The sequence below is a fragment of the Flavobacterium fragile genome, from assembly GCF_023634865.1.
Lineage (GTDB): Bacteria > Bacteroidota > Bacteroidia > Flavobacteriales > Flavobacteriaceae > Flavobacterium > Flavobacterium fragile.
Genome location: NZ_JAMLJN010000011.1, coordinates 1 through 57671 on the forward strand (window position 1 = coordinate 1; position 57671 = coordinate 57671).

The 57671-nt window shown below is 33.3% G+C and carries 55 protein-coding genes, 1 tRNA gene and 1 riboswitch (1 of these 57 running past the window's edge); of the genes, 25 read left to right on the forward strand and 31 right to left on the reverse strand.

Annotated elements, in window-relative coordinates:
* Positions 1 to 330 precede the first annotated feature (330 nt).
* Positions 331 to 1563, reverse strand: a complete 1233-nt coding sequence (locus tag NAT47_RS11295; RefSeq protein ID WP_250582969.1) for an ABC transporter permease — start codon at positions 1561 to 1563, stop codon at positions 331 to 333.
* A gap of 7 nt (positions 1564 to 1570) precedes the next feature.
* On the opposite strand from NAT47_RS11295, the gene NAT47_RS11300 reads away from it, so the two are divergent.
* A complete protein-coding gene (locus tag NAT47_RS11300) occupies positions 1571 to 2854 on the forward strand; it encodes an exo-beta-N-acetylmuramidase NamZ family protein (protein WP_250582828.1) in 1284 nt (427 codons plus the stop codon).
* A gap of 137 nt (positions 2855 to 2991) precedes the next feature.
* On the opposite strand, the gene NAT47_RS11305 is transcribed toward NAT47_RS11300, so the two are convergent.
* A complete protein-coding gene (locus NAT47_RS11305) occupies positions 2992 to 3489 on the reverse strand; it encodes a YkgJ family cysteine cluster protein (RefSeq protein ID WP_250582830.1) in 498 nt (165 codons plus the stop codon).
* An 80-nt stretch (positions 3490 to 3569) separates the two neighbouring features.
* On the opposite strand from NAT47_RS11305, the gene NAT47_RS11310 reads away from it, so the two are divergent.
* Positions 3570 to 4277, forward strand: coding sequence for a class I SAM-dependent methyltransferase (locus tag NAT47_RS11310; RefSeq protein WP_250582832.1), 708 nt, complete (start codon positions 3570 to 3572; stop codon positions 4275 to 4277).
* A gap of 99 nt (positions 4278 to 4376) precedes the next feature.
* On the opposite strand, the gene NAT47_RS11315 is transcribed toward NAT47_RS11310, so the two are convergent.
* From NAT47_RS11315 to NAT47_RS11345, 7 genes are all read right to left on the reverse strand, one after another.
* Positions 4377 to 5009, reverse strand: a complete 633-nt coding sequence (locus NAT47_RS11315; RefSeq protein ID WP_250582834.1) for a 7-carboxy-7-deazaguanine synthase QueE — start codon at positions 5007 to 5009, stop codon at positions 4377 to 4379.
* Between the two features lie 132 nt (positions 5010 to 5141).
* Positions 5142 to 6812: a tetratricopeptide repeat protein gene (locus NAT47_RS11320; protein ID WP_250582836.1), complete on the reverse strand. Its 1671-nt coding sequence runs from the start codon at positions 6810 to 6812 to the stop codon at positions 5142 to 5144.
* A 19-nt stretch (positions 6813 to 6831) separates the two neighbouring features.
* The gene (locus NAT47_RS11325; RefSeq protein WP_250582838.1) at positions 6832 to 7749 is read right to left on the reverse strand and encodes a PstS family phosphate ABC transporter substrate-binding protein; all 918 of its coding nucleotides are present in this window, start codon (positions 7747 to 7749) and stop codon (positions 6832 to 6834) included.
* A gap of 246 nt (positions 7750 to 7995) precedes the next feature.
* Positions 7996 to 8817 carry an energy transducer TonB gene (locus NAT47_RS11330; protein ID WP_250582840.1) on the reverse strand — a complete coding sequence of 274 codons (822 nt, stop codon included), beginning with the start codon at positions 8815 to 8817 and terminating at the stop codon, positions 7996 to 7998.
* A 34-nt stretch (positions 8818 to 8851) separates the two neighbouring features.
* Positions 8852 to 9409, reverse strand: coding sequence for an ExbD/TolR family protein (locus NAT47_RS11335; RefSeq protein ID WP_250582842.1), 558 nt, complete (start codon positions 9407 to 9409; stop codon positions 8852 to 8854).
* A 17-nt stretch (positions 9410 to 9426) separates the two neighbouring features.
* The gene (locus NAT47_RS11340) at positions 9427 to 10041 is read right to left on the reverse strand and encodes an ExbD/TolR family protein (protein WP_250582844.1); all 615 of its coding nucleotides are present in this window, start codon (positions 10039 to 10041) and stop codon (positions 9427 to 9429) included.
* A gap of 79 nt (positions 10042 to 10120) precedes the next feature.
* On the reverse strand, positions 10121 to 10954 hold the full coding sequence (locus tag NAT47_RS11345; RefSeq protein WP_250582846.1) for a MotA/TolQ/ExbB proton channel family protein: 834 nt from the start codon (positions 10952 to 10954) through the stop codon (positions 10121 to 10123).
* A 361-nt stretch (positions 10955 to 11315) separates the two neighbouring features.
* Here NAT47_RS11345 and NAT47_RS11350 point away from each other — a divergent pair, with 361 nt between their 5' ends.
* Complete coding sequence (locus NAT47_RS11350) at positions 11316 to 11684, forward strand: DMT family protein (protein WP_250582848.1); 369 nt, start codon at positions 11316 to 11318, stop codon at positions 11682 to 11684.
* 4 nt (positions 11685 to 11688) lie between these two features.
* Positions 11689 to 12051, forward strand: a complete 363-nt coding sequence (locus NAT47_RS11355; RefSeq protein ID WP_250582850.1) for a cupin domain-containing protein — start codon at positions 11689 to 11691, stop codon at positions 12049 to 12051.
* A gap of 25 nt (positions 12052 to 12076) precedes the next feature.
* On the opposite strand, the gene NAT47_RS11360 is transcribed toward NAT47_RS11355, so the two are convergent.
* Positions 12077 to 13417: an FAD-dependent oxidoreductase gene (locus tag NAT47_RS11360; RefSeq protein WP_250582852.1), complete on the reverse strand. Its 1341-nt coding sequence runs from the start codon at positions 13415 to 13417 to the stop codon at positions 12077 to 12079.
* 148 nt (positions 13418 to 13565) lie between these two features.
* Here NAT47_RS11360 and NAT47_RS11365 point away from each other — a divergent pair, with 148 nt between their 5' ends.
* From NAT47_RS11365 to NAT47_RS11380, 4 genes are all read left to right on the forward strand, one after another.
* Complete coding sequence (locus tag NAT47_RS11365) at positions 13566 to 14201, forward strand: flavin reductase family protein (protein WP_250582854.1); 636 nt, start codon at positions 13566 to 13568, stop codon at positions 14199 to 14201.
* Positions 14201 to 14338, forward strand: coding sequence for a DUF2256 domain-containing protein (locus NAT47_RS11370; protein WP_250582856.1), 138 nt, complete (start codon positions 14201 to 14203; stop codon positions 14336 to 14338). The genes NAT47_RS11365 and NAT47_RS11370 overlap by 1 nt, the downstream gene beginning before the upstream one ends.
* 219 nt (positions 14339 to 14557) lie before the next feature.
* Positions 14558 to 15850 carry a DASH family cryptochrome gene (locus tag NAT47_RS11375; RefSeq protein ID WP_250582858.1) on the forward strand — a complete coding sequence of 431 codons (1293 nt, stop codon included), beginning with the start codon at positions 14558 to 14560 and terminating at the stop codon, positions 15848 to 15850.
* Complete coding sequence (locus NAT47_RS11380) at positions 15851 to 17383, forward strand: cryptochrome/photolyase family protein (RefSeq protein ID WP_250582860.1); 1533 nt, start codon at positions 15851 to 15853, stop codon at positions 17381 to 17383.
* Here NAT47_RS11380 and NAT47_RS11385 read toward each other — a convergent pair.
* The 5 genes from NAT47_RS11385 to queA all read right to left on the reverse strand — a co-directional run bounded on the left by NAT47_RS11385 (position 17378) and on the right by queA (position 22259).
* The gene (locus tag NAT47_RS11385; RefSeq protein WP_250582862.1) at positions 17378 to 17779 is read right to left on the reverse strand and encodes a hypothetical protein; all 402 of its coding nucleotides are present in this window, start codon (positions 17777 to 17779) and stop codon (positions 17378 to 17380) included. The two genes, NAT47_RS11380 and NAT47_RS11385, sit on opposite strands and share 6 nt — an antisense overlap.
* Positions 17780 to 18100: 321 nt before the next feature.
* Entirely contained in the window at positions 18101 to 19177 is a 1077-nt protein-coding gene (locus tag NAT47_RS11390) for an agmatinase family protein (RefSeq protein ID WP_250582864.1), read from the reverse strand.
* Between the two features lie 67 nt (positions 19178 to 19244).
* Positions 19245 to 19775, reverse strand: coding sequence for a toxin-antitoxin system YwqK family antitoxin (locus tag NAT47_RS11395; protein WP_250582866.1), 531 nt, complete (start codon positions 19773 to 19775; stop codon positions 19245 to 19247).
* A 22-nt stretch (positions 19776 to 19797) separates the two neighbouring features.
* A complete protein-coding gene (gene kynU, locus NAT47_RS11400) occupies positions 19798 to 21078 on the reverse strand; it encodes a kynureninase (protein ID WP_250582867.1) in 1281 nt (426 codons plus the stop codon).
* Between the two features lie 131 nt (positions 21079 to 21209).
* Positions 21210 to 22259 (reverse strand): tRNA preQ1(34) S-adenosylmethionine ribosyltransferase-isomerase QueA, encoded by a 1050-nt coding sequence (queA, locus tag NAT47_RS11405; RefSeq protein ID WP_250582869.1) that lies wholly within the window; start codon positions 22257 to 22259, stop codon positions 21210 to 21212.
* Between the two features lie 150 nt (positions 22260 to 22409).
* On the opposite strand from queA, the gene NAT47_RS11410 reads away from it, so the two are divergent.
* A tRNA-Pro gene (locus tag NAT47_RS11410) sits at positions 22410 to 22483 on the forward strand.
* 7 nt (positions 22484 to 22490) lie between these two features.
* Here NAT47_RS11410 and aroA read toward each other — a convergent pair.
* The 6 genes from aroA to NAT47_RS11440 all read right to left on the reverse strand — a co-directional run bounded on the left by aroA (position 22491) and on the right by NAT47_RS11440 (position 27383).
* Positions 22491 to 23744 (reverse strand): 3-phosphoshikimate 1-carboxyvinyltransferase, encoded by a 1254-nt coding sequence (aroA, locus tag NAT47_RS11415; protein ID WP_250582871.1) that lies wholly within the window; start codon positions 23742 to 23744, stop codon positions 22491 to 22493.
* Entirely contained in the window at positions 23744 to 24070 is a 327-nt protein-coding gene (locus NAT47_RS11420; protein ID WP_250582873.1) for a DMT family transporter, read from the reverse strand. Before NAT47_RS11420 ends, aroA begins: the two co-directional genes overlap by 1 nt.
* Positions 24071 to 24153: 83 nt before the next feature.
* The gene (locus tag NAT47_RS11425; protein WP_073582268.1) at positions 24154 to 24480 is read right to left on the reverse strand and encodes a nucleotide pyrophosphohydrolase; all 327 of its coding nucleotides are present in this window, start codon (positions 24478 to 24480) and stop codon (positions 24154 to 24156) included.
* Between the two features lie 193 nt (positions 24481 to 24673).
* The gene (gene dtd, locus NAT47_RS11430) at positions 24674 to 25126 is read right to left on the reverse strand and encodes a D-aminoacyl-tRNA deacylase (protein WP_250582875.1); all 453 of its coding nucleotides are present in this window, start codon (positions 25124 to 25126) and stop codon (positions 24674 to 24676) included.
* Between the two features lie 109 nt (positions 25127 to 25235).
* Positions 25236 to 26213: a ribosome small subunit-dependent GTPase A gene (gene rsgA / locus NAT47_RS11435; RefSeq protein WP_250582877.1), complete on the reverse strand. Its 978-nt coding sequence runs from the start codon at positions 26211 to 26213 to the stop codon at positions 25236 to 25238.
* An 87-nt stretch (positions 26214 to 26300) separates the two neighbouring features.
* Positions 26301 to 27383 (reverse strand): bifunctional 3-deoxy-7-phosphoheptulonate synthase/chorismate mutase type II, encoded by a 1083-nt coding sequence (locus tag NAT47_RS11440; RefSeq protein WP_250582879.1) that lies wholly within the window; start codon positions 27381 to 27383, stop codon positions 26301 to 26303.
* A gap of 170 nt (positions 27384 to 27553) precedes the next feature.
* On the opposite strand from NAT47_RS11440, the gene gldA reads away from it, so the two are divergent.
* On the forward strand, positions 27554 to 28456 hold the full coding sequence (gene gldA / locus NAT47_RS11445; protein ID WP_250582881.1) for a gliding motility-associated ABC transporter ATP-binding subunit GldA: 903 nt from the start codon (positions 27554 to 27556) through the stop codon (positions 28454 to 28456).
* Here gldA and metF read toward each other — a convergent pair whose 3' ends face one another.
* The 3 genes from metF to NAT47_RS11460 form a co-directional block, all read right to left on the reverse strand.
* Positions 28457 to 29413 (reverse strand): methylenetetrahydrofolate reductase [NAD(P)H], encoded by a 957-nt coding sequence (gene metF, locus NAT47_RS11450; protein WP_250582883.1) that lies wholly within the window; start codon positions 29411 to 29413, stop codon positions 28457 to 28459. It lies immediately after the preceding gene.
* A 75-nt stretch (positions 29414 to 29488) separates the two neighbouring features.
* Complete coding sequence (metH, locus tag NAT47_RS11455) at positions 29489 to 32161, reverse strand: methionine synthase (RefSeq protein ID WP_250582885.1); 2673 nt, start codon at positions 32159 to 32161, stop codon at positions 29489 to 29491.
* A 160-nt stretch (positions 32162 to 32321) separates the two neighbouring features.
* Positions 32322 to 33323, reverse strand: a complete 1002-nt coding sequence (locus NAT47_RS11460) for a homocysteine S-methyltransferase family protein (RefSeq protein WP_250582887.1) — start codon at positions 33321 to 33323, stop codon at positions 32322 to 32324.
* A 94-nt stretch (positions 33324 to 33417) separates the two neighbouring features.
* Positions 33418 to 33523: riboswitch (SAM riboswitch) on the reverse strand.
* Positions 33524 to 33873: 350 nt separating this feature from the next.
* On the opposite strand from NAT47_RS11460, the gene metK reads away from it, so the two are divergent.
* On the forward strand, positions 33874 to 35124 hold the full coding sequence (gene metK, locus NAT47_RS11465; protein ID WP_250582889.1) for a methionine adenosyltransferase: 1251 nt from the start codon (positions 33874 to 33876) through the stop codon (positions 35122 to 35124).
* 51 nt (positions 35125 to 35175) lie between these two features.
* Here metK and NAT47_RS11470 read toward each other — a convergent pair whose 3' ends face one another.
* Complete coding sequence (locus NAT47_RS11470) at positions 35176 to 37920, reverse strand: carboxypeptidase-like regulatory domain-containing protein (RefSeq protein WP_250582891.1); 2745 nt, start codon at positions 37918 to 37920, stop codon at positions 35176 to 35178.
* A 14-nt stretch (positions 37921 to 37934) separates the two neighbouring features.
* A complete protein-coding gene (locus NAT47_RS11475; protein ID WP_250582893.1) occupies positions 37935 to 38843 on the reverse strand; it encodes a GLPGLI family protein in 909 nt (302 codons plus the stop codon).
* A gap of 122 nt (positions 38844 to 38965) precedes the next feature.
* On the opposite strand from NAT47_RS11475, the gene NAT47_RS11480 reads away from it, so the two are divergent.
* On the forward strand, positions 38966 to 39763 hold the full coding sequence (locus tag NAT47_RS11480; RefSeq protein ID WP_250582895.1) for a hypothetical protein: 798 nt from the start codon (positions 38966 to 38968) through the stop codon (positions 39761 to 39763).
* The gene (locus tag NAT47_RS11485; protein WP_231835999.1) at positions 39763 to 40377 is read left to right on the forward strand and encodes a deoxynucleoside kinase; all 615 of its coding nucleotides are present in this window, start codon (positions 39763 to 39765) and stop codon (positions 40375 to 40377) included. The genes NAT47_RS11480 and NAT47_RS11485 overlap by 1 nt, the downstream gene beginning before the upstream one ends.
* Before the next feature lie 46 nt (positions 40378 to 40423).
* On the opposite strand, the gene NAT47_RS11490 is transcribed toward NAT47_RS11485, so the two are convergent.
* The 4 genes from NAT47_RS11490 to NAT47_RS11505 form a co-directional block, all read right to left on the reverse strand.
* Positions 40424 to 43003 carry a sodium-translocating pyrophosphatase gene (locus NAT47_RS11490; RefSeq protein ID WP_250582897.1) on the reverse strand — a complete coding sequence of 860 codons (2580 nt, stop codon included), beginning with the start codon at positions 43001 to 43003 and terminating at the stop codon, positions 40424 to 40426.
* A 114-nt stretch (positions 43004 to 43117) separates the two neighbouring features.
* The gene (locus NAT47_RS11495; RefSeq protein ID WP_250582899.1) at positions 43118 to 43648 is read right to left on the reverse strand and encodes an inorganic diphosphatase; all 531 of its coding nucleotides are present in this window, start codon (positions 43646 to 43648) and stop codon (positions 43118 to 43120) included.
* A gap of 165 nt (positions 43649 to 43813) precedes the next feature.
* Positions 43814 to 46297, reverse strand: coding sequence for a DUF5686 and carboxypeptidase-like regulatory domain-containing protein (locus NAT47_RS11500; RefSeq protein ID WP_250582901.1), 2484 nt, complete (start codon positions 46295 to 46297; stop codon positions 43814 to 43816).
* Positions 46298 to 46356: 59 nt separating this feature from the next.
* Positions 46357 to 47334, reverse strand: coding sequence for a pyruvate dehydrogenase complex E1 component subunit beta (locus NAT47_RS11505; protein WP_250582903.1), 978 nt, complete (start codon positions 47332 to 47334; stop codon positions 46357 to 46359).
* A gap of 272 nt (positions 47335 to 47606) precedes the next feature.
* Here NAT47_RS11505 and NAT47_RS11510 point away from each other — a divergent pair, with 272 nt between their 5' ends.
* The 11 genes from NAT47_RS11510 to porT all read left to right on the forward strand — a co-directional run bounded on the left by NAT47_RS11510 (position 47607) and on the right by porT (position 55904).
* Positions 47607 to 48353 carry an electron transfer flavoprotein subunit beta/FixA family protein gene (locus NAT47_RS11510; RefSeq protein WP_250582905.1) on the forward strand — a complete coding sequence of 249 codons (747 nt, stop codon included), beginning with the start codon at positions 47607 to 47609 and terminating at the stop codon, positions 48351 to 48353.
* Between the two features lie 25 nt (positions 48354 to 48378).
* On the forward strand, positions 48379 to 49347 hold the full coding sequence (locus NAT47_RS11515) for an electron transfer flavoprotein subunit alpha/FixB family protein (RefSeq protein ID WP_250582907.1): 969 nt from the start codon (positions 48379 to 48381) through the stop codon (positions 49345 to 49347).
* Positions 49348 to 49526: 179 nt separating this feature from the next.
* The gene (locus NAT47_RS11520; protein ID WP_250582909.1) at positions 49527 to 50147 is read left to right on the forward strand and encodes a bifunctional nuclease family protein; all 621 of its coding nucleotides are present in this window, start codon (positions 49527 to 49529) and stop codon (positions 50145 to 50147) included.
* Between the two features lie 18 nt (positions 50148 to 50165).
* A complete protein-coding gene (locus NAT47_RS11525; RefSeq protein ID WP_250582911.1) occupies positions 50166 to 51425 on the forward strand; it encodes a nucleoside permease in 1260 nt (419 codons plus the stop codon).
* A gap of 72 nt (positions 51426 to 51497) precedes the next feature.
* Positions 51498 to 51857 carry a four helix bundle protein gene (locus tag NAT47_RS11530; RefSeq protein WP_250582913.1) on the forward strand — a complete coding sequence of 120 codons (360 nt, stop codon included), beginning with the start codon at positions 51498 to 51500 and terminating at the stop codon, positions 51855 to 51857.
* Between the two features lie 38 nt (positions 51858 to 51895).
* Positions 51896 to 52720: a thymidylate synthase gene (locus tag NAT47_RS11535; protein ID WP_194094285.1), complete on the forward strand. Its 825-nt coding sequence runs from the start codon at positions 51896 to 51898 to the stop codon at positions 52718 to 52720.
* 134 nt (positions 52721 to 52854) lie between these two features.
* On the forward strand, positions 52855 to 53028 hold the full coding sequence (locus NAT47_RS11540; RefSeq protein WP_250582915.1) for a hypothetical protein: 174 nt from the start codon (positions 52855 to 52857) through the stop codon (positions 53026 to 53028).
* 8 nt (positions 53029 to 53036) lie between these two features.
* Complete coding sequence (locus NAT47_RS11545) at positions 53037 to 53561, forward strand: hypothetical protein (protein ID WP_250582917.1); 525 nt, start codon at positions 53037 to 53039, stop codon at positions 53559 to 53561.
* A gap of 237 nt (positions 53562 to 53798) precedes the next feature.
* A complete protein-coding gene (locus NAT47_RS11550) occupies positions 53799 to 54284 on the forward strand; it encodes a dihydrofolate reductase (protein WP_250582919.1) in 486 nt (161 codons plus the stop codon).
* Positions 54285 to 54478: 194 nt separating this feature from the next.
* The gene (gene ubiE, locus NAT47_RS11555) at positions 54479 to 55210 is read left to right on the forward strand and encodes a bifunctional demethylmenaquinone methyltransferase/2-methoxy-6-polyprenyl-1,4-benzoquinol methylase UbiE (protein WP_250582921.1); all 732 of its coding nucleotides are present in this window, start codon (positions 54479 to 54481) and stop codon (positions 55208 to 55210) included.
* 1 nt (position 55211) lies between these two features.
* Positions 55212 to 55904: a type IX secretion/gliding motility protein PorT/SprT gene (gene porT / locus NAT47_RS11560; protein WP_250582923.1), complete on the forward strand. Its 693-nt coding sequence runs from the start codon at positions 55212 to 55214 to the stop codon at positions 55902 to 55904.
* Here porT and NAT47_RS11565 read toward each other — a convergent pair.
* Positions 55901 to 56635, reverse strand: a complete 735-nt coding sequence (locus tag NAT47_RS11565) for a TrmH family RNA methyltransferase (protein ID WP_250582925.1) — start codon at positions 56633 to 56635, stop codon at positions 55901 to 55903. The two genes, porT and NAT47_RS11565, sit on opposite strands and share 4 nt — an antisense overlap.
* A gap of 36 nt (positions 56636 to 56671) precedes the next feature.
* Here NAT47_RS11565 and tamL point away from each other — a divergent pair, with 36 nt between their 5' ends.
* Positions 56672 to 57671: the 5' portion of a translocation and assembly module lipoprotein TamL gene (tamL, locus tag NAT47_RS11570; RefSeq protein WP_250582927.1), read on the forward strand. The gene runs 1550 nt beyond the window's last position; only the first 1000 of its 2550 coding nucleotides appear in the window; it begins with the start codon at positions 56672 to 56674; its stop codon lies beyond the right edge, outside the window.

Consider the following 57671-nt stretch of genomic DNA (forward strand, 5'->3'; position numbering starts at 1 on the left):
GGAACTAGCATTCCGAACAGTCTTAATTGACCAATGACAAGATTTAGCTTTTATCTTTCTCTTTCTTCTGTTGAAATAAATTTATAAAATTTTCAAAGAACTTCCTTTTGCAAACATAGGATGACAACTCGCAAATGCGAGGAATTTTGCTCAACTCACGAGCCAGTGGGATGGTTATCTGGAATACTAAACGTCTTATATAGCCCCGATGGGAGTGGAAATCTTTTTTTGCCTTGTTTCGAATTCACTTAATATTACAAGGCAAAAAAAATTGTAGCGCACAGCGGGACTAAGAGTATTTATGGAATAATAAACGGCTGCTTCTAAAAACTAATCGAAACGTATTGCTTTAACTGGTGAGATTTTGGTGATAATGTAAGATGGAATTAATAACACCAATAAACATACAATTACGGTTCCGATATTTAATAATGCGATGTGAAGCAAATTAATACTTACTGGCGCTTCGTTAACGTAATAGTTTTCGGGATTGAGTTGGATTACGCCGAAGAATTTTTGAATTAACAATAAAGTAATTGCGATTAGATTTCCCCAAAATAATCCGCGAGCGATTAAATAGAAAGCATTGTACAGGAATATTTTTCTAACATTCCAGTTGTTGGCGCCAATGGCTTTTAGGATTCCGATCATTTGGGTGCGTTCTAAAATTAGGACTAACAATGCAACTACCATATTAATAGTAGCCACCACAATCATTACGATTAGAATAACCAAGATGTTGAAATCAAACAATTTCAGCCATTCGAAAATGCTGTAATATTTTTCTTCTATGGTGATACTATTATAGGTAGGTGGAATTTCTTTGTAGACTTCCTCACCTTTTTCTTTGATTTTTGAGAAATCATCTACGAAAACTTCGAATGCTCCGATTTGTGTTGGTTCCCATTTATTGATCAATTGAATGTGGCGAATATCTCCTATTATGTAGGTTGCATCGAATTCTTGAAAACCTGAGTTAAAAATTCCGGTAATTAAGAAGTTTCTTTTATTTGGAAGTTTTCCGTTTTCTTTCATGAAAAAGGTTAGAAACTTATCTCCAACTTTTAAATGCAGACGCTTAGCTAAGTATTCCGAAATCAAAACTTCGGTATTTAATTCGGATTTTAGATTTGGGATTTTACCTTCGACCAAATATTCTTCTAGATGGGTGAAATTATAATCGTTTCCAACTCCTTTGTAAATGACTCCTTCGAATGCTTTTTCGGTTCGAATTATAGCGGCTTTAGTAGCTACAGCTTGTACATGATGAATCCCTTCTACATTTTTGAACTTAGGATAAAAACTTTGATTGATAGAAATGGGCTCGGTGGTGACTTGCGATTGATTGTCGTCGAAATTAGAAATAATAATATGTCCGTTGAAAGCCGAAACCTTCTCACGAATTTTATCTTGAAGTCCAACACCCGTAGCCGCCGCCATAATCATCATAATAATTCCGATGGCAATTGCCGTAATCGCAATTTTTATAATTGGCGAAGAAATACTACTTTTATAACTTTTAGCAGCAATTAGTCTTTTGGCTATGAAATATTCTAAATTCAAGGTTTTTATGACATCTAAATTATTTTTCAAAAGTACATTATTATTTTTTTCTTTACTAATCGTTTCGTGTGGAAGTAGTAAAAAGGCAATTCCGCAACTAAAACCGAGTACTGATTATAGTATTCCTAAAAACAGCCGAATTGAAACTGGTGCAGAAACCTTATTTATGAGAAATATTGAATTATTAAAAGATAAAAAAGTAGGGGTTGTTGCAAATCAAACAAGTATTTCAGGTACAATTGAAGTTCATTACACCGAATTTCCAAAAGAAGGGATTGAATCTTTCTATAAAAAAGAATATGTTCATTTAGTAGATGAATTAATTTGGGATAAAATAAATATCGTTAAAATCTTCGCTCCTGAACACGGCTTTAGAGGAACAGCTGATGCTGGAGAATTAATCGTTGACGGAAAAGACACTAAGACTAATTTACCAATTATTTCACTTTACGGAAACAATAAAAAGCCAAAACCAGAGCAATTAGAAGGAATTGACATCTTGGTTTTTGATTTGCAGGATGTAGGTGCACGATTTTACACTTATATATCTTCGTTGCATTATGTAATGGAAGCTTGCGCTGAAAATAATATTCCGCTTTTGGTTTTAGACCGCCCAAATCCGAATGGAAGTATTATTGATGGTCCGATTTTAGAAAAGGAACATAAAAGTTTTGTTGGGATGCATGAAATTCCTGTTTTGCATGGGATGACGATTGGCGAGTATGCCAAAATGATTAACGGTGAAAAATGGCTGAAAGACGGTTTACAATGTAACTTGACTGTTATTCCGTGTTTGAACTATTCGCACGATATGAAATACAGCTTACCTGTGAAGCCTTCGCCAAATTTACCGAATGACCAATCGATTAATTTATATGCGAGTTTGTGCTTTTTTGAAGGTACGAATGTGAGTTTAGGTCGCGGTACCGAAAAGCAATTCCAAATATACGGTTCGCCATTTTTACCTGAAAGCGAATTTGATTTTAGTTTTACTCCGAAACCCAATTTTGGTGCAAAAGATCCTGTTCATAATGGAAAGTTATGCTTTGGGGAAGATTTAACCGAAATTAGAAAAGTACACCGATTGGAATTAAAATGGTTATTAAAAGCTTACGAAAACACCACAGACAAAACCGTTTTCTTCAATGATTTCTTCACCAAATTAGCCGGAACCAAAAAACTCCGCGAACAAATTGAAACTGGCATGACCGAAAAAGAAATTAGAAAAACTTGGCAAGAAGGTTTGGAGCAGTTTAAGGAAGTGAGAAAGAAGTATTTGATTTATGAGTGATAATGGAAGCTGGATGTTGGAAGTCGGAAGTTAAACAACATGAATTTTTCGAATTATCTCTAATAAAATTTGAGATTACTAACGGAATAATAAAATTGTAAAAAATCTGAACACTTTAAACTGAACACTGACCACTTTTAAAGCGGCAACTTCTCCTTCATTTTCTCCACAATATTAAACGCAGCTGGACAAATCGCAACATTTTTCAGAGTTAAATCTGAGATTTGTTGGAATTTCTTTCTGTCGGTGTGTGGGAATTCTCGGCAAGCTTTTGGGCGAACATCGTAGATGAAACATTTGTTGTCGCTATCTAAAAACGTACATGGAACACTTTTTAACACATAATCGTTATCTTCATCAATACGAAGATATTGGTCGATAAATTGTTGTGGTTTTTGACGAAAACTCTTTGAAATTCGTTCAATATCGGCCGAAGTAAATAACGGTCCAGTTGTTTTGCAACAATTGGCACACTCCAAACAATTCGTTTTTTTGAATTCGGCATCGTGTAAATCTTGCATTACATAATCCAAATTCTTGGGTGTTTTCTTTTTTAACTTGTCAAAATACTTTTTGGTTTCGTTATGCGTATCTTTGGCAAGTTTTCCGAGTTCGTTTAAATTTGGCTTTAGCATTTTATGAATTTTCTACTGCAAAGTTACGATTTTGAATTTCGAATTTAGAATAACGAATGTTGAATTTTGAAATACAAACCATGAAAGACCTTTTCGGAAAAGCCATTTTAGACTACCAAACCAATAATTCTCCCGAAGATTTAATTACTGAAACTTCTATTTCGGAAGCCGATGAAATGAGCGTTGCCTATTTGTTTCGTGATTTTAAAGAGATGCCAAAATTGGAACAAAAAGCGTTGCAATTAGCTAAAGGAAAAGTGTTAGATGTAGGTTGCGGGGCGGGAAGTCATGCTTTGTATTTGCAAGAAAAAGGTTTTGATGTTACCGCAATTGATATTTCGGAAAATGCGATTAAGGCTTGCGTATTGAGAGGTTTGAAAAACTGTAAAGTTTCGGATGTTTTGGATTTAGATAGTTCAGAGAAATTTGGCACCATATTACTTTTGATGAACGGAACTGGAATCTTCGAAAAAATGAATCAGATTTCGAAGTTCTTGCAAAAATTAAAATCGCTTTTAAACGAAGGCGGACAAATTCTGATTGATAGCTCGGACTTAATTTACATGTACGACCAAGACGAAGATGGTGCTTACGAAGTTCCGGCAAGTGGTTATTATGGTGAATTAACCTTCACGATTCAATATAAAGGTGAAACGGAAGATACTTTTAATTGGTTATATTTAGATTATAACACGCTACAAAACGCCGCAATTGCAAATGGTTTGGAATGTGAATTGATTTTAGAGGGTAAACATTTTGATTATTTAGCGAAGCTAACCAAAATCTGATTGAAAGTTTTTGTTACACAAAGTACCACGAAGTTTTTGCACAAAGTTTCACAAAGAAAAGATTTATCCTTTGCGGCTCATCGTCTTTGCGAGCAAAAATTACGGGATATTCAAATATTTATGCGTTTGTAACGAAACTCTCCATTTTGGATTGTTCATCACATAATCTACAATTAATGGTGTCATTTCTTCTTTTTTGCTCCACTCAGGTTGTAAAAATAAAATAGCGTTTGGATTTACTTTAGCTGCTTGTTCTTCTGCAAAAATGAAATCGTGTTTGTTGTAGATGATTACTTTCAATTCGTTAGCGATATTGTAAGCACTTTGAACTGGTAATTTATTTTTCTTTGGTGACAAACAAAACCAATCCCAAGTTCCCGTAACTTCATAAGCTCCAGACGTTTCAATATGTACTTTTAGATTTTGCTCTTTTAATTTTGAAGTCAATAACGTCATGTCCCAAGTCAAAGGCTCTCCACCTGTTACCACTACAGTATCAGCGTATTTTTTAGCATTGGCAACAATTACATCGGTATTTGTTGGTGGGTGTAATTCCGCATTCCAACTTTCTTTCACATCGCACCAATGGCAGCCTACATCACAACCGCCAATTCTAATGAAATAAGCTGCTGTTCCTGTATGATATCCTTCGCCTTGAATCGTGTAAAACTCCTCCATTAAAGGCAACATTTCGCCTTTTTCAACCGCTAATTGTACTTCTTTTTGTAACATTACTTTAAAATTGGGTACAAATATACTTATTTACTTGCACGTGTTATAATTACGAACCTAGTTTTTATAATATAATAAAAAAGGCTCAAATCATAATTAGATTTGAGCCTTTTAATAGGTGTAATTATCTTATTACAATGCTTTCAATGTATCTGATGCGTATTTATTAGTAGGATCTACAACTAATAATTTTTTAAGATTTTCAACCGCTTTATCTTTTTGACCTGTATTGGCATAATGAGCACCAACATGAGTTAAAGCCTCTATTAAACCTCTTTTACTTGCAGGTTTTGCTTTTTCAGCATCACCTTTATCATCAAGAATTTTTATGTACTGCTCATATGAAGTTAAAGTAAGATTTTTAGCTTCAGGAGTGTTTATTAAATCATTAACTCTAGCTCTGTATAAATGAGCATCTTGTGTTGTAGGCGAAACCTCAATAACTTTTGAAAAAGCAAGGTCGGCTTGCGTTAGCTGTTCTTTAGGAGAAGTTTTAACTTCATAATCTAAATACAAAGCATAACCTAAATAAAAATTATCTAATGTATAATTTTTAGATTTTGGGTTCTTAATTGCTACTTCAAAAAGCTTAGTTGCATTTTTGTACAACTTGTCATTAAACATTTTTCTACCAATCGGGTTTAATTCACCTGCAATTGATGGTTCTTTTTCAACGGCTTTATTCAATTCAACAACACCTTCGTTAAAAATTTTTTCATCATAGGTTCCATCAGCTTTTTTAGCTTCAGCCATTTTGGTCAACCCTAGATATAAATAATCTCTAGCTATAATTCTTTTTGGATCTACTTTAACAAAAAACTCAGTTAAAGCTTTAGAACTTTCAGCGAAGTTTCCATTTTCATATGCAGCATAACCTAAGTATCTTAAAATTCTTGGATTAATATTATCCAATTTTTTCATCTCACTAGCTTCTTTTTCTAAAGCTTTGTAATCTTTAGCTAGTATCAAGAAATCGGCATGACGCATTCTAGAATCTAACGAATAGTCAGTTAGACTCATATATTTTTCATAATAATTTAAAGCCTTAGTGATGTAGTCTTGGTATTTGTCTTGTTCAGAATTTGCCCAAAAGTAATAGGTTTCTGCTAATTCACGGTAAACAGGACCAAAATTTGGATTTGTTTTTACAATTTCATCAAATGATTTAACAGCTTGATTAAATGCTTTCGCGTTTTTTGTAATTTTGGCAATGTTCATCTTAGCTAAGATCACAGAGTTATCGTAATCATAAGCATTTCTATAAGAGGAATAAGCTTCATTTGAATTTCCACTTGCAAACTGTGCGTCACCTAGTAATAAATGAGCTTGAGCATTATCTACCTTAGTTGCTAAAACTTTATTAATAATTTCTATAGCTAATTTGTAATTTGGGTTTTCGGACTGAATATAAGCCTTTGCTATCAACAAAGTTTCGTCTACGTCTTTCTTCTTAATTTCTTTTGAAGCTTTATCAAATTTAACGGCTGCATCAGCATTCTTTTTAGCATCTAGATCTAATATTCCAAGACCTATATTGTTTAAAAAACCTTTTTCCTTAGCTAGCAAACCTTTGTTAAAAATAGCTTGGGCGGAATCTGATTCTTTATGAGCCAAATATACATCGCCTAAGTAATAGTATAACTTACCATTATCAGGATTTGTTTTTATTAAGGATTTCAATGTTTTTTTTGCTGAATCATATCGCTCAGCTTCGATATCTTTTTTTACTTGTGTTAAATCTTGAGCAAAACCAAGACTTGATAATGTTACAAATAAAATACTCAAACCTAATTTCTTCTTCATTTTAATATTTCTTAATTAATTATTCTATACTTCCTTTAACATTTATCTCCCTTGAAGGAACTTTTTTTGGAGAAAGACCAGATTTTAAAATTATTCTTTGCCCGTTTTCTCCTGCAATATAAGATGCAAAACCCATGCCTAAACCATTAGCTCCCTGAAAATTTAACAAATATAACTTTCTAGTCCAAGGATAAGAATGATCGGCAATATTCGATTGATTAGGAAAAACTACATTTTGATTGCCATTTTGAAGTGAAGATGTAAAACCTATAATTTTAACATTTTGAACCTCTCTTTCAATATCAACAGAGGGCTGTAATAACCAATTAACACCTATAACACCAACAGCATCCTTATTATCCGCAATGAACTTGATCAACTCTTTTGAGTTATTCATAGAATAAACTAAATTGGAATCAAGTTGATCTAAATTAAATTCATTTTTCACAAAGTTAATTATACTAGAATTGGGATTTTCAAAAACAATCCTTTGATTTAATACACTTGACTTTCCTTTTAACTTTGAAGCTAAATCATCTTTATTTAAAGAAGGTAAATTATTCTCTTTGTTTGTAATGAATACTACAGCATCTTCTGCAAATTCAGTAATTCTCGGTATAATTTTCTTTTTTGTATAATAATCTAATTCTTCATCATTAAGATTTCTGGGTAAGATTGCAATTTTAGCTTTATCTTCTTTTAGCAAACTAATTATTTCACCTTCTGGCTTACTAATTAATTTTATACGTGCATTTTTGTATTCGTTTTCAAAAACAGCTACCACATCCTCAACTATTGGAAAAATAGTCTCATCAACTAAAATTGTAGTAGTTCCAGTAACTACAGTCTCTTTCGAGTCTTTTGTGAGTTTAGCTCCTTTTTCACATGAAAAGAATACAGATAATAAAATAAGAGCAAATAAAAATTTAGTTTTCATAACTACTAAAATTAATCAGTTGAGATGTTATTTAACCTGTAGAAGCGAATAATTGCATATACAATCAGAATTATTCCTAAAATTACTCTTCTAGAATAAGAAATTTCAACGGGCATAGTTTTCCAAACAAATAATGTTATACCTAGAAAGACATATATTAAAAGAAAAACTAGTCCTAAAACAAACAGAAATCTCTGAGACAGAGATTTCTGTTTATAATTTTTAAAAATATTCATGTTAGTAAAATTACTGAACTTTAATAACAATAGGTAATGCAAATTGAGATCGAACAGCATTACCATTATGAATTGCAGGCTTCCAATTTGGCATTTTTTTCAATACTCTAATTGCTTCTTTACCTGCTTCAGGGTAACCTCCGTCACGCAATACTCTAATATCTGTAAAACTTCCATCCTTTTCAACAACGAAACCAACAACAAATCTGATTTGAGTGATTCCACCATCTACTTCTGGAGTAGTAAATGATTTTGCAAAACGTTTGTAAAAAGCTTCCATACCTCCAGGTGGTTCAGCCTGAACTTCTACAGCAACGTAAACTTTTTCAGGGTCCTCAGTTACAACACTACCTTTAGGACCTTCACCAGAAGGAGTATCAATATTGATATCACCTGCTTTAGGGTCACCTTTAATGTTTTTTTGACCAGGATCTGCTTTTTCAAGATCTTGAACTGTTGGTGGATCTTCGTCTTTCACCTTTTCTTTTTCTACCACTTTTGGTGGTGGGAACTTCACCTGATCATTAATAGACTTAGGTGGTTCTGGTGGTGGTGGTGGTGGAAGCGCCTCGTCTTTTGGAGGAGGAGGTAATAAAGCAGCCTCTATTACTTTATCTTTAACTTCTTTTTCTGTTGATGCTAATTGCTGATTAATAATGTTTTTAACTACTGGTACAGCAATAACAGAAACAAAAAAAACAGCTCCAACTAACAAAGCTCTTGTAGTAGTTTTTGAATCATGTGCACGCAACTCATAAGCACCATATGCTTTATTGCGCCCTTCAAAAACCATATCAATCCACTCTTGCTGAAATATGTTTAATTTTGACATAATTATAATTGTTTTAAAATGTAGAAAATAAAACTTATTTAGTTAATAAATTTTCCTTTTCTAACATAGCTTTATCCTCTGGAGTAATATCTACAATTGCATAAGTTGGTACTTTTGTAATTGCAATTTCATCTAATATATCAACTAAATTTCTATATGTTGATTTGTTGCTCGCCTTTACCAATACAATTAAACCTTTTTTAGGATCACCATATTTTTCAACAACTGATTTGGTTTTTGATAGTAACTCCTTACGGATACCATTTTTACCATATCCAACTACTGTTGGACCCTCTAAAGGTGAATTTGGTAAACCATAATACCAAACCATTTTATTTTTCTCACCTAATAAAATAGTCATAGTTCTATCATCAGCTACATCCAAGTTAGGCTCATCAACTTGCTCTTTGGTTTTATCAGGCATAGCCAAGTTCATTGACTGTGGTTTTGACAACGAAGTGGTAAGCATAAAGAAGGTAATCAAAAGGAATGCCAAATCTACCATCGCTGTTAAATCTACACCAGCATCCTGCTTCTTACTTCTTACTTTTTTACCTTTACTATCGCCTCCGCCAGTATTTAATTCTGCCATTATATAGTATTTTTAAATTAAAAATCTTCGCTTCTTAGACCAGTAACGAGGAAAAACTTGTTTATTTTTTGATCTTGAAGAATATCAATTACCTTTTTAATTGTAGGATATTCTTCTTTAGCATCACCTTTGATAGCAACCTTAACCTCTTTTTGATGTAGCTCTTTGGTAGCATATCTAGCTGCCAAAATCCACTCTCTTAACTGGTTGTCAATTGAATCATAAGGAATACCAGGCTGAACCCCTTCTTTGTTTCGTTCATCACTTTTAAGCGAAATCAATTTATTTAAATTTCCAGCTGGAACTCCAAAACCATCAATTAAAGAAAAACGCTTAGTTTCTTCCTCTGTGAAAGACAACTTGTATTTTTCTGCAATTCTACCTAAAGCATCTGTACGAATATCTTGACCTATCATACCAAAAAACACTTTTCCATCACCTACCGTAATGGTTACCAAATCTGTATCTGGTAACTTAGTCTCACGAGTAGAAGCCGGTGTATCTACCGGAAGTGGTTCTGGCACTTTAGCAGTAGACGTCATTACAAAGAAAGAAAGCAACAAAAAGGCAACATCACACATTGCGGTCATGTCGATTTTTGTACTCTTTTTTGACATTTTTACTTTTGCCATCTTTTTCAAAATTTTAATTTCAAAATTCTATTTTGAATATTTGAAACATATTAATAATTAACTCTAAAAACTGCTATTGTTATGCAGCTTTTCCTTTCATTCTTCTGTAAGCTTGTGTAATAGCAAAACCAGCCTCATCAATAGAATAAGTTAATTTATCGATTTTAGATGTAAATAAGTTGTAAGAAATAATAGCTAAAGTAGATGTTCCAATACCTGTAGCCGTATTAATTAACGCCTCAGAAATACCAGTTGCTAACGCCGCTTGGTCTGGAGCACCCGCTGCTGCTAATCCCGAGAACGCTTTAATCATACCTGATACAGTTCCTAATAATCCCATTAATGTACCAATTGATACTAAAGTAGCAATAATAGTCATATTTTTTTCCAACATTGGCATTTCTAAAGAGGTAGCCTCTTCAATTTCTTTTTGAATAGTTTCTGTAGCTTTCTCACTATCAAAACCTTCTTTTTTAACTTCTTGATACTTTGTTAATCCTGCTCTAACTACGTTAGCCACAGATCCTTCTTGAGCATCACACTCCGCAATAGCTTCGTCAACCTTTCCTGCAGCTACTAAAGTTTGAACATTTTTCACAAACTTTTCAACATTCGCTTTTCCTGCAGCTTTTCCGATTACAAAAAATCTTTCAATAGAAAACACTAAAGACATTAAAAGTAAGCCCATCAAAATAGGAACGATAAAACCTCCTTTGTAAACCATCCCTAAATAGTTACCTGGTAGCGGATGACCTTCTGGATCATTGTTTTCAAAATTTGATGGATGACCCATAATGAATTTCCAAATTAAAATTCCGATTGCAATACAAATTACAATAGTTAAAGCTGCAAATAAATTTGAGCCTTTAGAGCTTGCTCCGTTTTCAACAGATCCGTTAGATACGTTTGTCATTTTTTTTAAATTTATTAGTTATAAAATGTCTATAATTTTGTTAAAGCCCACTTTTATGACTTAACCGGGGTCAAATTTAATTTTTTACTTTGAAATAAAAAAGTTTTTTAAGCTTTTACATTTAATATTAAGAAATATTAACAATAACTTTACTTAACGGTAAATTTATTGTTAAATTAACTTTTTTAAAAATTAACACTTTAACACTATTTATATCAAAACGCAACTAAAATAAAAAATATTATGATAATTATTAAATATTTATTTTAAATTGCATTTTTATAACTGAGTTAAATTAATTTGTGATTTTTTATAATTAGTAACTTTACCTTTATCTTTGACCTCAATAAATCAATGTAACATGAAAGGAGTATTAACCATAGGCTTACTAATTTTATCAAATGTTTTCATGACATTGGCTTGGTACGGACATTTAAAATTTAAAGAATTAAAATGGTTTGAAAACGCGGGTTTAATTACCGTGGTTTTAATCAGCTGGGGATTAGCATTGTTTGAATATTTCTTTCAAGTTCCTGCGAATAAAATTGGATATGAAGGCAATGGCGGACCCTTTTCGTTAATGCAATTAAAAGTAATTCAAGAAGTGATTACGTTGGTTATCTTTGTGATTTTCTCTTTACTATTTTTCAAAAACGAAACATTCCGATGGAATCACGCAGTAGGATTTTGTTTTTTAGTATTGGCAGTTTATTTTATTTTTAAGAAGTAACAAAATGAAAAAATATTTTATTCAAAAAACACCTTTTGTAGTTCCAACAACAGATGGAAAATTGATTGAAGAACATCACGGATTGGCAACCACAAACAATTCAGGAATTTCGATTGCTCATATGATAGCTCCTTCTGGATGGAGCGAACCCTTTCAAACTCCAGAGTTTGATGAATACACCTATATCATTAAAGGTAAAAAGCAATTTATAATCGAAGATGAAGTGGTAGTATTAGAAGCCGGTCAATCGATCAAAATTGAGAAAAACACGCGTATTCAATATTCGAATCCATTTGATGAACCGTGTGAATATTTAGCAATTTGTACGCCAGCTTTTAGTATGGATGCTGTTAATAGAGAAGATTAAAAAAGAGAGGCGATTGCCTCTCTTTTTAATTTAATAAATCTAAAATCTTATTTTCAACTTCTTCAGTATTCCAATTTTCTTCTATATTGTCCATTTTCAGAACTTCTTGCATGATTTTGTTTTGAAAATCACCAATTGCTAAAGCTTCGGAATACGGTTGTAAACTAAAAGTTACTCGGCTATACAATGGCATCCATTTTTCTGGATGTTTATCAGAAAACCATTTTTCAATTTTCTTTTGTAATAAAAAATTAGCATCAGCAGTTTTCGTACTCATTTCTTCAAAATTTCTTCTAGAAAGTTCAGCAATAGCGTCTGCATTTGGCTTTCTTGAAATCTCATAAGCTTTGAAAATTTGATGCCAATCGTCTCCATATTTTAGCATCATTTCATTTAAAATGGTGATATCTTCAAAACCAGCATTCATTCCGTGACCATAAAATGGTACTATTGCATGGGCCGAATCTCCAATTAAAGCTACTTTATCCTCAAATGTCCAAGGAAAGCATTTCATGATTGCTAAATAACTCGTTGGATTTTTAAAGAAATCTTGAACCAAATCTGGTATTACTTCTTTTGTGTCTTGAAAATATTTAGCAAAAAAATCAACTAATGTAGTTTCATTATTCAACGATTCAAAAGAATTTTCACCTTTAAATGGCATAAATAATGTACAAGTAAAAGTCCCGTCCAAGTTTGCCAAAGCCATCAACATAAAGTTACCTCGCGGCCAAATATGAAGTGAATTTTTATCAATTTTATGTGAACCATCAGCATTGGCTGGGATATGTAATTCCTTGTAACCAATTTCCATAAATTCTTGCGAATAATCGAACATCGATTGTCGCTGCATTCTGTGCCTAATTCTAGAAAAAGCACCATCAGCACCAAATACTTTATCGTAATTTAGTTCAGACCAAGCCCCTTGTTCTGTTTCTCCTTCATATAATGTGGCTGTCGCCAAATTGATATCCCAAATTTTTCTTTCAAAAAAGAATTCTACACCTTCTCCTTCTGCCAAGTCTACCATTTTTCTATTCAAAACACCTCTTGATAGTGAAAAAATAGCTTCGCCCTCTTTTCCGTAGTATTGATAATTTAATTTTCCATCTTGCAAATGAATCGCTCTTTTATCCACCGGAATTCCAATTTTTCGAATTTCATCATCTAAACCGATATCTTCTAAAGCTTTCCAACCTCTATCGGACATTACTAAATTAATAGAACGACCCGAAAATTGAATCGTACGAATATCCGGACTACGGTCAAAAACATGAACTATATGCCCAGCTCTCTTTAAATAGATAGCCAATAAAGTTCCTACTAATCCAGAACCAACAACAGCAATTTTTTGTGGCGTTTGCATGAAGATTTTTGTAAAAATTTGGATTACAAAAGTACGTAATAATAAATTTCTAAGCTTGCCTTTTAATAAATTTTCACTTTTAAACTTAAATTTTGTTTAATTATTTTTATTATTCATTAAACAAAACTATCTTTGAATAAAAATTGCAATGAAAAAAATTACTAAAGAAGATTTATCTCAAATGTCTAAAGTACCAAGACTCAACTTGGTAAATTGCGTTACGGGTTATAAATCAGCCAATTTAATAGGAACCATTTCTGCAGATGGCGTTTTAAATGTTGCTGTTTTCAGTAGTGTTACGCACTTAGGAAGTGAACCACCCTTACTAGGATTTATTTTAAGACCCACAACGGTACCAAGAGACACGTATAAAAACTTAAAAGAAACAGGTTATTTTACTGTAAATCATATTACCGAAGAAATGATTGCCGATGCCCATCACACCTCTTCAAGTTATGACGAACACATTTCAGAATTTGACAAAACCAATTTGGAACCCGAATTCTTCGACCATCACAAAGTTCCTTTTGTAAAAAGAAGTCCTGTTAAATTATTGTGCAAATATCTCAACGAATACAAAATTGAAGAAAACGATTGCATTCACATCATCGCTTCAATCGAAACCATTTATGCGGATGAAAATCTCTTTCACGATGACAATTGGATACAATTAGATCGAGGAAATGTTGTCGCTATTAATGGTTTAGATGGATATACAGTACCAAAATTAGTGGACCGATTTCATTATGCAAGACCTGACAAACCTACAACTTCGATGTTATAATGGCGCATAAAAAAGTACATCTTCCTGAAAAAATCTGTAAAACCTGTCTACGTCCTTTTTCATGGCGCAAAAAATGGGAGAAAAATTGGGAGGAAGTTTTGTATTGTAGTGATAAATGCAGGAAAAACAAGAATTGATTTTCTGATGTTCTGATTTTCGGAAAGCGGATTTTCGGAATACGGATTTGAGAAAGGAAAGGAATCTAGAAAATCATAAAAAATAAATCTTAAAAAAATGTTCGCGACTTTGTGTCTTGGCGAGTAAAAAAATAATGACAATCAGATTTTCGGTTTTCAGAAAAAGAAAGTAAACCATCTGAAAATCCATAATCTGAGCATCCGAAAAACTAAAAAAACATGAACGGACTAATATGGTTTAGAAATGATTTGCGCACGATTGACAATCATTCATTGTACAATGCTTGTAGAGAAAATGAAAAAGTAATAGGGGTTTATTGTTTAGACCCAAGACATTTCGAAACAACGCAATACGGTTTCAAGAAAACAGAAAAATTTAGAACCCAATTTCTTCTAGAAACTTTAGCCGAATTACAAAAAAATTTAGCGGAGAAGAATATCTCCTTGTTAGTTTATTATGGTTATCCCGAACAATTAATTCCTGAAATAGCTGCAAAATATCAAATTGATACCATTTATTGTCAAAAAGAATGGACGCAAGAAGAAGTGGATGTAGCAACTGAAGTTCGCAATTTAATTCCAGCAGTAAATTGGAAAACGTATTACGATCAGTTTCTATTTCATCCTGATGATGTTCCGTATGAAGATTGGGATAAAATACCAGAAGTTTTTACGGAATTCAGAAAACAATTAGAAAAGAAAATTCGAGTGCGTCCTACCGTTGCTATTTCAGCAAAACCAATTGCTAACCTAATTGAAGAAAAAACAAACATTCCAACATTAGAAGATTTAGGATTTGATGAGTTTAAGCAACCGAATAAAACTGCTTTTCCTTTTAAAGGTGGCGAAAATCAAGCTAAAAAAAGAATCAGAGATTATTTCTGGGATACCAAAAAACTAGCAGTTTACAAGAAAACTCGAAATGGTTTAGTTGGAAAAGACTACAGTTCAAAACTTTCCGCTTGGTTAGCGAATGGGAGTATTTCGGCACGAACAATTTATTGGGAAGTACAACAATTTGAGAGAAAAGTAGTCAAAAATGAAGATACCTATTGGTTGATTTTCGAATTGATTTGGCGCGATTATTTCAAATACATATCCCTAAAACACGGCAACAAAATTTTCCAATTGAACGGTATATTGCAAAAAGAATACCATTGGAATCAAAATACAAAAGCTTTCAATCAATGGACGAATGGTACCACATCGGAACCTTTCGTGAATGCCAACTTGATTGAATTACAAAAAACAGGTTGGATGAGCAATCGAGGCCGTCAAAATGTAGCGAGTTTTTGGGCAAAAGAATGGGAACAAGATTGGCGCATTGGGGCGGCTTATTTTGAAAGCATGTTACTAGATTACGATGTGCACAGTAATTATGGCAACTGGATATACAATGCTGGTGTTGGAAACGATCCTAGAGATAGGAAATTCAACATCAAACGTCAAGCGGAAATGTATGATAGCGATGGAAAATTTCAGAAAATATGGTTAATTCCTGAATTATTTTAGATGAAAACACTTCGATTACTTTTGGGCGACCAACTCAATTCGGAACATTCTTGGTTTGATGAAGTCAATCCAGATGTGATATATGTAATGGCGGAAATGCGTCAGGAAACGGATTATGTGAAACATCATATTCAAAAAGTCGTGGCGTTTTTTCTTTCCATGCGAAATTTTTCGGAGGAATTGATGAATAAGGGGCATCACGTGGTTTATTATAAAATTTCGGATGCGAATAATCCTCATAATTTGGAACAATTGATTCTGGATTTGGTCGAAAAGAATACAATCGAGCAATTTGAATATCAATTTCCAGATGAATATCGCTTAGATGAACAATTGAAATACATCTGTGAAAAACTTTCTATTCCCACAAAAGCAGTTGAATCCGAACATTTTTATACTTCTAGAAATGAATTGGCTGATTTTTTCAAAGGGAAAAAGCAACTTTTGATGGAAAGTTTCTATCGCATGATGCGAAAAAAACACAACGTTTTAATGGTCGGTGATCAACCGCTAGACGGAAAATGGAACTTTGACCACAACAACCGCAATCAATATAAAAACGAAGTTCCAATTCCGTTCCCTTTGGAATTTCATCAAAATGTAAGTGCCCTTGTTGCCGAAATTGAAGCGCAAAACATCACCACTTTTGGAAGCATTGATAAAGAAAATTTCAATTGGCCAACTTCCAGAAACGAGAGTTTACAATTGATTAACTATTTCTGTGAACATTTGTTGGCGCATTTTGGAACGTATCAAGATTCGTTATTTTCTGGACATAAATTTCTGTTTCACTCCCGTTTGTCTTTTGCGATGAATTCTAAAATGATAAGTCCGAAAGAAGTGGTTGACGCTGTCGTTTCGTATTATTATCAAAATCAAGAAACGATAGAATTGGCGCAAGTAGAAGGTTTTGTGCGACAAATTATTGGTTGGCGCGAATATGTTAGAGGAATTTATTGGAAAGAAATGCCGAATTATGCCCAAATGAACGCATTAGAAAACTACAATCCGCTACCTGATTTCTTTTGGACCGGAAAAACTAAGATGAAATGTATGCAACATTCCATTTCTCAGAGTTTATCGGAAGCGTATGCGCATCACATTCAGCGATTGATGGTGATTGGGAATTTTTCTTTGTTAGCCCAATTGCATCCTGACGAAGTTGACACTTGGTATTTAGGCGTTTACATCGATGCGATTGAATGGGTAGAAATGCCTAATACACGTGGAATGAGTCAATATGCGGATGGCGGCATTGTGGCAACCAAACCTTATGTTTCTTCGGGAAGTTACATTAATAAAATGAGCAATTATTGTGGTAGTTGTCATTACAACGTAAAAGAGAAATTGGGCGAAAAAGCTTGTCCGTTTAATAGTTTGTATTGGCATTTTTTAGATGAGAAAAAGCAGCATTTTGCCAATAATCAAAGAATGAGCATGATGTTGGCCCTACTAAGAAAAATGAAACCAGAAGAATTTGCTGCTACTAAAGAAAAAGCGATTTCGATTTTGGGGGATTTGGGAAGTTTATAGTTTAATTTTAAATTCCTCAGGTTTATTTGGATTTTTATGATATTCATACCAGATATACATATTTGCAATATCATTTTTATAATCAACCTTTATTGAATCAATGTCTTCAAAATTTAAATTTTCATCTTTATATTCCTTTTCAAAAATTCCAATTTTTTTATAAACTTTAATTCTTGGAAGTGCCATAACCCCAACAAAACTGCTTTGAATTCTTAATTTATTATCTTCATAATAAATTTTATCGACTGGATTAAATAATTGTCCGATTAGGGAAACTACAATTATAAAACCAATCATCGGAATTAAAACTAATCCAAAAAATAGAATAGGAAAAAAACTTAAAAAAGTGAAATAATATTTTTCCACCTTATTTAAAACCGATTTTTGAGCAATCAAATTGTAAAATACTCCAATAAAAATTGAAACTATAATTACAATTTGAGTCGTCCAAATTCCCCTTAAACTATAATTAATAAAAGCAAAAGACAATGATAAAATTAATGTAAAATAGTGTAAATATTTTAAACAGCTAGATTTAAATGCAGAAAATCTAAATTGGTTTTTCTTCCAAAACTTCAAGGAGTATGCATAACTACCCGCAATTATTAAAAATAAAATACCTAATTCTATCATTTATTTTAGACTATAAAGAAGTTATTAAATTAAAAAGTCAAACTAAAACAACTTCAGTCTGACTTTATATATTCAAATTAAACTTTACTTATTAAATTTAATCTTATTCCCCACATTCATTTTCTGAGATTTTGCAAAAGCACCACACATATGGAATAACATTCTTGCTCCTACGTTTCCATCCCAGTCGTCATCACCAGGTGCAACCTCAACTAAATCAAATCCGATAATTTCTTTATTCGTTTCCGCTAGGCGACTGAACAAATAAGCGGCTTGCTCAAATGAAAATCCACCCGGTACTGGAGTTCCTGTGTTAGGACAATACCAAGGATACATGCCGTCAATATCAAACGAAATACAAACTTTATCTGGTAACGAAGCGATGATATGATCGCATTGTTGTTGCCAAGTTTTGCCTTCGAAAGCTTCTTGTTTTAAATCCATATCGGTATGCACTAAAACTCTATCTTTTAAAGCGACTTCCACTTCTTGCTCACAAAAATCGCGAATACCCACTTGTACAATTTTAGAAATTTGTGGAATTTGTAAAGCATTGTACATAATAGAAGCGTGCGAATATGTGAATCCTTCGTACGCAATACGTAAATCCATGTGCGCATCTAAATGCAAGATTCCGAAGTTGTCGTATTTGGTTGCTAAAGCTTGGTAATAGCCTAATGGTGTGGAATGATCTCCACCAAGAAGCACCACTTTTTTACCTTGGTTCATCCAATGCAACACGCGGTCTTTTACTTCTTGATGCAATTCCTTACATACTTTATTGATTTTATCTAAATCCGCTTGTAAGGCTGGAAAAGTTGCCACATCTTCTCCACTTTCTAATGCTTCGATTATGGGTTGGGCTAAACTTTTATATTTTTCTGAATTCTTTGCCCAATGTGCTGGCGCTTCATCCATGTAAATTCCTAATTTCCATAATTCAGGGAACTCTTGATGATTTAAATCTACTTGAAAAGAAGCATCTAAAATCGCATCGGGTCCTTCCGAAGCACCGGCTCCATAACTTACTGTTACTTCCCATGGCACCGGAACTACAATAATTTCACTTTGCTCTGCTGAGAATGGCAATCCAAAAACGGTTGCATCTGCTAACCCAGGTTGTGATGGGTCAAAATTTTCTATGATTTGTTGTTTGGTCATTTTTTGTTTCAAGTTTCAAGTTTCAGGTTTTGAACCTGAAGTTATTATTTATTCAAAATCAATTGCTTCAATATTTACTCATATCGAATTCATCAAGGTAACTACTATTCTCAATTTCTAAAATATCTTTTTCAGATGGTTTAATTTCATTCCCATTTGTATCATAAAAATTCCAATTGTTTGTGACATAACCAAAATTTATTTCATCACCTCCTTCACAACTTGTTTTTTTATATTTCTTACCTATTCGATACGTACCTTTTGCCTTTAGGTTTCCATTTTCATGATAGTATTTCCATTCTCCATATTTGTAACTGTAATAACCATCACAAAACCCACTTACACAACATTGTTTATAAGTATCTAATTTATAATTACCTTCTGATTTTAATTTCCCATTTTTATGAAATTCCTTCCAAAATCCTACTCTAAAATTATAATATTCTTTATGAAAAGCATCAATTACTCCAATATTTTTTACTTCCCCTGTATCATAAAATAAGGTAATTTCATTTTCTTTTAAATGATTGACCTCAATACTCGAAGTTTTACAACTCAAAAATAAAATAAGAGAAAAAAGTAAAAAAGATGACTTCAATTTTAATTAAATTAAGTTTACACTATTTCTCCAAAATCAGTCTTTTCAATATTTGTCCAAATTCGTACATATCTTCAAAAGAACAATAGAATGGTGCCGGTGCTAAACGAATTACATTTGGTTCTCTCCAATCGGTGATTACGCCGCTTTTCATTAATCTATCGAATAACTCTCTTCCTTGTCCGTGAAGATATACTGACAACTGACATCCGCGTTCTTCTGGATTCGATGGTGTAATAATTTCAAAATCGGCTCCTTCTAATTCTTTATCAATTTCGTGTAAAATGAATTCTAAATAAGAAGTTATTAAATTTCGCTTTGCTATCAATTTATCCATTCCAACCTCAGCAAACATTTCTACCGAAGCTAAATAAGGTGCTAAAGATAAAATCGGAAGATTACTAATTTGCCATCCATCTGCTCCATGAACTGGATCAAAATCGGGTTCCATTTTAAAACGACGCTCTTTATTGTGTCCGTACCAACCTGCAAAACGCTTTAATTCTTTATCGTTATGATGTTTTTCATGGACAAAAAATCCAGATGCATTTCCTGGTCCAGAATTCATATATTTATAACTACACCAAGCCGCGAAGTCTACATTCCAATCGTGTAAATTTAATTTGATATTTCCGGCAGCATGAGCTAAATCCCAACCCACATAAGCACCGTATTTTTGTCCGGCTGCCGTGATGGTTTTCATATCAAAAACTTGCCCCGTATAATAATTTACACCGCCGATTAAAACCAAAGCTAATTCATTTCCTACCTCATCAATTTTAGCTAATACATCTTCTAATCGAATATTCGCTTCTCCTTCTCTTCTTTTGATTTCTACAATTGCATCTTTTGGATCAAAACCATGAAATTTCACTTGACTTTGGAACATGTATTGGTCGCTTGGAAACGCTTTTTCCTCACAAATAATTTTGAATTTCTTTGGCGTTGGATTGTAAAAAGATACCATTAACAAATGAAGATTCACGGTTAAGGTATTCATAACACCAACTTCTGAAGGTTTTGCTCCAACAATTTCGCTTAATGGAGCAGCGAATCGCTCTTGATAATCCCACCAAGGTTTATCAGCATAAAAGTGACCTTCTACCGCCAAATTAGCCCAATCGTTCATCACTTCATCCACGTAAGCTTTTGTTCTTTTAGGCTGTAAACCCAATGAGTTTCCGGTAAAATAAATTACTTGTTTTCCGTTGACATGTGGAAAGTAAAATTCGTCTCTGTATTTTCTCAATTCATCTTGAGCGTCTAAACTTTGTGCGAATTCGCGCGTATTTTGAAAAGTCATCTATTTGGTTGTTTGGTTAGCAAAAATAGGGAAAAGTTAGTAGGTGTCCAACTTTTAAAAAAGACAAAAGGAATTTGAATCTGAAGGATTAGAAAATAAAAAATCCCAACCTTTCGATTGGGATTGAGAAATTATATAATTAACATCGCATCTCCGTAAGAATAAAAACGATATTTTTCTTGAATGGCTTCTTTGTATGCTTTCATCATTAAATCATGACCACAGAAAGCTGAAATCATCATTAATAAAGTTGATTTTGGGGTATGGAAATTGGTAATCATGCAATCCGCAATACTAAAGTCGTAAGGAGGATAAATAAATTTATTTGTCCAACCTGTATAAGGATTTAACGTTCTTTGAGAAGAAACAGAACTTTCCATGGCTCTCATCGAAGTGGTTCCAACGCAACAGATTTTTTTCTTATTAACTTTTGCATTATTAACAATATCACAAGCTTCTTGCGTAATAATCATTTCTTCCGAATCCATTTTGTGTTTCGATAAATCTTCTACCTCCACTGGATTGAAAGTTCCAAGGCCAACGTGAAGCGTAACTTCTGCAAAATTTACTCCTTTAATTTCTAAACGTTTTAATAAATGTTTAGAAAAGTGTAGACCCGCAGTTGGAGCCGCAACAGCACCTTCTTCTTTTGCATAAATAGTTTGGTAACGCTCAGCATCTTCTGGTGTTACTTCACGATTGATGTATTTAGGAATTGGTGTTTCACCTAGTTCTACCAATTTTTCTCTGAATTCTTCATACGAACCATCGTATAAGAAACGCAATGTTCTTCCACGAGAAGTGGTATTATCAATTACTTCAGCTACTAACGAATCGTCATCTCCAAAATATAATTTATTTCCGATACGAATTTTACGTGCTGGATCTACTAAAACATCCCATAAACGTTGTTCAGCATTTAATTCTCTTAATAAGAAAACTTCGATACGAGCGCCTGTTTTTTCTTTATTTCCGTACAAACGAGCTGGAAAAACTTTAGTATTGTTTAACACCATTACATCTCCGTCATCGAAATAATCGATCACATCTTTGAATAATTTGTGTTCAATAGTTCCTGTTTTTCTGTTTACTACCATTAAACGAGATTCATCTCTGTTTTCTGTAGGAAATTCAGCTAATAATTCTTCTGGCAAATTGAAATTGAAATGCGATAATTTCATAGTTTAGTATTAAGTATTAAGAATTTAGTATTAAGACTTGCATCTTACTAAAAACGGTTGCAAATATACAATCTGAAAATAGGGGTTGTCAAGTAAATTGATGTTTATTTTTTATAAATCTAATTAAAGTTATTATTTTTGCAAAAGTTTCGGGATGTAGCGCAGCCTGGTAGCGTACTAGCATGGGGTGCTAGGGGTCGCTGGTTCGAATCCAGTCATCCCGACTTTTTTCTAAATTTCTTCAATAGAAAATCCTACTTTTTTTAAATCTTCCCAAAAATCGGGATATGATTTAGATACCACTTCAGCTTCATTAATTTGTATTGGAGCTTTCAAAGCTAAAGGAGCAAAAGCCATGGCCATTCTGTGGTCTTGGTAAGTGGAGATACTGATATTCTCTTTAATAGTTAGTGAGGATTTCAAATATAACGCATCATTAGTAACTGAAATTTCAGCTCCAAGCTTAGTAAGTTCTATTTTTAAAGCTTCCAATCGATCGGTTTCTTTGATTTTTAGCGTATGTAATCCCGTTAAATCACAAGCTATTCCTAATCCAAAGCAAGTAACTGCTATAGTTTGAGCAATATCGGGAGAATCTTTAAGGTTATGGCTAAAAGGCAAAAGGTTATGTTTTTTTTCTTTTGAAATCGTAATTGAATTATCACTATTAAAAGTAGTTTCAACTCCAAAATCTTGATAAATGTTTACCAAAGCACTATCGCCTTGTAAACTATTTTTTTTATAGCTTGAAAGTGTAATTTGTGTTCCAATTGAAGATAAGGCCACAATGGAATACCAATAGGAAGCCGAACTCCAATCGGACTCTACAATTAACTGAGATGCTGAAACGAGTTCAGCATGACAAACTGTGATTTTATTTCCAACAAATGAAGTCGTTACTCCTATTTCATTTAATAACGCCAATGTCATTTTGATGTATGGAACAGATGTGATTTCGCCTTCTAAGATTAATTCCAAACCCTTTTCTAATTTGGGCGCAATTAACAACAAGGCTGAAATATATTGACTGCTTACATTGGCTGACAGTGATACTTTATTCTGGGTTATTTTTTTCCCTTTGATTCTTATTGGAGGAAAACCTTTCTTTTCTTCATAAGTAATTTCGGCTCCTAACTGATTTAAAGCGTCAACCAAAATTTGAATCGGACGTTCTTTCATTCGAGAAGAGCCTGTTAAAACTACTTCTCTTCCTTCTTGAATAGAAAAATATGCAGTTAAAAACCGCATCGCTGTTCCTGCGTGGTGAACGTCTATGAGTTGGGAGTTGGGAGTTGGGAGTTGGGAGTTTTGCAATGCCTTCAACATCACTTCGGAGTCATCAGAATTAGAAGTATTTTCCAGCTTCAAATTGGGATACAAAGCTTGCAAAAGCAATAGTCTATTCGTCTCTGATTTGCTTCCTGTGATGGAAAGTTGCGAGTTACGAATTGCAAGTTGCGAGTTGTATGTTAAAAATAAATCCATTATTTGGTAACGGCTTTCAATCCAATTATTGAGATAATCAAAGTACTTATAAAGAACACGCGCCAAAAAGTAGCAGGTTCTTTAAAAACGATAATTCCCATTAAAACACTTCCTACAGCACCAATCCCTGTCCACACAGCATAAGCGGTTCCGATAGGTAATTCTTTTGTTACTTTTACGAGCAATATCATGCTAATGGAAAGACAAACTAAAAAACCTATATACCAGAGAAAAGAGGCATTTCCTGTTGTTTCCTTAGCTTTTCCGAGACAAGTAGCGAAACCTACTTCAAATAATCCTGCTATGATGAGTAAAATCCAGTTCATGTTTTGTTAGGGTAAATGGTTAAGGGTGAAGGGAAATTCAATAATAAAAGTGACTTTTTACCTTTTGCCCTTACCTCAAAATCTTACTTTAATTTCTCGTTATTATGATGTCTGTCGTGATCGCGTTTGGTTTTCAAATCCATTTTTTTATCAAAAGCAGCTTGTAAATCCACTCCTGTTTGATTGGCTAAACACAAAACTACGAAAACTACGTCGGCTAATTCCTCGCCTAGATCTTTGTTTTTATCCGATTCTTTCTCCGATTGCTCGCCATAACGACGGGCGATAATACGAGCTACTTCACCTACTTCTTCGGTAAGTTGGGCCATATTAGTTAATTCATTGAAATAACGAACACCGTGTTCTTTAATCCAATTATCAACTTCTTGTTGGGCGTTTTTTAGATTCATTGTTTATCTGTTTTATTTTTATTTAAACTTGGTAACACAAACGTGTTAAAAAAAGCCATAAACAATCCAAAGAAAGAAACACTAAAAAGAAATTGTTCTAATGAATTTATAGAGCCTACAAAATACATTAATAAACCATATATCAATCCATTAATAAAAAAAGAGATAGTGAAATTCTTCCATTTCTGTTTCATTACTCTTTATTTTTAGTATCAATAATAATAGTAACTGGCCCATCATTAACCAAACTCACTTTCATGTCGGCACCAAATTGTCCTGTTTGTACTTTTTTGCTTAATTCTAATTCCATTTGTTTTACAAAAGATTCATAAAGTGGTATAGCAATTTCAGGTTTAGAGGCTTTGATATAACTTGGGCGATTTCCTTTTTTTGTAGCAGCATGTAACGTGAATTGCGAAACTACAATTATTTCGCCATCAATGTCTTTTAATGACAAGTTCATGACCTCATTTTCATCAGGAAATATGCGAAGATTTGCTATTTTGGATGTTAACCAATTGATGTCTTCTTGATTATCGGCATCTTCTATACCAACCAAAACCAATAGCCCTTTTTGAATTTGAGCAACAATTTCGTTATTAATAGTAACTGATGATTCAGAAACCCTTTGTATTACTGCTTTCATAGCCACCTAACCCCCAAAGGGGGAATTTAGAATTTATACTTTAATATTTATTTCATCATTTTATAACACAATCTTTATAAAACCCCATCCTTTGTAGGGGTTGGGGAGGCTATTTCCTAGTTTCGTCACTTGCCTTTCTTTCGGCATCGTAAATATCAGCTCGGTATTGTTCGTCGTCCCCTTCTAAAATTTGGATGTAACTTTTATATCTAGACCAGGCAATTTCATCTTTTTCTAATGCAGCTTTTACAGCACAATGCGGTTCGTCTTTATGCAAACAATTGTTGAACTTACATTGGTCTTTCAAAGCGAAAAATTCAGGAAAATAATCCCCAATTTCTTGTTTTTCCATATCAACAATTCCAAAACCTCGAATTCCTGGTGTATCTATAATTTTAGCTCCAAAAGACAAATCAAACATTTCAGCGAATGTTGTGGTGTGTTGTCCTTGGGCATGTGATGATGAAATTTGTTTGGTTTTTAGATTTAATGTAGGTTCTAAAGTATTAACTAATGTGGATTTTCCAACACCCGAATGTCCCGAAAACATGGACACCTTATCTTTCATAAGCGCTTTCAATTCATCAATTCCTTTTCCGGTTTGGGCTGAAATTCGTAAACATTGATAACCTATTGAAGAATAGATGTGCTGTAAATACAGTTGTTCATCTAGAGTAGCTTCGTCAAACGTATCAATTTTATTGAATACGATAATGGCTTCAATTCCGTAAGCTTCTGCCGTTACTAAAAATCGATCGATAAAACTTGTGGTTGTTGGCGGATTATTTATCGTTACTAAAAGAAACACCACATCAATATTAGCTGCAATAATATGCACTTGATGCGATAAGTTAACGGATTTTCTAACAATATAATTCTTTCTGTCATGAATTGTCGTAATTACACCCGTTGTTTCGTCGGTTGTATTTTCAATGTCATAATCTACAACGTCTCCCACCGCAATTGGATTGGTACTTTTAATACCTTTCATTCTAAATTTACCTTTTATACGGCACTCCAAAAATTCACCATTTTCTGTTTTAATGGTGTACCAACTTCCGGTAGATTTATAAACGATTCCTGTCATACAAAGTTAGAAGTTAGAAGCTAGAAGTTAGAAGTTTTCTAAATTCACTTCGTTAATTAAAGCAAAGATAGCGTTTCTAGTTAAAAATTATTTATTTATCACTTTTTCTTGATGGCTAATACTTTCTTGATGAATTGCTTTAAACAATTGCATTACAAATTCATTACTCAAGCCTTTCTCTTCACCTTCCAAAATCATTTTACCTAAAATTTCATTCCAACGTTGGTTTTGTAAAATCGCAACATTCTTTTCTTTTTTTAGCAATCCGATTTTATCTGCAACTTTCATTCGGTTACCCAAAATCTCGAGTATTTTTTCATCAAACTCATCTATTTGCATACGCAATTTTGCCATTTTTTGATTGTATTCACTCTCATCATCGGTAACTTTTCTAACTTTTAAATTCAAAAACATTTGCTTTAAAGTAGTTGGCGTTACTTGTTGGGCCGCATCACTCCAAGCATTATCTGGGTCGATGTGGGTTTCGATAATTAAGCCATCATAATTCAAATCTAAGGCTTGTTGCGACACTTCTTGAATCATATCGCGCTTTCCAGTAATGTGTGAAGGATCGCAAATCAAAGGCAAATCTGGAAAACGATTTTGCATATCGATAGCAATTTGCCATTCAGGATTATTACGATATTTTGTTTTTTCGTAAGTTGAAAATCCTCTGTGAATTACGCCTAATTTCTTAATATTGGCATTATACAATCGTTCTAAACCACCAATCCATAAAGACAAATCAGGATTTACAGGGTTCTTTAATAAAACGATTTTATCTGTACCTTGCAAAGCATCTGCAATTTCTTGAACGGCGAAAGGGTTTACGGTTGTTCTGGCACCAATCCACAATACATCAATATCGTATTCTAATGCTAATTTTACGTGAGCTGCTGTAGCAACTTCGGTTGCCATTAACAAACCGGTTTCTGCTTTGGCTTTTTGCAACCATTTCAACCCGATTTCTCCCACGCCTTCAAAACCTCCAGGACGCGTTCTGGGTTTCCAAATTCCAGCACGAAAAATCGTCACATCAGAATCTTTCAATTCGTATGCTATTTTTAAAACTTGTTCCTCGGTTTCCGCACTGCACGGACCCGCGATGACTAAGGGATGATTCAAGTGAAAATCATCTAACCAAGTGTGAAATTCTTTTTTATTTTCCATAACAATCAATTGTTGCAAAATTACAATTAATTCTGCTTAAGAATTATAAAATTAAATTAAAAACAGCCTTCAAAATCGAATTGTTTTCATAAAAATTTAAGTAGAAAATACTTTTTTAAATCAATTTGAGTTCTATTAAAAAAAGTTACTTTTGCTAAAATTTACAAGTTATGTCGATAGAAGTTCAAAATATTTCGAAAAATTACGGAGACCAAAAAGCGTTGGATAACGTTAGTTTTTCTGTAAAAAAAGGAGAAATCGTAGGTTTTTTAGGTCCAAATGGTGCCGGGAAATCGACTTTAATGAAAATTTTGACCACTTATTTAACAGCAGATAGCGGAACTGCAATGGTGAACGAACACGATGTAGCTTCGGCACAAAAAGAAGTTCAAAAATCAGTTGGATATTTACCCGAACACAATCCGCTTTATCTTGATTTGTATGTTAGAGAATATTTAGCTTTCAATGCTGATTTGCACAAAGTTGCGAAATCAAGAATTGACGAAGTAATTGCTTTAACCGGATTAACTCCAGAATGTCATAAAAAAATTGGAGAATTATCAAAAGGTTACCGCCAACGTGTAGGATTGGCTACAGCTTTATTGCACAATCCAGATGTCTTAATTCTGGACGAACCCACTACGGGATTAGATCCAAATCAATTAGTTGAAATTCGGGATTTGATTAAAAACATTGGAAAAGACAAAACCGTTTTTCTTTCCACTCATATCATGCAAGAAGTGGAAGCTATTTGCGATAGAATTATCATTATCGATAAAGGTAAAATCGTAACCGATAAAAAATTAAATAATTTAGTAGCTGAAGAAGCCGAACAAATTATCGAAGTAGAATTCGATAAAGAAGTTACCGAAAGTATTTTTGCCGCGCTACCTAATCTAAAAAGCGCTAAAAACACACACGATTTGGTATGGGAATTAACGTTTACCTCAACCACAGACATGCGCCCAGCCTTATTTGATTTTGCTCAAGAACATCAATTAAGAACACTACAACTTGTTTTGAAAAGCAAGAACTTAGAACAAATTTTTAGAGAGAAAACGGCAAAAAAATAATCAAAATATTTCTTTTGCAATAGCTTTGATATTTTCAGCTTTTCCCATTGAATAGTAGTGCAAAACTGGAATACCAGCTTTGACCAAGCCTTTGCTTTGTTCTATACACCATTCAATCCCAATTTGTTTAACCTGATGGTTGTCTTTAGCTTTTACCACAGCCATAATTAAATCATCAGGCAAATCAACTTTGAAACGATGTGGTATTAAATTCAATTGTTTTTTAGTAGCGATAGGTTTCAATCCTGGAATAATAGGAACCGTAATTCCAGCTGCTCTGCATTTTGCAACAAAATCAAAAAACTTTTGATTATCAAAAAACATTTGGGTAATAATATAATCGGCACCATTTTTAATTTTTTGCTTCAAAAAATGAATGTCGCTATCCATACTTGGCGCTTCCATATGTTTTTCTGGATAACCTGCCACTCCAATGCAAAAATCAGTTTTGGTTGAATTTTGCAAATCTTCGTCTAGATAAATTCCTTTATTCAAATTGCTGATTTGCGTTACTAATTCCGATGCATAAGCATGACCTTCTTTCTCGGGTTTGAAGTAAATTTCGCTTTTAACCGCATCTCCACGAAGCGCTACGACATTGTCAATTCCTAAGAAATCCAAGTCTATTAATAAATTCTCTGTGTCTTCTTTTGTAAATCCACCACACAAAATATGTGGAATAGCATCTACTTGATATTTATTCTGAATTCCAGCACAAATCCCAACCGTTCCTGGACGTTTTTTTACTACTTTTTTCTGAAGCAAGCCGTTTTCTAACTCTTTAAATTCGTATTCCTCACGATGATACGTAACATCAATAAATGGTGGATTGAATTCCATCAACGGATCGATACTATCAAAAATAGATTGAATGTTTTGACCTTTTAAAGGTGGTAAAATCTCGAAGGAGAACAAAGGTTTTCCGTTGGCGTTTTGTATATGTTCTGTTACTTTCATTATTTTGGGTTTTAGGCATTGGGTTTGGGGTTAAAGGCAAACTATTTACCTTATACCTTTTCCCTATACCTTATGTTAATCTGCTAAGTTTGGTGAGAGCCACTTTTCGGCTAATTCTATACTTATATTTCTTCTTTTGGCGTAATCTTCTAATTGGTCTTTTTTAATTTTTCCTAAGCCAAAATATTTACTTTCTGGATTCGCAAAATAATAGCCCGAAACCGAAGCTGCTGGCCACATCGCCATGCTTTCGGTTAACTTTACTCCTATTTCTTGTTCTACATTTAATAATTTCCAAATTGTTGGCTTTTCTAAATGGTCAGGACAAGCGGGATATCCGGGAGCGGGACGAATTCCTTTGTATTTTTCTTTGATTAATTCTTCATTTGATAACACCTCATCAGAAGCGTAACCCCAAATTTCTTTTCGAACTTTTAAATGTAGATATTCAGCGAAAGCTTCTGCTAATCTATCGCCTAAAGCTTTAACCAAAATCGAATTGTAATCGTCTAATTGCTTTTCAAATTCCGAAGCTTTTTCATCTACCCCAAAACCAGTTGTAACGCAGAAACATCCAATATAATCTTGTTTTCCAATTTCTTTTGGTACAATAAAATCTGCCAAAGCGATATTTGGTGCTCCAACCGTTTTTTGAGATTGTTGTCTTAAACTCAGGAACTTCTCGACTCCGCTCGAAGTGACAAGCTCAATATCATCATCATTTATTGTATTCGCTGGAAAAATTCCTAAAATCCCTTTTGCTGTGAACCATTTTTCTGAAACAATTTGAGAAAGCATTTTTTGGGCATCTTTATATAAATCAGAAGCTTGTTCGCCTACAATTTCATCGGTTAAAATCGTTGGAAATTTCCCATACAATTCCCATGATTGAAAAAAAGGTGTCCAATCGATAAAATCTACTAATTCTGAAAGTGCAACTTCAATAGTTTTAGTTCCAATGAAATTTGGTTTTACAGGTTCGAAAGTATTCCAGTCGATTTTGAATTTATTTTTACGAGCTTCTTCAATAGATAGGAAGTTTTTCTCTTTGCTTCTATTCAAATATCCTTCTCTTAACTTATCATATTCTTCGCGAAGCGAATGTGCATAAGTTACTTTCGTTTCCGATTGTAATAAATGGGTTGCAACGGTTACTGCACGAGACGCATCGTTCACATGAACCACAGTTTCCTTATACTCTGGCGCAATTTTCACTGCTGTGTGCGCACGAGAAGTTGTCGCACCACCAATCATTACGGGGATTTTGATATTCAGTTTATCCATTTCTTTGGCCAAATACACCATTTCATCCAACGATGGCGTTATCAAACCACTCAAACCAATAATATCTACATTTTCTTTAACCGCAGTCTCAATGATTTTTTCTGGAGGAACCATCACACCTAAATCGATGATTTCGAAATTATTACAAGCTAAAACTACAGAAACAATATTTTTACCAATATCATGTACATCACCTTTTACCGTTGCCATCAACACTTTTCCTGCTGAAGACGATTTTCCGTCCTTTGAAGCTTCAATATAAGGAAGTAAATAAGCCACTGCTTTTTTCATTACACGAGCTGATTTCACAACTTGAGGCAAGAACATTTTTCCACTTCCGAATAAATCACCAACCACATTCATTCCGTTCATCAGGTGATTTTCAATTACTTCTATAGGTTTTTCAACTAATTGACGTGCTTCTTCCACATCAATTTCGATAAACTCATCAATTCCTTTAACTAACGAATGCGTTAATCGTTCTTGAACTGAACCATTTCGCCATTCGGCCACAGCTTTCTCATTCGACTTTGTATCACCTTTGAAACTTTCTGCTAATTCCAACAAGCGTTCGGTAGCATCTTCTCTTCTATTTAGCAAAACATCTTCCACATGTTCCAACAAAACCGGGTCGATTTCATCATAAATCTCTAACATTTCCGGATTTACAATTCCCATTGTCATTCCATTTTGAATGGCATGATATAAGAATGCCGAATGCATGGCCTCTCGCACTTTATCGTTGCCACGGAAAGAAAAAGACACGTTACTAACCCCACCAGAAATATTAGCATACGGAAGATTTTCACGAATCCATTTGGTAGCTCGGAAGAAATCTAAAGCATTTAGTTTGTGTTCTTCCATTCCGGTTGCGACTGGAAAAATATTAGGATCAAAGATGATATCTTCAGCAGGAAAACCCACTTGGTTCACCAAAATATCATAACTTCTTTTACAGATTTCTATACGTCTTTCATACGTATCTGCCTGACCGTTTTCGTCAAAAGCCATTACGATTACTGCAGCTCCGTATCGTTTGATTAATTTGGCATGATGGATAAAAGTTGCTTCTCCTTCTTTTAACGAAATCGAGTTCACCACACCTTTTCCTTGAATCACTTTTAATCCCGCTTCAATGATTTCCCATTTGGAAGAATCTATCATCACAGGAACTCGGGCTATGTCAGGTTCGGCCGCGATTAGATTCAGGAATTTGGTCATCGCATAAACACCATCCAACATACCTTCATCCATGTTGACGTCGATAATTTGTGCACCACCTTCTACTTGAGCACGTGCGATATCTAAGGCTTCATCGTATTTTTCTTCCTTAATTAATCGAAGAAATTTTCTAGAACCGGTTACATTTGTTCGTTCTCCAACGTTCACAAAATTGGTTTCTGGAGTTACAATCAAAGGTTCTAAACCTGATAATTTTAAATATTTATCGGAATTATAACTCATTACTTATTCTTTTATAGTGTTTTGCAACATCTTTCCAAAAGGATTTACTGTTGCTCACGTATTGGCAAACTCTACATTGTTGTGACTGTAAAAATGTTTTGAATTGTATTTTTATGGTACTGTTTTTCATTGTTTACATATTTAATAATTGACAAATCAATTATTGAGACAACGCATGCGTTTTCTCTACGGGGCGTGGTTTGAATTCTTTTGCCACCTCCGCAATTAATTTGATGTGTTCTGGGGTTGTTCCGCAACATCCACCGATGATATTCACTAGATTTTCTTGTAAATATTCGCGAATTAATTGTTGCATTTCTTCAGGCGTTTGGTCGTATTGACCGAAAGCGTTTGGTAAACCTGCATTGGGATGGGCTGAAATATTTAATGAGGTGTTATTTCCTAATCGTTTCAAATACGGTTTCAATTGGTCGGCTCCCAAGGCACAATTAAATCCAACACTTAAAAGAGGAATATGTGAAATCGAAATCAAAAAAGCCTCAACGGTTTGACCCGACAATGTTCTTCCAGAAGCATCGGTAATTGTTCCTGAAACCATTATTGGAATATCGATATTTCGTTCTTCTTTTACTTCTTCAATTGCAAACAAAGCTGCTTTCGCATTCAACGTATCGAAAATTGTTTCTACCAAAAGTAAATCGCAACCACCATCAATTAAAGCCTCCACTTGTTGTTTGTAAGCGATTTTTAAGTCATCGAAATTCACAGCTCGAAATCCAGGGTCGTTTACATCAGGTGACATGGATGCTGTTCTGTTGGTTGGTCCAATAGAACCCGCTACAAATCTTGGCTTATCTGTAAATTCATCTGCAACTTCTCGAGCAATTTTTGCGGATTGAAAGTTCAATTCGTAGACTAAATCTTCCATGTGATAATCCGCCATTCCGATAGTCGTTCCCGAAAAAGTATTGGTTTCTACAATATCGGCACCTGCCTCGAAATAGGCACGATGTACAGCTTTCACCGCTTCAGGTTGGGTAATAGAAAGCAGATCGTTATTTCCTTTTAAATGATGCGGAAAATCTTTGAAGCGTTCGCCTCTAAAATCTTTTTCTTCAAATTTATAACGTTGTAGCATTGTTCCCATAGCCCCATCGAGCACGAGAATTCGTTTTTTTATTTCTTCTTGAATTTTTGACATATTATTTTTAACACAAAGCTCGCAAAGGGTTTTCGCAAGGTTCGCAATGGTTTATTTATTAATATGTTATCAAGAAATTGGAAAGAATTTCCTAAGGTTATCTTTTCCGCCTAGGCGGATAGAATGTAGCACCTTTCCACTGGCGCGGGAGGTTGCTAAGCTTTCATAGGGTCTATTCCCTCCAGCTTTCGTGATAACAAACACTAAAATCATGAACAGGACAAATGTACTAACAAAATTGAAATAATGAAATATTTTCTATATAATTATAATTTAAATATTAAATTTAGAATTATTTAAACTTAAAATAATTATTTATAGATTAAAAATCTAATCTATTTGAGTTTTAAATAAAATAAAATCATTTTTGTTAAAAAAACTCTATTTGTTTCCATAATTAAAAATCAGTTCTTAAATTTGCATCCGAAAATTAAGAGGAAAAATTTGAACTGATTGCAACCTCATTAAAAAATGCTAAAGCAGTAATTACTACTCCTTTAGGCACTATTTGCAATTATTTTTCCTCGCTTAAAATTTAAAAAAAATTATTATGGCTTATTTATTTACGTCAGAATCAGTGAGTGAAGGACATCCTGACAAAGTTGCGGATCAAATTTCAGACGCATTAATTGATAACTTTTTAGCATTTGACCCTGAGTCAAAAGTAGCTTGTGAAACTTTAGTAACTACAGGTCAGGTAATTTTAGCTGGGGAAGTTAAATCAAACACGTATTTAGATGTACAAACTATCGCAAGAGATGTAATCAAGAAAATTGGTTACACGAAAAGCGAATATATGTTCGAAGCAAATTCTTGTGGAGTTTTATCTGCAATTCACGAACAATCTGCTGATATTAACCAAGGAGTGGATAGAGCTAGCAAAGAAGAGCAAGGTGCAGGTGACCAAGGAATGATGTTTGGTTACGCCACGAATGAAACTGCTGAGTTCATGCCTTTAGCATTGAAATTATCACACCAAATTCTTCAAGAATTAGCGGATTTAAGAAGAGAGAATAAAGAAATCACTTACTTACGTCCGGATGCGAAATCTCAGGTTACTTTAGAATATTCTGATGATAACAAACCGGTTCGAATTGATGCTATTGTAGTTTCAACTCAACATGATGATTTTGCTGATGAACCAACGATGTTGGCTAAAATCAAAAAAGATATCATTGAAATTTTGATTCCAAGAGTGATTGCTAAAAATCCTCAATACGCTCATTTATTTAATGATGCAATTAAATATCACATTAACCCAACAGGAAAATTCGTAATTGGAGGACCTCACGGAGACACTGGTTTAACAGGAAGAAAAATTATCGTAGATACTTACGGTGGAAAAGGAGCTCACGGTGGTGGTGCTTTCTCTGGAAAAGACCCTTCTAAAGTAGACCGTTCGGCTGCTTATGCAACACGTCATATTGCTAAAAATTTAGTGGCTGCTGGTGTAGCTGACGAAATTTTAGTGCAAGTTTCTTACGCAATTGGAGTTGCTGAACCAACATCAATCAACGTAAACACTTACGGAACTGCAAAAGTGAATTTAACTGACGGAGAAATTAGTAAAGTAGTTGAAGGTATTTTCGACATGCGTCCGTACTTTATTGAACAACGTTTGAAATTAAGAAATCCGATTTACAGTGAAACTGCTGCTTATGGACACATGGGAAGAACACCAGAAGTCGTGACTAAAACGTTTACGGCTCCAGGTGGAGAATCTAAAACATTAACTGTAGAATTATTTACTTGGGAAAAATTAGATTTTGTAGATCAAGTAAAAGCTGCTTTTAAATTATAATAAATTATTAGTTGTAAAAAAGCCTGACTTAAGTCAGGCTTTTTTTATGGATTATAAAGTGTACTTTAAACCTAAAATTATAAACCTTGGTTGTACTCTGTAACTCGAAAAGCTACTAGCTCCTCCTAATTGATTAAAACTGTTTGTATCAAGAGATCTGGTTTCAAGTAAATTAGTACCCGATAATCTCCACTCCCATTTACTGTCTTTCTTTTGATACATCAAACTAGCCGTTAAGAAATCATACTCACTATCAATTGTCTTGGATTTATTTCTATTATGAAAATAGGAATATTCAGAAACAAAAGAAAAAGCATTTAAGAAATAATATTCTAACGTTACCGTTGGACTATCCACATAAATTACATCCGAAAAATTATCATTTATAGAGAAATTATACCCTAATGTTAAGTTTGGTAACTTCTTATAATTGGTTGAAAAACTCAAATTATAATTCTGTGAATACGATTCGATAGTTTGGATTTCCGATGGATTATTATTTGGATTAGCATCAGCATCTGGATACACCCTAATATTATTAAACTTAGACCAATTGAAACCTGCTCTAAAATTTGCTTTGTAATAACGAGCAAACGAACGTCCATAATTTCCACTTGCCGAGAAAGTTTCATCTGGAAAATTAGAATTAATATTCTCAGAAGAAGAAATTTGATTCACGCCAAATAATAAAGCTCTATTTTTAATTGCATCTACTTGTCTTGTATAAGAAATATTGGCAAAAATATTCTCAAAATTAAACATGTTGTACTTAAAATAACGTAGCGAATGTACTTGAGAGGTAGAGTTTTCTAACATTCTATTTCCACTAAATAAACTATTATAGTTTGAAAACACATAACCTTGAGCCAATTTATTAATGTCTGTAAAATTGTTAGTTAACGAATAATTATACGTTAATGTTTCCGACTTCTTAATTTGCCACATTGCATAAAAATCAGGTAAAATTCTGTTAAATGATTGTTTATTTGAAGACGCTAATTGCTCATCATTCATATTAAATTGATGTACGCTAAATCCGGGATTAAAAGTAAACTCCCCTAACAAAAACTTATAGTGAACTCCCAAAAAGACATCGTTAAAAGTATAATTCACATCATTGATTGTCGTAGCATCAGTTAAATTATTTTGAGTTCCATTGTTTAGCAACTGAAAAATTGATGAATCAAAATTTTGATAAGAATACGTATTCCCTAATGTCAAATTGATATTACTTTTTGGTGTTACCATATAATAATAATCAAACTTGGCATCTAATTTATTGGTTTGTACAAAGCGCTTCTGAGTGACATCATCCCTAACTCCAGATCCTTCATCCACATACCCTGTTAATAATGGCGAAAAAGGCAAGGTCTCTAAGTTGGCATTATAAAAAGGATCTTCTTTTTGATACAAATGTTGCATTTCGTAGGCAAAAATATGCTTGTCATTTAGGGTATAATAATAATTCAAATTTTGATTTATCGAAAAAGGATTCTGTCTCTTACCAGTGTAAACATCAGAAAGCAAACTAGAAAAAAGGCTAGTATTTTCTTTTTGATCGGATAATTTAATTAAGGCATCATAATCGATATGTTTCTTTTCTGAAGGCACATAACTCGAACTCAATTTAAATAAAACTTGATCGCTTTTTTGTCTAGTAAAATCTTCACGTGTTTCAGTAATTGTTTGTGTGCTACCATCAGGAAGATTATCAACACGATTAGAAATTGTACGATTTTCTATTTCGGTTTTATTTCCTAGTAATATACCAAAACCACTTAAAGTCCATGCTTTTGATGGATTAAAACTAAAGTTTGCAGCTCCAAATTTAGTCTCGATATTAGCAGCTTGATTATTTCGAAGCCCCATAATCCCTAAATCGTTAGAAGCTACATTAAACGAAGAGCCTCCTTTACGCATCATATTTCGAAATCCGCCAGTAAACTTGAAATAATCCTGAGCTGTAAGCGGTAATTCTCCAATATTATTAACGTTAGCAATTACATTTAAACTGTATTTGGGATTATAATAAAACAATTTAGGATTTACAATATACCTAGAATCACCCGTTCCCAGTCCAATACCAACATTCATATCTCCAAACCAAAAATTCTTTTTCCCTTCTTTTAATTTAATGTTTATTGCTACATTTTCTTCATTATTTTCAAGTCCTTTTAAATTAGAAACTTCATTGTAATTTCTTAAAACCTGAATTTTATCCAATGCATCAGCAGGGATATTTTTTGTTGCTAATTTTGTATCACCATCAAAAAAGTCTTTCCCTTCCACCATTACTTTCTGAACCTTCTTTCCTTCCACTTCAATTTCACCATCTTTATTAACCTCTACACCAGGAAGTTTTTTAAGCACATCTTCTAATTTTCTTTCAGTACCATTTGTAAAAGAATCCGAATTGTAAATAATGGTATCTCCAGAAACTGTAACAGGCATTTCATAAACAATTTCGACTTCTTTTAATTGCGTTCCTTCTTTTAAAACCACAGGAAAATTCATGTTAGTAGTTCCTGTAGTTATTGATTTCTCAAAAGTTTGAAAACCTATATAACTAACTTTTAGGGTATATTCAGTGCTTGCTTTTAAATTTAAAGCATATTTTCCTGTTTCATTTGTAATTGCATAAGCATCCATAGCTTTTGTTTGTTTATTAATAGCCATAATATTAGCCATTTCTAAACCTACACCAGCTGTATCTTTAACAGTACCTTCAAAACGAATGTTTTGAGAAAAGGTACTCGTTGAGAGTACCATTATTAAGAGAAAGAATATTTTTTTCATCTTCAATATTTATATTATCTACTCATTCTAAATTGCATACGATTACCGCTTCCTGGACCTGAATTCATTTCTCTCATCTCTTCCATCTTCTTTTTAATGGTTTCATCATATTCTTTTTGAGTAACCACTTTACCTTTTGTAGCTGGCTTAATCTCCACTTTTTCTTTAGAATTTAAAACCAATTTTGAACATAAAATAACCGTTTTACCATCATTAACCTCTAAAATTAATCCTGGCAATCCCCAATAATTTTCTGGGCCTTGATTAACCGGAATTTCTGGACAATACCATGCAGTAATCGTATTTTCTTTTGGCAATTCCCAATCGTCTGTAAAATTAGTTTTCTTAGCTTTTGCAGTATCTTTTATAGTTTCAGACTTTTTTTCGTCTTCCTTGTTCTCATTATTTCTATTTCTGAATCTAAAATTTCTAAAATCCGACTCGCTAACTTTTACTACTGCAGTAGCTTTAAAACAAGTGTAATTTCCAATTTGTTTTGATTCTCCTTCTAACTTCCAATTGTATTTTGGAAGAGAATCCTTAATTAAAAATTCTTTTCCAAAAATTTCTTTGTCTACTATATATTGTTTGTCTTTGGCATTTTTATAAAAAGTTCCTCCGCCTCCCATCATAGACATCATCATTCTTCCCCCACCTTGTTGGCCAGGAGCATCTAACTTTTCTTCTTCTTTGTAAATTGAAGCTGTTTTATCAAAATTTAAAACAAATGTTTTCTCAAACATTTTTTTCATTCGCTCTTCCATTTGCTTTTGCATTTCAGGAGTTATCTCGCGATTACCGCTTATTCCTCTCATAAAATCTGCAGTACTTGTTTTAGATTCATAAACTGCCACGCCTTGAAAATTCTGAGCATTTATAAATCCCGAAAACATTAAAATTGAAGCAACTATAATTTTTTTCATATTATTGATTTGATAATTAGATATCATTTAGACTCACAAAAGTATTATTTGTTACACATCTTAAAATTATTAACCATTTAATGTAGTATATTAGGACCCTAATATTCAGTTTAAGTTTAACAATGCTTATAAAAAGGAATCTATTTCTAATAACTTTTAGTTTGTTGTTCTATTCTTTAATAGCACAAGAATTTCATACTGCTTCAAAAATTAATAGTTTTACAATTAAAGCTGATACTTTTTTAGGATTTGATAACCAAAAAAACTACTACAGTTTAAATAATAATACTTTATCTAAAACTAATGGAAAAACTACTTACCAATACAACAATTTAGCCTTAGGAAAAATTACAAACGTAGATTTTCAAAATCCATTACAACTTGTTGTATTTTACAAAACTTTCAATACCGTTGTACTTTTAGACAACCAGCTTAACGAAATAAAAAAAATCAATTTCAATTCAAAATCAGTTCCCATAACATTGGAAGCTGTAGCTTTATCTTCTCAGAATCAAATTTGGGTTTATGATAGTGTGACTTCTAAAATTGGTTTGTATAATATTAACTCAGAAACTTTTAAGTGGATTTCAACTGTGTTAGAAAATCCAATATTATCTTATGAATCGGATTACACTCATTTTTATTGGACTGATTTAAAATTGAATCTATATCGTATTTCTATTTATGGAACCATAGAAAAATTAGGTAATTTACCCAATTACGACGCCATCCAACTAACAAAAAATGGAAATTCATTGTATGTTTTAGATAATAAAATGTATTATTATAATCTTATTACAAAGAGTAGCAGTAAAATAAAAATTGATGAAAAAATCATATCGAATTTTTTCTTTAAAGATGGAATTTTGTCTATTTTTACCCAAAATGAAATTACTAATTACAAAATAATTTTACCATAATGCACATAGCAGTAGCAGGAAATATTGGCGCAGGAAAAACGACATTAACTCGATTATTAGCGAAACATTTTAAATGGGAACCGCACTTTGAAGATGTGGTAGATAATCCTTATTTAGATGATTTTTACCATCAAATGGAACGTTGGAGTTTTAATTTACAAATCTATTTCTTAAACAGTCGTTTTCGTCAAGTATTGCAAATTCGCGAAAGCGGTAAAAATATTATTCAAGACCGAACCATTTATGAAGATGCTCATATTTTTGCACCCAATCTTCACGCTATGGGATTAATGTCGAATCGTGATTATAACAATTACACTTCCCTTTTCGAATTGATGGAGAGTTTGGTGGGTTCGCCTGATTTGTTGATTTATTTAAGAAGTTCTATTCCAAATTTAGTAAGCCAAATTCACAAAAGAGGGAGAGATTACGAAAACTCCATTTCGATTGATTATTTAAGTCGTTTAAACGAACGCTATGAAGCTTGGATTCAAACCTACAACAAAGGAAAACTAGTAATTATTGATGTTGACAATATTGATTTTGTGAACAATCCAGAAGATTTAGGAATGATTATCAACCGAATTGATGCCGAATTAAACGGATTATTTTAAAACAAAAAGCCTCACAATGTGAGGCTTTTCTTTTAATTATTTTGAATTATTTTCCAAGTTCAGCAACTTTTGCATCAACTTCAATTTCAGATCCTTCGAAAACTTTTTCTTCTTTTACTTCTTTGCCATCCACCATTTTAGTTAAAGTAACGGTTGCTTTCATTTTTCCATTAGCTTCTTTTTCTTTTTTAACATCCATGTTGATGATTTCTTGGTGATCTCCGTGATTGCAATTTGATCCGTGAACGTGTGCTGCATCTCCGATGTATTTTCCGTTTTCATCGTATTGAGACATGCATTTGTCTTTGCATTCTTGAGAGCAACCATTCTCCTCACACATTTTAGCGCATTCTTCTTTTGTCATAGTTGCACATTTTGATAAATCGCATTTTCCTTCGTGGCAAACTTCTTTTTTATCTTTTGAACAACATGCTCCATTTTCAGTTGTAGCACCATGACCTCCTAAAATTGGAGCAATTACTAAACCAATTAAACATGTTAACTTGATTAAAATATTCATCGATGGACCAGAAGTATCTTTAAATGGATCTCCAACTGTATCTCCAGTTACCGCAGCTTTATGCGCATCCGAACCTTTGTAGGTCATTTCACCGCTGATTTCAACTCCAGCTTCAAAAGATTTTTTAGCGTTATCCCAAGCCCCACCAGCATTGTTTTGGAACACTGCCCAAAGTACACCTGAAACCGTCACTCCCGCCATATAACCACCTAACATTTCGGCAATTAATTGATTATTATCTCCATAGACTAATTTTCCTAACAATACTATTGCAATTGGGAAACCAATCGTTAAGATTCCTGGCAACATCATTTCGCGTAAAGCGGCTTTTGTAGAAATTTCAACACATTTTCCGTATTCTGGTTTACCAGTTCCTTCCATAATTCCTGGAATATCTTTGAACTGACGACGTACTTCATACACCATGTCCATTGCTGCTTTTCCAACAGAGTTCATTGCTAATGCAGAGAACACTACAGGAATCATGCCTCCAATAAATAACATGGCTAATACTGGTGCCTTGAAAATGTTGATTCCATCAATTCCAGTAAACGTTACATACGCAGCAAATAAAGCTAACGAAGTTAATGCAGCAGAAGCAATGGCGAAACCTTTTCCTGTTGCAGCGGTTGTATTTCCTACTGAATCTAAAATATCGGTTCTTGTACGAACTTCTTTTGGTAATTCACTCATTTCTGCGATTCCTCCAGCGTTATCAGAAATTGGCCCAAAAGCGTCGATTGCTAATTGCATTGCTGTTGTTGCCATCATTGCAGAAGCTGCCAAAGCAACACCGTAAAATCCAGCTAAAGCATAAGAAGCCCAAATGGCACCTCCAAATAATAAAACAGTTGGGAAAGTTGAAATCATCCCCGTAGCTAAACCAGCTATTACGTTAGTTCCAGCTCCAGTTGATGATTTTTGTACGATTGCCAATACTGGTTTTGTACCTAATCCTGTGTAATATTCTGTTACTGATGAAATTGCTCCACCCACAAATAAACCTACAATAGTAGCATAAAAAACACGAATAGAAGCAATTTCTTTATCACCTTCACCATAGAAGTTTAATGTTAATACTTCAGGCAACATGAAGTCTACTAAGAAATAACAAGAAATTAAAGTTAAAACGATAGAAACCCAGTTTCCAATATTTAATGCTTTTTGAACTTGCGCTTCTTTAGCATCGTCGCTTGAAATTTTAACTAACATGGTTCCAATGATAGAAAATAAAATTCCGAAACCAGCGATTGCCATTGGTAATAAAATGGGTCCGATTCCTCCAAAAGCGTCCTCGATTTTACCCCCCATATCTTTAATTACGTAATTTCCTAAAACCATTGCCGCTAAAACTGTTGCTACATACGAACCGAATAAATCGGCACCCATACCCGCAACGTCACCTACGTTATCACCTACGTTATCTGCAATAGTAGCAGGATTACGAGGATCATCCTCTGGAATACCTGCTTCTACTTTTCCTACTAAGTCCGCACCTACGTCGGCAGCTTTAGTATAAATACCACCACCTACACGAGCGAATAAAGCGATAGATTCCGCTCCAAGAGAAAATCCAGCTAATGTTTCAAGAACGATAGTCATATCTTCTGTTGAAGTCCATTCTCCATTCATGAAAATTCTAAAGAAAATAATAAAAAAACCAGTTAATCCTAAAACGGCTAAACCTGCCACACCCAATCCCATTACAGTTCCACCACCAAAAGACACTTTTAATGCTTGTGGTAAACTTGAACGAGCGGCTTGTGTTGTACGAACATTAGTTTTTGTCGCGATTTTCATTCCAATATTTCCAGCATAAGCTGAAAAAATTGCTCCGAAAATAAATGCAATTACGATTAACCAATGGGTTGTTGGAACTATGAATGAAATTCCGGCAAGAACCACACTCGCTCCAAGAACAAAAAAAGTTAATAATTTATACTCTGCTTTTAAAAATGCTAAGGCTCCTTCGTAGATGTAATCTGAAATTTCTTTCATTTTACCATCACCCGCATCTTGTCTAAGAACCCAAGTGCGTTTGGCTAACATAAAAGCTAAACCTAATAGTGCCATGACTATAGGTACATAGATCATCATTGATTCCATAAAATATAATTTAGTTTTAGTTTTTGTTAATTTTATGGTAATATTAAGAAAATAAAACAAAAAAGACAATATTTCCATGAAAATATTGTCTTTTTATTATTATGTTAAAAAAAATTATTTAATACTAAACAATCCTTCTGGTTTGTTTTCTAATTCTTCAAAACGCTTAGTACATTTAACTAAGATTTCTTTTGCTTCATTCACATCTCCCCAACCTTCAACATCTACTTTTTTGTGCTCTAAGTCTTTGTAAACTTGGAAAAAATGTTCGATTTCTTTAATTAAGTGGGGATTTACATCGCTTAAGTCGTTTAATTTATTCCAAATTGGATCTGAAACGGGTACACAAATTACTTTTTCATCCGGACCTTTGTCGTCTGCCATGTGGAAAACACCGATTGGTTTTACTTCCATCACACAGCCTGGGAATGTTGGTTCGTTGACTAACACTAAAACATCTAATGGGTCACCATCCAATGCTAATGTTTCTGGAATAAATCCGTAATCTGCAGGATACATCATTGAAGAAAATAACATTCTGTCAAAACGCATTCTTTTTAATTCAAAATCGTACTCGTATTTGTTTCTACTTCCTCTTGGAATCTCAATCAATACATCAAATGTAGTAATTTTATCTGCTGTCATTTTTCTTATATTTTAAAGCGGGTGCAAAGTTACCACTATAAAAAATCAGAAACAAAAGAGTTTTGCAAAAAAAATATAGATTTTACAAAGATTTAATCTTAAGTCCATAAAAACTTTTTATCAATATTTAAAAACATAACTAAACATTTATCTATTGTAAACAGTTTAGAAATAAAATCCAAAAGAAGCTTTTACCGTAAATTTATTAGCATCAGGTATATCTAAGTAACTTCCGCGCCAAGCAAAATCAATACGTAAAACTTTAAATATATTTCCAACCCCTGCATGATATTCCCAATAAACATCTTCTGGAGCTCTGTAAACTAATCCCGACGCATTGATGAATTTATTTTCATCTGAAACAGTTCCATAAACCCCTTTAACCCCAACAATTTCTCTCCAATTCAACTTTCTAAGCAAAGGAATTCGAGAAAACAATCTACCGTTAAAATGATGTTCAAAATGTAATGAAGCATATTGGTCAGCCACAAAGTCATAATAATTCAAGAGATTGTAGGTATTATCAATTATAAAATACGATTGATTTCCGGGAATTACCCCCATTAAACCTAGCGGAACTTGACCGAATATTTTACCTATTTCTAAAGTTGAAAATAAACGCCCAAAACCACCTATCAAAACTGGTTGACGATAATAAAATTGTAACTTTTGGTAATCGAAATCACTATTTAGAACACCTTTTAAACCTTGACTATAACTCAAGAAAATTCGGGCGTAATTATTATCTACTTCCAAACGTTCCACTCCATAACCAACAGTTCTTTTACCAGGTGTAAATTCTGCCACTAAATTAATTTCAGACTGTTTAATCTCGCCTTTAGTAGTGGATTGAGCAGTATCAACATAGTAATCTAAGCTAAATTGATTAGATGCAGATTTTAATGTTCTAAAAGAAAAATTGGTTTGAAAAGTTAAATTTTTTACAGGCTCAATTTCAAGACCTAAAGTAGTAAGATTTACCGAAGTTAACTTATTATTAGTTCCACTTGAAAAGAATGAAGACGAAGCAAAACTTCTCCCCAACACATCATTGGAAGTTGTTAAACTCACACCTATTTGTTCCACATCTCTTCTGTTTCCTGCAGACAAAATAATTCGATTCCTCTTGTTTACCATCCATTTTCCAGAAATCCCATATTTAAACTGATTATCTTTAAATCCGTAAGCGGTATAGCCTTGGAGTCTCCAAATATCATTAGAACCAAAGTAAGTCCTTCCCCCTACTCTAATTCTTTGTCCTTCAACATCATTATATCCAAAAGTTGAAAAAATAGGTCCGTAATCCAATTTTAGCTTGGGTATCTCGATATAGCCACTCCCTAGAATAGTAGCCAAATTATATATTCGTTTAAAACGAGGTACTTCTTTCAAAGTATCTAGCATTTTATAAATTCCAGCTTCATTTTTATTTAGATTTTCAAATCGATTTTCTTCCCAAAACTCATTCGATTTATTGAAAACCGAGTTATCATAGAAATTAACTTCTTGCTTGTAAAATTTGTCTTCTTTTTTAATGTCAAACTTATGATTTCTGGCCAATGTAGTTCGTTTACCATAAACTCCTTTTGATTCTTCCTTTTTAGAAAAACTAAAATCCGACATCATGTAATCACGCGTTAACAGAAATACGGAATCATTCAGAACCTCGTACTCTTGCTCAATATAAATTTCTTTAACCCAGTTTATATTAGCACTTTTACTAGCTTCAAGATTGATTTTTTTGATTGCAAAAGTGGTGTCGTTTACCCAAAAATCACCTTTAAAAGTAAGCTCATTTTTACGTCGTGGATAATACACAATATTATAACACCACTTATTATCAATAAACATACTATCGCTAAGAACATAATTGTACACATTGATTCCAGTTCTTGATAATGGACTTACAAAATCTTTATCAAAAAACTTTAAGTAATTATCGTAAATATCAAATTCTGCATACAAATCTTTAATAAAAGTGTTCACACCATCTCCTGTACCTAAACCAGAATTTTTATTAGCTGTCGTAATTTCTTTGTATTTTTTTTGCTGATTATCCCCATAAACTTCACTCAACGTTTCATTGATGAAAATGGGTAAAAATGTCTTACCCGAGATATTAGACGTATCAATCTGCTTGAAAATAAACTCCATTCCTTTGAACACTTTACTATTCATAAAGGCAGAATCTATAGTATTCAAATCAAATTCTACTTTTTCATACTTATCATATTGATATTGTTTGAACATTTTGAGACCATTCTTTCTTCTTCTTTCCCAAATTTTTCTCAAAATATCTAAAGCAGGATTATTCTTTTTAGAAGTTTTTCCATTGTAAATAACCACTTCTTTTAATTCGGTTCCGGACTTCAACTGAATTTTCAACCCCGTATTTAATCCAGGTTTCAATGCTATTTCTTTCTTTTCATACCCCACAAAAGAAACTACTAGAGTAGCGTAATTTCCTTTAGACTCAAAATAGAAATTTCCATTTTCGTCTGTAATTACACCCTCACTAGAGTTTTTAAATACAACATTAGCAAAAGCAACCGGAACACCTGATTCGTCAATCACTTTCCCACCAACCTTTGTTTGTGAAACAACTACAGAAGTAATAAATAAAAAGAATATTATAATTTTTGTTTTCATAGTAAAAAAAAACTTCATCAGAGAGTACTGATGAAGTTTCAAATATAGTAAGTTAATTGCTATTTATACATAACTTTTTTTACCGCTTTGATTACATCTTGCGCATTAGGTAACCACTCTTTTAATAAAGCTGGAGAATAAGGCGCTGGTGCATCAGCAGTTGTAATTCTTTGAATTGGCGCATCTAAAAAATCAAAAGCTCTTTCTTGAACCATATAGGTAATTTCAGAAGCTACGGATGCAAATGGCCAAGCTTCTTCTAAAACCACTAAACGATTTGTTTTCTTTACCGAATTAATGATGGTATCATAATCCATTGGACGAACCGTTCTCAAATCAATAATTTCACAAGAAATACCTTCTTTCGCTAATTCTTCTGCGGCAGCATAAGCTTCTTTAATAATTTTCCCAAAAGAAACTATAGTTACATCACTTCCTTCTCTTTTAATATCCGCAACACCTAGTGGAATAGTATACTCTCCTTCAGGCACTTCACCTTTATCACCGTACATTTGTTCAGATTCCATAAAGATTACTGGATCATTGTCACGGATGGCTGATTTCAATAAACCTTTTGCATCGTATGGGTTTGATGGCACTACCACTTTTAATCCAGGACAGTTAGCATACCAATTTTCAAAAGCCTGTGAGTGAGTAGCTGCTAATTGACCTGCAGAAGCCGTTGGACCTCTAAATACCATTGGCATTGGAAATTGACCGGCTGACATTTGGCGCATCTTAGCTGCATTATTAATAATTTGATCAATCCCTACTAATGAAAAGTTGAAGGTCATAAATTCCACAATTGGGCGATTCCCATTCATAGCCGAACCTACTGCAATTCCAGCAAAACCCAATTCAGCAATTGGTGTGTCAATAACACGTTTGGGTCCGAATTCATCTAACATTCCTTTTGAAGCTTTGTAAGCCCCATTGTATTCTGCTACTTCTTCACCCATTAAATATATCGATTCATCGCGACGCATTTCTTCGCTCATCGCTTCACAAATAGCTTCTCTAAACTGTATCGTTCTCATGAAATTAATTTCTTTGAATTATGATTGGCAAAAGTAAGAAAAATTAAATTATTCCAATTGCTTATTAAAAAAAATGAAATCTGTCTCTACTACAACCTTGTAGTATTAAAAAATTATATTTTAGTTGCAATTTCACCTTATAATTTTAAACAATTCGTAAGAAAAAGATAATTTTCATGAGAAATAAATATTTGTTATGCGTGCATAGTTTTTAATTCAAAATTATTTTATATTTTTGGGTCTGAAAATATTCACTTATAAAACATACAAAAATGAAAATATTAGTTTGCATCAGTCATGTACCTGATACTACTTCAAAAATTAATTTTGTCAATGGCGATAGCGAGTTTGACACAAACGGAGTTCAGTTTGTTATTAATCCGAATGATGAATTTGGTTTAACAAGAGCGATTTGGTTTAAAGAACAACAAGGGGCCAATGTTACTGTAGTTAATGTTGGTGGTGCTGATGCTGAAGCAACTTTAAGAAAAGCTTTAGCAATTGGAGCGGACGAAGCTATTCGTATTAACGCTAACCCTACAGACGGAATGTTTGTAGCAAAACAATTGACAGAAGTTGTTAAAAACGGAGGTTACGATTTAATTATCGCTGGAAAAGAATCTTTAGACTACAACGGCGGAATGGTTCCTGGAATGATGGCTGCGATGTTAGGTTATAATTTCGTTAACGCTTGTGTGGGTATCGATGTAAACGGAAACGAAGCAAAAGTTACCAGAGAAATCGACGGAGGAAAAGAAATTGTATCTGCAAGCCTTCCTTTAATCATTGGTAGTCAAAAAGGAATTGTAGAAGAAAAAGATTTACGTATTCCAAACATGAGAGGTATCATGATGGCGAGAACTAAAGCTTTAACTTTAGTAGAGCCAACAGGAGATGCAACAGCAACTAAAGCTGTTAAATTTGAAAAACCAGCTGCAAAATCAGCTGTTAAATTAGTAAGTGCTGATAATTTAGATGAGTTAATCAGTTTGTTACACAACGAAGCTAAAGTTATCTAATTTCAAACCATTAAATTAAAGAATCATGTCTGTATTAATATATGCTGAATCAGCAGAAGGAAAAATTAAAAAAGTTGCTTTAGAATTAGCTTCATACGCGAAAAAAGTAGCTGCTTCTATGGGAACAACAGTTACTGCTGTAACTATCAACAACTTTGACAATAGCGCTTTAGCTGCTTACGGAGTAGACAAAGTATTAAACGTTTCTAACGATAAATTAAACAATTTTAGCGCTAAAGCTTACGCTGATGTAATTGCTCAAGCTGCAAAAAAAGAAGGAACTCAAATCGTATTAGTTTCTTCATCAACAGATAGTATCTATTTAGCACCACTTGTCGCTGTAGCTTTAGAGGCAGGATATGCTTCAAACGTTGTAGCGCTACCTGTTAGCACTTCGCCATTCCAAGTGAAAAGAACTGCTTTCTCAAACAAAGCGTTCAACATTACTGAAATTTCAACTCCAGTTAAAGTTTTAGGAATTGCTAAAAACTCTTTTGGACTAGTGGAAGATGCCGTTGCAATGACAGAAGAAGCTTTCGCACCATCATTAAATGATGCTGATTTTGGAATCAAAGTGGAAAATGTAGAAAAAGTAACAGGAAAAGTTACTATTGCTGATGCTGAAATCGTAGTTTCTGCAGGTCGTGGAATGAAAGGTCCAGAAAACTGGGGAATGATTGAAGAATTAGCTTCGGTTTTAGGTGCTGCAACAGCATGTTCTAAACCTGTTTCTGACATCGGATGGAGACCTCACAGCGAGCACGTAGGACAAACTGGAAAACCAGTAGCTTCCAACTTATATATTGCAGTAGGAATTTCTGGAGCTATTCAACATATTGCAGGAATCAACTCTTCTAAAGTAAAAGTAGTGATCAACACAGACCCTGAGGCTCCTTTCTTTAAAGTAGCAGATTATGGAGTGGTAGGTGATGCATTTACTGTAGTTCCTCAATTAATTGAAAAATTAAAAGCCTTTAAAGCGAGCAACTCTTAAAAAAATTAGTTGTTCAAAAAATATAATTAAATTAAAATTAGAGTTATCTTTGTTTAGATAGCTCTTTTTTTTATTTTTGGGCCAAATGGCTAACCGTTTTTCAGTTAGCCATTTTCTGACTTTGTGATGTTTAAAATCTCCATCACCCTTTCAGAAAAAATGATAATTAACCTATTGAAATGAGTTTAGTAAAATTAACCATAAAAGGAATCTCTTACAGCCAAACACAAAATGGTGCTTATGCCTTGATTTTAAATGAGGTAGATGGTGAACGAAAACTTCCAATTGTTATTGGCGCTTTTGAAGCCCAATCGATTGCTATTGCTTTAGAGAAAGAAATAAAACCACCTAGACCTTTAACGCACGATTTATTCAAAAATTTTGCAGATCGATTTGATATTGTGGTAAAACAAGTCATTATTCACAAGTTAGTCGATGGTGTTTTCTATTCGAGTATTATTTGTGAAAGAGATAAAATTGAAGAAATTATAGATGCTAGAACTTCGGATGCTATTGCTTTAGCATTACGATTCAATGCTCCTATTTTTACCTACAAAAACATTTTAGATAAAGCTGGTATTTATTTAAATGTAAATCCAGTTGATAAAACCGAACATTCGGAAAACGATGATATATTATCTTCTGTTGAAGATTATGATGATGATGTTGTAGTTCCGGCAGATAATTTTTCAGGATATTCTTTAAAAGAATTGTACGACAAACTCGAAGAAGCGGTTCAAAACGAAGACTACGAAAAAGCAGCGAAAATTAGAGACGAAATCTCAAAAAAAGAATCTTAAAACTTTAATGAAACAAACATGAATGTAAAATTCAGATTAACGATAATGAACTTTTTCCAGTTCTTCGTTTGGGGAGCTTGGCTTATCACAGTAGCAAACTATTGGTTTGGAACTAAAAATTGGGACGGCGCACAATTTGGAGCTATTTTTTCTACTATGGGAATCGCTTCGATTTTTATGCCAACGCTTTGTGGAATTGTTGCCGACCGATGGATAAACGCCGAAAAATTATATGGAGCACTTCATATTTTAGGAGGATTAACTTTGATGTATGTTCCACAAGTTAGCAATCCATCCGATTTCTTTTGGGTGATTTTAGTAGCGATGATTTTCTACATGCCAACCATTGCGCTTTCTAATTCCGTTGCTTACAACGCTTTGAAAAAAGGTGGTTTAGATGTGGTAAAAGATTTTCCACCTATTCGTGTTTGGGGAACTATTGGTTTTATTGTGGCGATGTGGATTACTAACTTAACTGGAAACAAAGCTTCGGAAAATCAATTTTACATTGCTGCTATTGCTGCTATTTTCTTAGGATTGTATTCTTTTACCTTACCAAAATGTGAACCCGAAGGAAAAACAGCAGAAAACAAATCGTTTATGGAACTTATGGGATTGAGTTCGTTTAAATTATTTGCCGATTATAAATTAGCCTTGTTCTTTATTTTTAGTATGTTCCTTGGAGCGGCTTTACAATTAACAAATGCTTATGGCGATGTGTTTTTGGATGATTTCAAACACAACCCAATTTATGCTGATTCATTAGTAGTAAAATATTCGACTTTAATTATGTCGATTTCTCAAATTTCGGAAACATTATTCATCTTAGCTATTCCGTTTTTCTTGAAACGTTTTGGCATCAAACAAGTAATGTTGTTTAGTATGATTGCTTGGGTTTTACGTTTTGGATTATTCGCTTATGGAAATCCGGGAGAAGGCTTATGGATGATTATTTTATCTTGTATCGTTTACGGAATGGCATTTGATTTCTTCAATATTTCAGGTTCATTATTCGTAGAAACCTCAACCGATTCTAAAATTCGCTCTTCGGCACAAGGTTTATTTATGATGATGACTAATGGTTTTGGAGCCGTTTTAGGAAGTGTTGTCAGCGGACAAATCATTAGTTTATACTTTACCGATGCTGCTACAGGAGAAAAAGATTGGCACAACATCTGGTTAACGTTTGCAGCTTATGCATTAGTAATTGCTATTGCTTTTGCAGTTTTATTCAAACACAAACATAATCCAAAAGACGTTTCAAACATTTCACATTAAAAAGGTGAAGGTTTTTTGGTGAAGGGTAAAAGGCAAAACATTGTGTAAAAGAAAAATATTTTTAATTTGAGCATGAGAAATTTTAGAGAATTAGATATTTGGAAAGAAGGCAGAATTATTGTCAAATCCACTTATTTACTGATGAGAGAAATGCCAGATGCTGAAAAATTCGGCTTGACTTCTCAGATTAAGCGTTCTGTTATTTCAATCCCTTCTAACATTGCCGAAGGTTGTACAAAAAGTTCCGAAAAAGACTTATGTAGGTTTTTAGAAATCAGTTTAGGTTCTTGTTTTGAATTAGAAACACAAATACTACTATGTTCAGATGTAGAATATTTAACTGAAGATTTAGTACTAAAGCAGATAGAGTCCATTCAATTACTCGAAAAAAGAATTTCATCTTTCATGACATTCCTTAGAAAAAACAATTAACCCAAAACCTTTAACCTTTTACCCAACACCCAAGAAAAATGCAACAATACCACGATTTAGTAAAACACGTATTAGCAAACGGCAACCAAAAAGGCGACCGTACTGGAACTGGAACACTTAGTGTTTTTGGGTACCAAATGCGTTTTGATTTAAGCGAAGGTTTCCCAATGGTAACTACAAAAAAGCTGCACTTAAAATCAATTATTTACGAATTGTTATGGTTTTTAAAAGGCGATACCAATATCAAATATTTACAAGAAAATGGTGTGAAAATTTGGGACGAATGGGCAGATGAAAATGGCGATTTAGGTCCGGTTTACGGACACCAATGGCGCAATTGGAACAGCGAAGAAATTGACCAAATTACCGAATTAATCGAAACCTTAAAAACCAATCCAAACAGCAGAAGAATGTTGGTTTCCGCTTGGAATCCTAGTGTTTTGCCAGATACTTCGGTTTCGTTTGCGGAAAATGTTGCCAATGGAAAAGCGGCTTTACCTCCATGTCATGCCTTTTTCCAGTTTTATGTGGCAGATGGAAAATTAAGTTGCCAGTTGTATCAACGCAGTGCTGATATTTTCTTAGGTGTTCCGTTTAACATTGCATCTTATGCTTTATTTACGATGATGATTGCCCAAGTTTGCGATTTACAAGTGGGCGAATTCATCCACACCTTTGGTGATGCACACATTTACAACAACCATATCGAGCAATTACAATTACAATTATCTCGCGAGTGCCGACCTTTACCAACGATGAAATTAAACCCAGAAATTAAAAATATTTTCGATTTCAAATTTGAAGATTTTACGTTAGAAGGTTATGACCCACATCCGCATATTAAGGGAGTTGTGGCGGTGTAAGAATTAGATAAACAACTATGTTGAGCAAAGCTATCCAAATATGGTTAGCTATATTCAAGTAAATTAATAAAAAACTGAGCATATATAAAAGTTGGTAGTAATTTTGCCTCAGAAAAAACTTAAAAATCAACAAAATGACATTTGAAATCGTAAAAAGTTTATTAATCCCAATTATTATGATTGGTTTTGGAATATTCATAAAAAACACTGAAAATGCAAACTACCAAAACGTTAAAAAATGGTGGAAAATTTTAGTTATTTTAGGTATCATATCTTTGATTTTGAAAGTTATTAATTTATACGTTTAAATAAATCTATGAGTTTAATAAAAATTTCAAAAAGAAATAAAATTATCGTTTCATTGATTGCTACAATTCTAATTTTTGTTGGATATTATTTAGCTATTTATAAATCATTTAGTTATCAATCAAATAATGATACAATTGGAAATATAATGATGATAATTTCAATTGGTCTTTTTCCAATGCTTTGGTTGAATATTTCAGAAAACTCTAAATGGAAAAAATATGTTTATGTTATACCAATGGTAATTGTAGGTATTATTATTGTAATTGTAACAATTACTAAAAAGAAAGAATATTTAGAAAAAGAATTAGATAAATATGGACAAAAAGCTGTCGGAAAGATTATCGGATTTGAGGTTGAACACACTAGAAGAAGTAAATTTGAATATGCAACGTTCAAATATAAATATAAAAACAAACAATTTATTCAAAAAACCGAAAATTTTGACAATGAATATAAAATCGACCAAATTTTGAACCTCAAAATATCGAAAAGAAATCCTGAAATGTTCAAAATAATAGAAACTGAAAAATAAAAACTACTGCCAACAGCGTTTGCAAGAAATGGCGAGAAATGTGCTAAATTCACGTTTATTTTCCACAAGAAATTTTATCTTAGCAGAAAATACACAATTCCGAAGTTCGCCACTTGTTGAAGCCGCCAAACGTTAAATTCAAACTCAAAAAAGTAATTTATGGCTACTCGCTATTTTTCTCCATAAAGAAAAATAATTCCCCCCAAAATACTTACCTTAGCGATTCAAATTATTACTATGTTAACCATAATCGCAGCGGCATCTGAGAATAACGCTTTAGGAAAAGACAATCAGTTGGTTTGGCATTTGCCAGATGACTTTAAGCGTTTTAAAGCCATCACGTCTAGTCATTACATTGTAATGGGAAGAAAAACCTTTGAAAGTTTTCCGAAACCCTTACCTAATCGTACCCATATTATTATTACGCGACAAAAAGATTACCAAGCTCCAGAAGGATGTCTACTAGCAAGCAGTTTACAAGAAGCAATTGAATTGTGTCCAAAAAATGAGGAAGTTTTCATCATTGGCGGAGGCGAAATCTACAAACAATCTATCGAAATTGCCAATAAAATCGATTTAACTCGCGTGCATACGACTATTGAAGCCGATACTTTTTTTCCTGAAATCGATACAGATAAATGGGAATTGGTTTTCGAAGAATTTCATTCTAAGGACGAAAAACACGATTACGATTTTACTTTTTTAACGTACGTTAGAAAATAGTTTTTTAGAACGCGGATGACGCAGATTTGACAGATTTCAACGGATTTTTTAATTTTCTTAAATCAGTGTTTCTAAAAATAGGCTCTTAAATCAAAATTGACATTGAATTTGAATTTTGAAGTTGCTATTGAAATTGAATTTTGCCCTTGTATTTGATTTTTTATCAGTACTTTTGTGTTCCAAAAAATTGCAAAATGTCAAAAAATATTACGCCATATCAAGATTCTAACTTAGGGAAAAAAGAACAAGTTGCTCAAATGTTTGATACCATTTCTGAAAATTATGATGGGTTAAACCGAGTTATTTCTTTTGGAACCGATGCCAAGTGGAAAAAGAAAATCTTAAAAATGATTGCGGCAAAACAACCGAAAACCATTTTAGATATTGCTACTGGAACAGGTGATTTAGCGATTTTATTTGCCAATACTTCGGCTACTGAAATTATTGGCTTAGATATTTCGCAAGGCATGTTAGACATTGGGAAGAAAAAAATTGCAGCACAAAAACTAGATTCCAAAATTCAAATGGTTTTAGGAGATGGCGAAAACATTCCCTATCCTGATAATTATTTTGATGCCATTACCGTAGCTTATGGTGTTCGTAATTTCGAAAATCTTGAAAAAGGCCTAACTGATATTTTAAGAACATTAAAACCTGGAGGACAATTGATTATTTTAGAAACTTCGGTTCCTACACAATTTCCGTTCAAACAAGGGTATTATGTTTATACCAATTTCATTATGCCAACCATCGGAAAATTATTTTCAAAAGATAAAAAAGCCTACCAATATTTGTCTACTTCGGCACAAAATTTCCCTTTTGGAGAAGCTTTAAACAATATTTTGAGAAAAATTGGGTTTATAGAAGTGAAGCATCTCCCTCAAACATTTGGAGTAGCCACTATTTATCAAGCATCTAAAAAATAACATGAAGAAGTTACTGGTTTTATTTCTTATTTCGCCCCTACTTTTTGCTCAAGAAGGCATGTTCAGTAAAGACCCAATTATCAACAAAGAAAATTGGAACAAGCAACGTATTCATTGGGGTTATTTTCTTGGATTTAACAGTTTAGATTTCAAAACAGATTACTTATCCGTTACCGAAGATATTGAAGTTAAAAGTACTACCGGTTTTAATGTAGGATTGATTGGAAATCTTAGACTAGCTGAATATTTTGATTTACGTTTTGAACCTGGTTTATACATTACCCAACGAAATTTAACTTATCCAAACATCCTAGACGCAGGTGACCGATTGAGAGAAGTAAAATCAACCTATATCTTTTTTCCGCTTTTATTAAAATATTCTGCTTTACGAACAGGTAATATCAGACCTTACTTGATAGGCGGTGTTTCAACTGCTTTAAATTTAAGCAGTAATGCCAATGTTACAGAAGACAACTATAATGAACGCTTTAGAATGACCAAATGGACAAACTTTTATGAAGTAGGTATTGGAATTGACTTATACTTTGAATACTTCATTTTTTCTCCTTCCATCCGTGGTGTTTTCAGCATGAACGATGAATTAATTCGTGATAACGACCCGAATAGTCCATGGACTGGAAATGTTCACGAAATGAAAACCCGAGGATTCTTTATCAACTTTGCCTTTCACTAAACTGAAAAACTGCGTTTAAATTCACTTAAAATAATAGCGGTTGCAGTAGCTACATTCAAACTTTCTGTAATTTGAAGATTTCCAAAACGTGGAATTGCAATTCGAGAAGTAACTAAAGCTTCAATAGAAGAGGAAATTCCGTTGGCTTCATTTCCCATCACAATGATTCCTTCTTTTAGTAATTTTTCTTGATAAATATTATTCCCATCCATAAAAGTACCGAAAACAGGTAATTTAGTTTGAGATAAAAAGGCTTCTAAATTCCCATACACAACATTCACTCTACTAATAGACCCCATCGTAGCTTGCACTACTTTTGGATTGTAAATATCAACAGAAGCTTCAGAGCAAAATAAAGTTTCAATTCCAAACCAATCACACAAACGGATAATTGTACCTAAATTTCCGGGATCGCGAACGTCGTCCAAAGCCACTATCAATCCTTTTTCAGCTAAAGGCTTTGCGGCTGGAATTTTAAAAACAGCCAAACAAGTATTGGGCGTGGTTAACACGCTTATTTTTTTCAATTCAGCCTCAGAAATGGCATGAACTTTGTCTTTTGAAACCGTATGAAAATCGTCTTTTGTAGTAAACAAATCTTGCAACTCAAAGTTAGATTGCAATAATTCTTGAACCACCTTTATGCCTTCGGCAAAAAAAAGTTGTTCTTGTTTTCTATATTTTTTTTGTTGTAAACTCGTTATTAGTTTAATTTGGTTTTTACTAACCATAAAAATTGTATTTTTGACTAACTTTTGAAAAGCACCTTGGGAAAATATTTATCAAAAATAGTATTATTATTTGGAATCGGAACAATAATTTATTCGTGTTCGTTAGTAAAACGTGTACCCGAAAGCAAACAATTATTAACCAAAAATGAAATCTTTGTTAATGATAAATTAGCAAAAGAAGACCGCATTAATAATTTAGTAGTGCAACAACCTAATACTAATTTTCTAAGTTATCCCTTTGGCTTAACCTTATACAATTTAGCCAAACCTAATCCGGATTCCTCTTATCAGGCATGGTTAAATAGAAAACCAAATCGGATTAAAAGATTGAACAATTTTCTTTCTGCTAAGCAAGTAGAACGTTTAGGCAAATCGTTTTTTGTGAGTGGGTTGTCAAATTTTGCAAAAGAAACTGGTGAAGCTCCTGTAATTATCGATTCTAAAAAGGTAACGAAATCAGAGGAACGATTAAGCGGGTTTTACTACAACAATGGTTTTATTCGCAATAAAGTCACCAGCAAAATTGATTCTGTAGGTAAGAAAAAAGGGAAGGTAATTTATACCATTACCACAGGAAAACCTTATTACATAGATTCGATTACCAAAATTATTGAAAGCCCTATTGTGGATAGCTTATATGCTACAATTGAAAAAAAATCTTTTGTAAAAAAAGGAGAGCAATACAACTTCACTAATTTTGATACCGAGCGAAAAAGAATCACTCAATTTTTAAGAAATAATGGCGTTTATCATTTTCAAGAGAGTAATGTCCGATATGATGCTATAATTGATGATTCAATCCAAAAAATGGCCATCAATTTAAAGATTGAAGATCGATTGGTTAAAGATGGAGATACGTTAATTAAAAAACCATTTTCAGTCTATAAAATTAGTCAAGTTAATGTTTTTACCAACAATACTTCTCGAAAAGAACGCAATCAATTTAACGACAGTATTACGTTTCGCAATTTCAACATTTATAGTGCCGGAAAACTAAAGTATAAACCAAAAGCGATTACCAATGCTATATTCATTG

Coding starts and splice junctions, on each gene's coding strand:
- NAT47_RS11500 (WP_250582901.1), bottom strand. CDS start 46,297: ATGAAAACAAAAATTATAATATTCTTTTTATTTATTACTTCTGTAGTT.
- NAT47_RS11335 (WP_250582842.1), bottom strand. CDS start 9,409: ATGGCAGAATTAAATACTGGCGGAGGCGATAGTAAAGGTAAAAAAGTA.
- NAT47_RS11470 (WP_250582891.1), bottom strand. CDS start 37,920: ATGAAAAAAATATTCTTTCTCTTAATAATGGTACTCTCAACGAGTACC.
- NAT47_RS11545 (WP_250582917.1), top strand. CDS start 53,037: ATGAGTTTAATAAAAATTTCAAAAAGAAATAAAATTATCGTTTCATTG.
- NAT47_RS11520 (WP_250582909.1), top strand. CDS start 49,527: ATGAGTTTAGTAAAATTAACCATAAAAGGAATCTCTTACAGCCAAACA.
- NAT47_RS11550 (WP_250582919.1), top strand. CDS start 53,799: ATGTTAACCATAATCGCAGCGGCATCTGAGAATAACGCTTTAGGAAAA.
- NAT47_RS11315 (WP_250582834.1), bottom strand. CDS start 5,009: ATGTTACAAAAAGAAGTACAATTAGCGGTTGAAAAAGGCGAAATGTTG.
- gldA (WP_250582881.1), top strand. CDS start 27,554: ATGTCGATAGAAGTTCAAAATATTTCGAAAAATTACGGAGACCAAAAA.
- NAT47_RS11325 (WP_250582838.1), bottom strand. CDS start 7,749: ATGAAAACTAAATTTTTATTTGCTCTTATTTTATTATCTGTATTCTTT.
- NAT47_RS11320 (WP_250582836.1), bottom strand. CDS start 6,812: ATGAAGAAGAAATTAGGTTTGAGTATTTTATTTGTAACATTATCAAGT.
- NAT47_RS11480 (WP_250582895.1), top strand. CDS start 38,966: ATGCTTATAAAAAGGAATCTATTTCTAATAACTTTTAGTTTGTTGTTC.
- dtd (WP_250582875.1), bottom strand. CDS start 25,126: ATGAAAGCAGTAATACAAAGGGTTTCTGAATCATCAGTTACTATTAAT.
- NAT47_RS11525 (WP_250582911.1), top strand. CDS start 50,166: ATGAATGTAAAATTCAGATTAACGATAATGAACTTTTTCCAGTTCTTC.
- NAT47_RS11355 (WP_250582850.1), top strand. CDS start 11,689: ATGAAAAAATATTTTATTCAAAAAACACCTTTTGTAGTTCCAACAACA.
- porT (WP_250582923.1), top strand. CDS start 55,212: ATGAAGAAGTTACTGGTTTTATTTCTTATTTCGCCCCTACTTTTTGCT.
- metF (WP_250582883.1), bottom strand. CDS start 29,413: ATGAAAGTAACAGAACATATACAAAACGCCAACGGAAAACCTTTGTTC.
- kynU (WP_250582867.1), bottom strand. CDS start 21,078: ATGACTTTTCAAAATACGCGCGAATTCGCACAAAGTTTAGACGCTCAA.
- NAT47_RS11485 (WP_231835999.1), top strand. CDS start 39,763: ATGCACATAGCAGTAGCAGGAAATATTGGCGCAGGAAAAACGACATTA.
- NAT47_RS11515 (WP_250582907.1), top strand. CDS start 48,379: ATGTCTGTATTAATATATGCTGAATCAGCAGAAGGAAAAATTAAAAAA.
- metH (WP_250582885.1), bottom strand. CDS start 32,161: ATGAGTTATAATTCCGATAAATATTTAAAATTATCAGGTTTAGAACCT.
- NAT47_RS11390 (WP_250582864.1), bottom strand. CDS start 19,177: ATGACCAAACAACAAATCATAGAAAATTTTGACCCATCACAACCTGGG.
- NAT47_RS11425 (WP_073582268.1), bottom strand. CDS start 24,480: ATGAATCTAAAAAACGCCCAACAAGAAGTTGATAATTGGATTAAAGAA.
- NAT47_RS11440 (WP_250582879.1), bottom strand. CDS start 27,383: ATGGAAAATAAAAAAGAATTTCACACTTGGTTAGATGATTTTCACTTG.
- NAT47_RS11420 (WP_250582873.1), bottom strand. CDS start 24,070: ATGAACTGGATTTTACTCATCATAGCAGGATTATTTGAAGTAGGTTTC.
- NAT47_RS11510 (WP_250582905.1), top strand. CDS start 47,607: ATGAAAATATTAGTTTGCATCAGTCATGTACCTGATACTACTTCAAAA.
- NAT47_RS11340 (WP_250582844.1), bottom strand. CDS start 10,041: ATGGCAAAAGTAAAAATGTCAAAAAAGAGTACAAAAATCGACATGACC.
- NAT47_RS11360 (WP_250582852.1), bottom strand. CDS start 13,417: ATGCAAACGCCACAAAAAATTGCTGTTGTTGGTTCTGGATTAGTAGGA.
- NAT47_RS11505 (WP_250582903.1), bottom strand. CDS start 47,334: ATGAGAACGATACAGTTTAGAGAAGCTATTTGTGAAGCGATGAGCGAA.
- aroA (WP_250582871.1), bottom strand. CDS start 23,744: ATGGATTTATTTTTAACATACAACTCGCAACTTGCAATTCGTAACTCG.
- NAT47_RS11370 (WP_250582856.1), top strand. CDS start 14,201: ATGGCGCATAAAAAAGTACATCTTCCTGAAAAAATCTGTAAAACCTGT.
- NAT47_RS11350 (WP_250582848.1), top strand. CDS start 11,316: ATGAAAGGAGTATTAACCATAGGCTTACTAATTTTATCAAATGTTTTC.
- NAT47_RS11300 (WP_250582828.1), top strand. CDS start 1,571: ATGACATCTAAATTATTTTTCAAAAGTACATTATTATTTTTTTCTTTA.
- NAT47_RS11375 (WP_250582858.1), top strand. CDS start 14,558: ATGAACGGACTAATATGGTTTAGAAATGATTTGCGCACGATTGACAAT.
- queA (WP_250582869.1), bottom strand. CDS start 22,259: ATGAAATTATCGCATTTCAATTTCAATTTGCCAGAAGAATTATTAGCT.
- rsgA (WP_250582877.1), bottom strand. CDS start 26,213: ATGACAGGAATCGTTTATAAATCTACCGGAAGTTGGTACACCATTAAA.
- NAT47_RS11565 (WP_250582925.1), bottom strand. CDS start 56,635: ATGGTTAGTAAAAACCAAATTAAACTAATAACGAGTTTACAACAAAAA.
- NAT47_RS11475 (WP_250582893.1), bottom strand. CDS start 38,843: ATGAAAAAAATTATAGTTGCTTCAATTTTAATGTTTTCGGGATTTATA.
- NAT47_RS11310 (WP_250582832.1), top strand. CDS start 3,570: ATGAAAGACCTTTTCGGAAAAGCCATTTTAGACTACCAAACCAATAAT.
- metK (WP_250582889.1), top strand. CDS start 33,874: ATGGCTTATTTATTTACGTCAGAATCAGTGAGTGAAGGACATCCTGAC.
- NAT47_RS11530 (WP_250582913.1), top strand. CDS start 51,498: ATGAGAAATTTTAGAGAATTAGATATTTGGAAAGAAGGCAGAATTATT.
- ubiE (WP_250582921.1), top strand. CDS start 54,479: ATGTCAAAAAATATTACGCCATATCAAGATTCTAACTTAGGGAAAAAA.
- NAT47_RS11535 (WP_194094285.1), top strand. CDS start 51,896: ATGCAACAATACCACGATTTAGTAAAACACGTATTAGCAAACGGCAAC.
- NAT47_RS11495 (WP_250582899.1), bottom strand. CDS start 43,648: ATGACAGCAGATAAAATTACTACATTTGATGTATTGATTGAGATTCCA.
- NAT47_RS11490 (WP_250582897.1), bottom strand. CDS start 43,003: ATGGAATCAATGATGATCTATGTACCTATAGTCATGGCACTATTAGGT.
- NAT47_RS11345 (WP_250582846.1), bottom strand. CDS start 10,954: ATGACAAACGTATCTAACGGATCTGTTGAAAACGGAGCAAGCTCTAAA.
- NAT47_RS11305 (WP_250582830.1), bottom strand. CDS start 3,489: ATGCTAAAGCCAAATTTAAACGAACTCGGAAAACTTGCCAAAGATACG.
- NAT47_RS11460 (WP_250582887.1), bottom strand. CDS start 33,323: ATGTCAAAAATTCAAGAAGAAATAAAAAAACGAATTCTCGTGCTCGAT.
- NAT47_RS11330 (WP_250582840.1), bottom strand. CDS start 8,817: ATGTCAAAATTAAACATATTTCAGCAAGAGTGGATTGATATGGTTTTT.
- NAT47_RS11380 (WP_250582860.1), top strand. CDS start 15,851: ATGAAAACACTTCGATTACTTTTGGGCGACCAACTCAATTCGGAACAT.
- NAT47_RS11365 (WP_250582854.1), top strand. CDS start 13,566: ATGAAAAAAATTACTAAAGAAGATTTATCTCAAATGTCTAAAGTACCA.
- NAT47_RS11540 (WP_250582915.1), top strand. CDS start 52,855: ATGACATTTGAAATCGTAAAAAGTTTATTAATCCCAATTATTATGATT.